53 protein-coding genes and 2 tRNA genes are annotated in these 55797 nt (G+C 40.8%); 30 read left to right on the forward strand and 25 right to left on the reverse strand.

Annotation, left to right across the window (positions count from 1 at the left end):
- Positions 1-1296: 1296 nt before the first annotated feature.
- Together MMU05_RS20795 and MMU05_RS20800 are read left to right on the forward strand one after the other, a co-directional pair.
- Positions 1297-1575 (forward strand): hypothetical protein, encoded by a 279-nt coding sequence (locus tag MMU05_RS20795; protein ID WP_241143583.1) that lies wholly within the window; start codon positions 1297-1299, stop codon positions 1573-1575.
- Between the two features lie 16 nt (positions 1576-1591).
- On the forward strand, positions 1592-1819 hold the full coding sequence (locus tag MMU05_RS20800) for a hypothetical protein (RefSeq protein ID WP_241143584.1): 228 nt from the start codon (positions 1592-1594) through the stop codon (positions 1817-1819).
- Positions 1820-1934: 115 nt separating this feature from the next.
- Here the strand turns inward: MMU05_RS20800 and MMU05_RS20805 are convergent, their stop codons facing one another.
- From MMU05_RS20805 to MMU05_RS20830, 6 genes are all read right to left on the reverse strand, one after another.
- Positions 1935-2585 (reverse strand): DNA-3-methyladenine glycosylase family protein, encoded by a 651-nt coding sequence (locus MMU05_RS20805; protein WP_241143585.1) that lies wholly within the window; start codon positions 2583-2585, stop codon positions 1935-1937.
- Positions 2586-2708: 123 nt separating this feature from the next.
- Positions 2709-3092, reverse strand: a complete 384-nt coding sequence (locus MMU05_RS20810) for a VOC family protein (protein WP_241143586.1) — start codon at positions 3090-3092, stop codon at positions 2709-2711.
- A 1258-nt stretch (positions 3093-4350) separates the two neighbouring features.
- Entirely contained in the window at positions 4351-5733 is a 1383-nt protein-coding gene (mnmE, locus tag MMU05_RS20815; protein ID WP_241143587.1) for a tRNA uridine-5-carboxymethylaminomethyl(34) synthesis GTPase MnmE, read from the reverse strand.
- Positions 5734-5735: 2 nt separating this feature from the next.
- A complete protein-coding gene (locus tag MMU05_RS20820) occupies positions 5736-6185 on the reverse strand; it encodes a thioredoxin family protein (RefSeq protein WP_241143588.1) in 450 nt (149 codons plus the stop codon).
- Between the two features lie 377 nt (positions 6186-6562).
- Complete coding sequence (locus tag MMU05_RS20825; protein ID WP_241143589.1) at positions 6563-7225, reverse strand: metal-dependent transcriptional regulator; 663 nt, start codon at positions 7223-7225, stop codon at positions 6563-6565.
- Between the two features lie 459 nt (positions 7226-7684).
- The gene (locus tag MMU05_RS20830; RefSeq protein WP_241143590.1) at positions 7685-8809 is read right to left on the reverse strand and encodes a glycosyltransferase family protein; all 1125 of its coding nucleotides are present in this window, start codon (positions 8807-8809) and stop codon (positions 7685-7687) included.
- Positions 8810-8844: 35 nt separating this feature from the next.
- On the opposite strand from MMU05_RS20830, the gene MMU05_RS20835 reads away from it, so the two are divergent.
- Both MMU05_RS20835 and MMU05_RS20840 read left to right on the forward strand, forming a co-directional pair.
- A complete protein-coding gene (locus MMU05_RS20835) occupies positions 8845-9663 on the forward strand; it encodes a 2,3,4,5-tetrahydropyridine-2,6-dicarboxylate N-succinyltransferase (RefSeq protein WP_113922220.1) in 819 nt (272 codons plus the stop codon).
- A gap of 17 nt (positions 9664-9680) precedes the next feature.
- The gene (locus MMU05_RS20840; RefSeq protein WP_241143591.1) at positions 9681-10283 is read left to right on the forward strand and encodes a tetratricopeptide repeat protein; all 603 of its coding nucleotides are present in this window, start codon (positions 9681-9683) and stop codon (positions 10281-10283) included.
- A gap of 188 nt (positions 10284-10471) precedes the next feature.
- On the opposite strand, the gene MMU05_RS20845 is transcribed toward MMU05_RS20840, so the two are convergent.
- A complete protein-coding gene (locus MMU05_RS20845) occupies positions 10472-11239 on the reverse strand; it encodes a molecular chaperone DnaJ (RefSeq protein WP_241143592.1) in 768 nt (255 codons plus the stop codon).
- 162 nt (positions 11240-11401) lie between these two features.
- Here MMU05_RS20845 and MMU05_RS20850 point away from each other — a divergent pair, with 162 nt between their 5' ends.
- The 5 genes from MMU05_RS20850 to MMU05_RS20870 all read left to right on the forward strand — a co-directional run bounded on the left by MMU05_RS20850 (position 11402) and on the right by MMU05_RS20870 (position 15514).
- Positions 11402-11854: a DUF937 domain-containing protein gene (locus MMU05_RS20850; RefSeq protein WP_241143593.1), complete on the forward strand. Its 453-nt coding sequence runs from the start codon at positions 11402-11404 to the stop codon at positions 11852-11854.
- Positions 11855-11881: 27 nt separating this feature from the next.
- Positions 11882-12289, forward strand: coding sequence for a DUF4332 domain-containing protein (locus MMU05_RS20855; RefSeq protein ID WP_241143594.1), 408 nt, complete (start codon positions 11882-11884; stop codon positions 12287-12289).
- 92 nt (positions 12290-12381) lie between these two features.
- Positions 12382-13923: a helicase HerA-like domain-containing protein gene (locus tag MMU05_RS20860; protein WP_241143595.1), complete on the forward strand. Its 1542-nt coding sequence runs from the start codon at positions 12382-12384 to the stop codon at positions 13921-13923.
- Positions 13924-13925: 2 nt separating this feature from the next.
- Positions 13926-15146, forward strand: a complete 1221-nt coding sequence (locus MMU05_RS20865) for a BaiN/RdsA family NAD(P)/FAD-dependent oxidoreductase (protein WP_241143596.1) — start codon at positions 13926-13928, stop codon at positions 15144-15146.
- The gene (locus MMU05_RS20870; protein WP_241143597.1) at positions 15146-15514 is read left to right on the forward strand and encodes a hypothetical protein; all 369 of its coding nucleotides are present in this window, start codon (positions 15146-15148) and stop codon (positions 15512-15514) included. Before MMU05_RS20865 ends, MMU05_RS20870 begins: the two co-directional genes overlap by 1 nt.
- Before the next feature lie 2 nt (positions 15515-15516).
- Here MMU05_RS20870 and gap read toward each other — a convergent pair whose 3' ends face one another.
- The gene (gene gap / locus MMU05_RS20875) at positions 15517-16512 is read right to left on the reverse strand and encodes a type I glyceraldehyde-3-phosphate dehydrogenase (protein ID WP_241143598.1); all 996 of its coding nucleotides are present in this window, start codon (positions 16510-16512) and stop codon (positions 15517-15519) included.
- Positions 16513-16704: 192 nt separating this feature from the next.
- Here gap and MMU05_RS20880 point away from each other — a divergent pair.
- The 3 genes from MMU05_RS20880 to MMU05_RS20890 all read left to right on the forward strand — a co-directional run bounded on the left by MMU05_RS20880 (position 16705) and on the right by MMU05_RS20890 (position 17329).
- Positions 16705-16779 (forward strand) — tRNA-Glu (locus MMU05_RS20880).
- Positions 16780-16819: 40 nt separating this feature from the next.
- A tRNA-Glu gene (locus MMU05_RS20885) sits at positions 16820-16891 on the forward strand.
- 213 nt (positions 16892-17104) lie between these two features.
- A complete protein-coding gene (locus MMU05_RS20890) occupies positions 17105-17329 on the forward strand; it encodes a hypothetical protein (RefSeq protein ID WP_241143599.1) in 225 nt (74 codons plus the stop codon).
- A 46-nt stretch (positions 17330-17375) separates the two neighbouring features.
- Here MMU05_RS20890 and MMU05_RS20895 read toward each other — a convergent pair whose 3' ends face one another.
- The 4 genes from MMU05_RS20895 to MMU05_RS20910 all read right to left on the reverse strand — a co-directional run bounded on the left by MMU05_RS20895 (position 17376) and on the right by MMU05_RS20910 (position 23192).
- On the reverse strand, positions 17376-19580 hold the full coding sequence (locus MMU05_RS20895; RefSeq protein WP_241143600.1) for a B12-binding domain-containing radical SAM protein: 2205 nt from the start codon (positions 19578-19580) through the stop codon (positions 17376-17378).
- Between the two features lie 367 nt (positions 19581-19947).
- On the reverse strand, positions 19948-21828 hold the full coding sequence (locus tag MMU05_RS20900) for a CocE/NonD family hydrolase (protein WP_241143601.1): 1881 nt from the start codon (positions 21826-21828) through the stop codon (positions 19948-19950).
- A gap of 100 nt (positions 21829-21928) precedes the next feature.
- Positions 21929-22522 (reverse strand): hypothetical protein, encoded by a 594-nt coding sequence (locus tag MMU05_RS20905; RefSeq protein ID WP_241143602.1) that lies wholly within the window; start codon positions 22520-22522, stop codon positions 21929-21931.
- Positions 22523-22586: 64 nt separating this feature from the next.
- Positions 22587-23192, reverse strand: a complete 606-nt coding sequence (locus MMU05_RS20910; RefSeq protein ID WP_241143603.1) for a hypothetical protein — start codon at positions 23190-23192, stop codon at positions 22587-22589.
- A gap of 395 nt (positions 23193-23587) precedes the next feature.
- Here MMU05_RS20910 and MMU05_RS20915 point away from each other — a divergent pair, with 395 nt between their 5' ends.
- On the forward strand, positions 23588-24205 hold the full coding sequence (locus tag MMU05_RS20915) for a hypothetical protein (protein ID WP_241143604.1): 618 nt from the start codon (positions 23588-23590) through the stop codon (positions 24203-24205).
- A 58-nt stretch (positions 24206-24263) separates the two neighbouring features.
- Here MMU05_RS20915 and MMU05_RS20920 read toward each other — a convergent pair whose 3' ends face one another.
- The 6 genes from MMU05_RS20920 to MMU05_RS20945 all read right to left on the reverse strand — a co-directional run bounded on the left by MMU05_RS20920 (position 24264) and on the right by MMU05_RS20945 (position 31284).
- Positions 24264-25073, reverse strand: coding sequence for an SDR family NAD(P)-dependent oxidoreductase (locus MMU05_RS20920; RefSeq protein ID WP_241143605.1), 810 nt, complete (start codon positions 25071-25073; stop codon positions 24264-24266).
- Positions 25070-26059 carry an NAD-dependent epimerase/dehydratase family protein gene (locus MMU05_RS20925; protein ID WP_241143606.1) on the reverse strand — a complete coding sequence of 330 codons (990 nt, stop codon included), beginning with the start codon at positions 26057-26059 and terminating at the stop codon, positions 25070-25072. The genes MMU05_RS20920 and MMU05_RS20925 overlap by 4 nt, the downstream gene beginning before the upstream one ends.
- 270 nt (positions 26060-26329) lie before the next feature.
- Positions 26330-28810: an ATP-dependent helicase HrpB gene (hrpB, locus tag MMU05_RS20930; RefSeq protein WP_241143607.1), complete on the reverse strand. Its 2481-nt coding sequence runs from the start codon at positions 28808-28810 to the stop codon at positions 26330-26332.
- A 94-nt stretch (positions 28811-28904) separates the two neighbouring features.
- The gene (locus tag MMU05_RS20935) at positions 28905-29417 is read right to left on the reverse strand and encodes a DUF2911 domain-containing protein (protein WP_418884485.1); all 513 of its coding nucleotides are present in this window, start codon (positions 29415-29417) and stop codon (positions 28905-28907) included.
- Between the two features lie 67 nt (positions 29418-29484).
- Positions 29485-30630 carry a Gfo/Idh/MocA family protein gene (locus MMU05_RS20940; RefSeq protein WP_241143609.1) on the reverse strand — a complete coding sequence of 382 codons (1146 nt, stop codon included), beginning with the start codon at positions 30628-30630 and terminating at the stop codon, positions 29485-29487.
- Positions 30631-30840: 210 nt separating this feature from the next.
- The gene (locus MMU05_RS20945; RefSeq protein WP_241143610.1) at positions 30841-31284 is read right to left on the reverse strand and encodes a hypothetical protein; all 444 of its coding nucleotides are present in this window, start codon (positions 31282-31284) and stop codon (positions 30841-30843) included.
- A 602-nt stretch (positions 31285-31886) separates the two neighbouring features.
- On the opposite strand from MMU05_RS20945, the gene MMU05_RS20950 reads away from it, so the two are divergent.
- Genes MMU05_RS20950 through MMU05_RS20985 form a run of 8 tightly spaced genes read left to right on the forward strand, consistent with a single transcriptional unit; the run spans position 31887 to position 40609 of the window.
- Positions 31887-32903, forward strand: coding sequence for an esterase (locus MMU05_RS20950; RefSeq protein WP_241143611.1), 1017 nt, complete (start codon positions 31887-31889; stop codon positions 32901-32903).
- Between the two features lie 12 nt (positions 32904-32915).
- Positions 32916-33800, forward strand: a complete 885-nt coding sequence (locus MMU05_RS20955) for an acetoacetate decarboxylase family protein (protein ID WP_241143612.1) — start codon at positions 32916-32918, stop codon at positions 33798-33800.
- Between the two features lie 24 nt (positions 33801-33824).
- Positions 33825-34307: a hypothetical protein gene (locus MMU05_RS20960; RefSeq protein WP_241143613.1), complete on the forward strand. Its 483-nt coding sequence runs from the start codon at positions 33825-33827 to the stop codon at positions 34305-34307.
- Between the two features lie 44 nt (positions 34308-34351).
- Positions 34352-34729, forward strand: a complete 378-nt coding sequence (locus MMU05_RS20965; protein ID WP_241143614.1) for a patatin — start codon at positions 34352-34354, stop codon at positions 34727-34729.
- Positions 34726-35142 carry a DUF4345 family protein gene (locus tag MMU05_RS20970; protein WP_241143615.1) on the forward strand — a complete coding sequence of 139 codons (417 nt, stop codon included), beginning with the start codon at positions 34726-34728 and terminating at the stop codon, positions 35140-35142. Before MMU05_RS20965 ends, MMU05_RS20970 begins: the two co-directional genes overlap by 4 nt.
- Positions 35132-36556, forward strand: a complete 1425-nt coding sequence (locus MMU05_RS20975; RefSeq protein WP_241143616.1) for a patatin-like phospholipase family protein — start codon at positions 35132-35134, stop codon at positions 36554-36556. The genes MMU05_RS20970 and MMU05_RS20975 overlap by 11 nt, the downstream gene beginning before the upstream one ends.
- Positions 36546-38267, forward strand: a complete 1722-nt coding sequence (locus MMU05_RS20980) for a metallophosphoesterase (protein WP_241143617.1) — start codon at positions 36546-36548, stop codon at positions 38265-38267. The genes MMU05_RS20975 and MMU05_RS20980 overlap by 11 nt, the downstream gene beginning before the upstream one ends.
- Complete coding sequence (locus MMU05_RS20985; protein ID WP_241143618.1) at positions 38264-40609, forward strand: GMC family oxidoreductase N-terminal domain-containing protein; 2346 nt, start codon at positions 38264-38266, stop codon at positions 40607-40609. The genes MMU05_RS20980 and MMU05_RS20985 overlap by 4 nt, the downstream gene beginning before the upstream one ends.
- A 6-nt stretch (positions 40610-40615) precedes the next feature.
- Here MMU05_RS20985 and MMU05_RS20990 read toward each other — a convergent pair whose 3' ends face one another.
- Genes MMU05_RS20990 through MMU05_RS21005 form a run of 4 tightly spaced genes read right to left on the reverse strand, consistent with a single transcriptional unit; the run spans position 40616 to position 45940 of the window.
- Entirely contained in the window at positions 40616-42763 is a 2148-nt protein-coding gene (locus tag MMU05_RS20990) for a hypothetical protein (RefSeq protein WP_241143619.1), read from the reverse strand.
- Positions 42760-43359: a DUF4230 domain-containing protein gene (locus tag MMU05_RS20995; RefSeq protein WP_241143620.1), complete on the reverse strand. Its 600-nt coding sequence runs from the start codon at positions 43357-43359 to the stop codon at positions 42760-42762. Before MMU05_RS20995 ends, MMU05_RS20990 begins: the two co-directional genes overlap by 4 nt.
- 35 nt (positions 43360-43394) lie before the next feature.
- Complete coding sequence (locus MMU05_RS21000; RefSeq protein WP_241143621.1) at positions 43395-45119, reverse strand: N-acetylmuramidase domain-containing protein; 1725 nt, start codon at positions 45117-45119, stop codon at positions 43395-43397.
- Positions 45116-45940: a DUF5675 family protein gene (locus MMU05_RS21005; RefSeq protein WP_241143622.1), complete on the reverse strand. Its 825-nt coding sequence runs from the start codon at positions 45938-45940 to the stop codon at positions 45116-45118. Before MMU05_RS21005 ends, MMU05_RS21000 begins: the two co-directional genes overlap by 4 nt.
- Before the next feature lie 339 nt (positions 45941-46279).
- Between MMU05_RS21005 and MMU05_RS21010 the strand changes: the two genes are divergently transcribed.
- The 6 genes from MMU05_RS21010 to MMU05_RS21035 all read left to right on the forward strand — a co-directional run bounded on the left by MMU05_RS21010 (position 46280) and on the right by MMU05_RS21035 (position 51057).
- The gene (locus MMU05_RS21010; RefSeq protein WP_241143623.1) at positions 46280-46738 is read left to right on the forward strand and encodes a (2Fe-2S)-binding protein; all 459 of its coding nucleotides are present in this window, start codon (positions 46280-46282) and stop codon (positions 46736-46738) included.
- Between the two features lie 2 nt (positions 46739-46740).
- Positions 46741-48903, forward strand: a complete 2163-nt coding sequence (locus tag MMU05_RS21015; RefSeq protein WP_241143624.1) for a xanthine dehydrogenase family protein molybdopterin-binding subunit — start codon at positions 46741-46743, stop codon at positions 48901-48903.
- A 264-nt stretch (positions 48904-49167) separates the two neighbouring features.
- Entirely contained in the window at positions 49168-49419 is a 252-nt protein-coding gene (locus MMU05_RS21020; protein WP_113922114.1) for a type II toxin-antitoxin system Phd/YefM family antitoxin, read from the forward strand.
- Entirely contained in the window at positions 49416-49694 is a 279-nt protein-coding gene (locus MMU05_RS21025) for a Txe/YoeB family addiction module toxin (RefSeq protein WP_241143625.1), read from the forward strand. Before MMU05_RS21020 ends, MMU05_RS21025 begins: the two co-directional genes overlap by 4 nt.
- Positions 49695-50087: 393 nt before the next feature.
- Positions 50088-50447: a hypothetical protein gene (locus MMU05_RS21030; RefSeq protein ID WP_241143626.1), complete on the forward strand. Its 360-nt coding sequence runs from the start codon at positions 50088-50090 to the stop codon at positions 50445-50447.
- Positions 50448-50523: 76 nt separating this feature from the next.
- Entirely contained in the window at positions 50524-51057 is a 534-nt protein-coding gene (locus tag MMU05_RS21035) for a toxin-antitoxin system YwqK family antitoxin (RefSeq protein ID WP_241143627.1), read from the forward strand.
- 78 nt (positions 51058-51135) lie between these two features.
- Here the strand turns inward: MMU05_RS21035 and MMU05_RS21040 are convergent, their stop codons facing one another.
- Positions 51136-51492 (reverse strand): hypothetical protein, encoded by a 357-nt coding sequence (locus MMU05_RS21040; RefSeq protein WP_241143628.1) that lies wholly within the window; start codon positions 51490-51492, stop codon positions 51136-51138.
- 79 nt (positions 51493-51571) lie between these two features.
- Here MMU05_RS21040 and MMU05_RS21045 point away from each other — a divergent pair, with 79 nt between their 5' ends.
- Complete coding sequence (locus MMU05_RS21045; RefSeq protein WP_241143629.1) at positions 51572-52717, forward strand: cysteine desulfurase family protein; 1146 nt, start codon at positions 51572-51574, stop codon at positions 52715-52717.
- Here the strand turns inward: MMU05_RS21045 and MMU05_RS21050 are convergent.
- Both MMU05_RS21050 and MMU05_RS21055 read right to left on the reverse strand, forming a co-directional pair.
- A complete protein-coding gene (locus MMU05_RS21050; RefSeq protein WP_241143630.1) occupies positions 52714-53313 on the reverse strand; it encodes a nucleotidyltransferase family protein in 600 nt (199 codons plus the stop codon). The genes MMU05_RS21045 and MMU05_RS21050 overlap by 4 nt on opposite strands.
- Positions 53310-54428, reverse strand: coding sequence for an XdhC family protein (locus MMU05_RS21055; protein ID WP_241143631.1), 1119 nt, complete (start codon positions 54426-54428; stop codon positions 53310-53312). Before MMU05_RS21055 ends, MMU05_RS21050 begins: the two co-directional genes overlap by 4 nt.
- 273 nt (positions 54429-54701) lie before the next feature.
- On the opposite strand from MMU05_RS21055, the gene MMU05_RS21060 reads away from it, so the two are divergent.
- Both MMU05_RS21060 and MMU05_RS21065 read left to right on the forward strand, forming a co-directional pair.
- Entirely contained in the window at positions 54702-55163 is a 462-nt protein-coding gene (locus MMU05_RS21060) for a cold-shock protein (RefSeq protein WP_241143632.1), read from the forward strand.
- Between the two features lie 38 nt (positions 55164-55201).
- Positions 55202-55687 carry a hypothetical protein gene (locus MMU05_RS21065; protein WP_241143633.1) on the forward strand — a complete coding sequence of 162 codons (486 nt, stop codon included), beginning with the start codon at positions 55202-55204 and terminating at the stop codon, positions 55685-55687.
- Positions 55688-55797 lie beyond the last annotated feature (110 nt).

Raw genomic sequence — 55797 nt, forward strand, 5'->3', positions numbered from 1 at the left:
AGGGCACTGCAACAAAACCTCCATGAGGTCCAGACGAGGTACCAGTTGATGGAAGTAGCCCTGCAGACCATGTCCAAGGACCTGAATGCGCTCAGGCTGCAGCTGCAAAAGAAAGCTCCGCCAGTCTAGGCAAGAAAAAAAAAGTAACCCTTTGACCAATCATCCCTGTCTTGTTGAGATGGGGATGATTTTTTATACCCTAAAACCCGACAACACGCAGTAGACAACCAAAAAAGACACAAGATATTAGACCCAAGATTCAAGACACGAGAAACAAGTACCAAGAATCAAGTACCAAGTACCAAGAATGCGCAGCAGATAACTTTCAACAATTACAACAACTAAAACAATTACAACCACTGGAAAGAGACCCTTCGTTCCTCAGGGTGACGCTCCCGACAACCTGACAACGCGCAGCAGACAACCAAAAAAGACACGGGAAACAAGTACCAAGAATCAAGTACCAAGTACCAAGAAGGCGCAGCAGATAACTTTCAACAATTACAACAACTAAAACAATTACAACCACTGGAAAGAGACCCTTCGTTCCTCAGGGTGACGCTCCCGACAACCTGACAACGCGCAGCAGACAACCAAAAAAGACACGGGAAACAAGTACCAAGAATCAAGTACCAAGTACCAAGAAGGCGCAGCGGTTAACCTGACAACAATTACACCTGTCCGCCGTGGCGGAACCTTTCCACCCCTATGTTCACTATGACCCTATGTGGTAAAATAAATCCACTTTTTTCATCTGTGAAAATCCTTTAAATCTGTGGTTAAAAATCACCTTCCCTGTTTTGGCGAAAAGCCATCCTCTCAATTACCCATCATATTAGCCAAAACCAAACCCAACTCATTTCACATTTTTCTATAAACATGTCACCCCTTCAGGGTGTTTTTACCAACCCGACAACCTGACAACGCGAAGCAGATAACCTGACAACGCGTAGCAGACAACAATTAGAACAAATACAACAATTACACCTGTCCGCCGTGGCGGAACCTTTTTCATTTGCGTTCTGTGGTTAAAATCCCGATCACTGTTTTGGCGATAAGCTTTTATCCCAATTACCCATCAAATTAGCCAAAACCAAACTGGATGCCATGCAATATCCTTTACTATAAATAGGTCACCCTTTCAGGGTTTTCATCATTAAGAAAAAAGAACCTTAACAACATAAGAACTAGACAGCAATTAGAACCAATTAAACAATTACAACCAAACATTCTGACGACCCTCCAACCCAATGTTGTCAATTCGTATGCCTTGAATGGTGTATATAGGTCGAATAGATGACCGTTCCAACGGGTGAAAGTCCCTTAAGCGCGGGGGAAATCCCGATTCTCTGGACAGGCTGTCACGAAGCCAAGCAAGTGGTACCGATATCTCTGGGGGATGAGGTGTCACAGCACACCGAAGTCCCAACTTTCCGCAAGGGAGGAAGTACCGGATTGGTAGGTATGACAGAGGACAAAAAGGAGAGCTTTGGGGAGGGTCTGTGGGGTGGTAGAAGGATATTCACCTTACCGAGAGGACTGAGCATAAAGAAATCTTCCTTTGGAAGATTTTAGCGAAGGGCCAGGCTGAATGGTGGGCAGAAAAAGAGTATGGGCAATAGCCCAGAGTCCGATCCTGACGACTACCTTTACTTTGTCCTGCCTAAGAAGAAAAGGTTATGAATTGATGCTTTCCTACCACCTCAAAACGCATCCGATAGCGGATCTACAATCCAGTGAAAATACGAGACCCGTATCCCGCTCGTGCGGGAGTGGTGTGAGATTTGTGCGCCGTGGCGTAGGCGCACTGCCGCATTAGCGGGACATGCTGTGGGCTAATAGCTCACGGCCGTCTACTCGATTATCGGCTCTTCTTCTGTCTACCCGAAGCGGTGTTCTATTAATTTTATTCATAAGATTTATCATTGAATATTTTATTCTGACGGTCTGTTTCTTTTTTTTAGATAATAGTGCCACAAAAAATACACTGCAAGCGAACGAAATGGTTTCCATTTTTCCGCAAGCAAGATTATCTCTTCTTTTGTTTTTGCATCACTCAATTCTTTTACTGTATTTACAACTGCGATGTCGCCAATCGGAAAAATATCTTTTGATTGAAGGCAAAACATTAAATAAATATCAGTAGTCCAATCGCCAATGCCTTTAATGCTTGTGAGTTGTTTTCTTATTTCTGTCTCGTTTAATTTTGGTAATTCTTCCAAATCAACATCACCGCTAATTATTGCAGTTGATAACGCACGAAGATATTTTGTTTTTTGTCGGCTGATTTGACAACTTCTCATTTCCTCGTCTGTAAGTCTGAGAATGTTGGAAGGTGTAAACTCAACCAAATAACTATTGAGTTTAAGAAAATGTGCCTTGGCAGAAGATAAACTTACTTGCTGTTCCAATATTATTTTAGATAAAGAAATAAAACCTTGCGGTCTTGTCCAGTTTGGTGGAGTTCCATAATTTTCGTTTATTAGAGCAAAAAGGCTATGGGCGTTTGTCAGTTGCTTAATGTGTTTTGGGTTAACTATATTCATCAACGATTTTTTATTTGAAGCGACTATTGTTTGTTTCATAGTTAAAAAATAGTGGGTACAATTCCAAGATGTATTCTCGCAGGTCTGTGAACAAGTCAATAATTTCTTGGTCTTTAAAGTCCAAGAGAAATTGAAAGTCTGGATGAATTGGCCGTGTTGTTTTCATCTTGGTGAATTGTAGTATTGCATTCCACAAATCAAGTTACCTTCTGTGTCCAAAAATTTAGCAATGTAACCAACGTATGGAATAGCTGTCTTAGGCATTAGAACCTGTCCACCATTGCTCTTTACTTTTTCAATAGTTTCGTCAATGTTCTCAACACCTATTGTGCATTCCAAACCGATAATTTTGTCAGGAACAGGTGAATACTTTCTTGATTGCATTGCACCAATAAGTTCTCCATTTTCTGACTTGTCCGCCTTAATTTGCAAAAAGTCGTCTTGACCATAGGAGTTGAAACCCCATTCAAATACTCCGTCATAGAATTTTTTTGCCCTTTCAATGTCGTCAATGTGAACTGCAAAATGTGTCATCTTATTTTTCATGTTCTCAAATTTTAATTGTTACTCTGTCGTTTTTTAAGCTTCTGACTAACGTAAATAAAAACCCTCAAATTTGGCTGATTTCGATGCCTTAGGTTCTGATCAATCGGCCTTCTAGAGAGTTTGGGAATTTAGCAAAAAAGTGTCAAGGTTCCTTTAATACCCTTAGCTTCAGAAATCAGATTTTTTAAAAATGAGGAATGCAGACAAAGGTTCTGCGCTTAGCGGTCATGTAGATTTCGGCAGTAATGACTACTACGATAATGCTGGCACGCCTGAGAAGAAAAGGATATGAATCAATGCTATCCTATTACCTTAAAACACAAGCTACAATCCATTGAACCTCTCCCTCAAATGCGGGAAGACCCGTATCCCGTACGTGCGGGGTCATCTACTCTATTCCTATGAGATAAAAAATCTGTGACCATCTTTTAAATCTGTGGTAAAAAACTCCCTTCCCTGTTTTGGCGGAAAGCAAATCTCTCAATTGCACTTCAAATTAGCCAAAACCAAACCCACCTCATTTCACATTTTTTCTATAAACATGTCACCCCTTCAGGGTTATTTACCAAACAACACAACAACTCTTAGCAAACAACAATTATACCTGTCCGCCGTGGCGGAACCACTAGAACCACTACAACAATTACAACAACCTTCCCCTATGTTCTCTATGTCCCTATGTGGTAAAAAATTCATATTACTCCATCTGTGAAAATCATTTAAATCTGTGGTTAAATTTCCCTTCCCTGTTTTGGCGAAAGGTCCAATTCCCGATTACCCATAAAATTAGCCAAAACCAAACCAAACTCATTTCACATTTTTTCTATAAACATGCCACCCCTTCGGGGTTTTCTACCGACCCGACAACCTGACAACGCGCAGCAGACAACCAAAAAAGACACAAGATTCAAGACAAAAGATCCAAGACACGAGAAACAAGTACCAAGAATGCGCAGCAGATAACTTACAACAATTACACTCGTCCGCCGTGGCGGAACAACTAGAACCACTACAACAATTAAAGCAACATTCCCCCTCTGTTCTCGATGACCCTATGTGGTAAAAAATCTGTGCCAATCCTGTTCATCTGTGGTTAAATTTCCCTTCCCTGTTTTGGCGGAAAGCAAATCTCTCAATTGCACTTCAAATTAGCCAAAACCAAATCTGACTCAATTCACATTTTTTCTATAAACATGCCACCCCTTCGGGGTTTTCTACCACCCCGACAACGCGAAGCAGACAACCTGACAAACCTTACTCACTTCCCGATACAGAACTTCGAAAAGATATTGGCCAATAAATCATCTGTTGTTATCTCCCCGGTGATCTCACCAAGATAATGCAAAGACCTACGGATATCCATCGCCAAAAAGTCATTGGTAATCTGCCTGTCCAAACCTTCCAACACATCCAACAATGATTGTCTTGTTTTGACCAAGGAATCGTAATGCCGGATATTGGTAACGATGGTATTGCCGGTTCTGAACTTGTCCAGATTGACCAACTCCAAAATGCGGCTTTTCAATACTTCAAGATTCTCCTTTTGCCCAGCGGAAATAAAAATGGTGTCAGGATACTTTGCTTTCAGTTCTCTGACAAACTCAGCAGAGGCTTTGTCTATTTTGTTGGCTACTTTGACAAAAGGAACTCCCTGGCTTTCCAACCTATTGATATCCCGATTGATCTCGACCATATCGGTATCCGTCAGGTCAAAAAGGTACAGAATCAGTGATGCCGTTTTCATTTTCTCCTGCGTCCGACTGACACCGATTGCCTCGATGATATCCGTTGTTTCCCGAAGTCCAGCCGTATCGATAAAGCGGAAAATTACGCCGCCGATATTGATTTCATCTTCAATAAAATCCCGGGTGGTGCCGGCAATTTCTGACACGATAGCTTTTTCTTCATTCAAAAGCGCATTGAGCAAGGTGGACTTTCCGGCATTAGGTTTTCCGGCGATGACAGTAGGGACACCGTTTTTGATCACATTGCCCAAATCAAAACTTGCAATCAGCAGCTCAACTGCCCGAAGCAATTTTTCCACCAAGACTTTCAGGTCATTCCTGTTTGCAAACTCCACGTCTTCCTCCCCAAAATCAAGTTCCAGCTCTATCATCGAAGCAAAATGGATCAGCTCATTTCGGAGTTTTTGAATCTCACTGCTGAAGCCACCACGCATTTGATTCATGGCTGCTTGGTGGGAGGTCTCAGAATCTGAATGGATCAAGTCAGCTACTGCCTCCGCCTGTGCCAGGTCAAACTGCCCATGGAGAAATGCCCTTTGGGTAAATTCTCCCGGTTTGGCCGGTCGGGCACCATGGCGGATCAAAAGCTTGAGGACCTGATTGACAATATAGGAGGATCCGTGGGTGGAGATTTCCACCACGTTTTCTTTGGTAAAGGATTTCGGTGCGACAAAAACGGAGACCAAGACTTCATCGATGATTTTATCTCCATCGCGGATAGTTCCAAAATGAATGGTGTGGGAAGCCTGCTTTTCCAGGTCTTTCCCTTTAAAAACACTGTTTGTGATTTTGATGGCATCTTTTCCCGAAAGTCGGATGACCGCAATGGCACCTACTCCCTGAGGGGTGGCCAATGCCACAATGGTATCTTCTTTTTCGTGCAGGGAAAATGACATACTTACTTGCCGAATTTATTGAGGAGGTCATCCATTCCGGAAAGAAAGGGAGCAGGTTCTCGGTAGCCGGGAAATTGGGCGATATTTTCCATCAAGGCATCCATGATCACAAAGTTGGGGTAGGAACTTACCCGCATCGCTCGAGCCATCGTGGCTTCGGTATATTCTTTGCCTTTGAAATTGAATTTTCTTTTGCTGTCTTCAGCATTCATTTTGACAGCATAAAAATTCTCATTGATAAACCCAATGACTTTAGGATCGGTGAAAGTGTCTTTGTCCATTTTCTTGCACCATCCACACCAATCGGTGTAAACATCCACAAAGATCATTTTGGGATTTTCTGCAGTTTTGGCTGCGGCTTCCTCGAATGTCAGCCAGGTGATTTTATCCTGGGCCATGGTGATTTGGAAGCTGAATAGGGTGATCAGCAAAGCGCCAAATAACTTTTTCATATTTTGGTCAATCATATTTTACTCCAATTTAACGACTTGCTTTGGTTTGAAGTTCAATTTCGTGGAAAAGTCTTTTTTTCAGTATCAAGTATCAAGACATCAGACACAAGACATGAGACACAAGACACAAGATTGGGAAATTCAGAATTAGAATGATGAATTAATAATGTTCGATTATCCCAGAACAGTTAACCCATTAACCAATTAACCAATTAACCTTTTTCCCTAAACTTCCCAACCCGACAACAACGACAACGCGAAGCAGATAACAATTACAACCACTATAACCATTACAACCAATACTACCAATCCAATCATCGGTCATCGGTCATCGGTCAAAAAAATTCCCTTCTTATTCTACCCAGCTTCCCACTTCCTCACACCATCACCAATATATTCCCCGCCACATCTTTTGACATGAAGATTGACTTTTTATTGTCAACAAGAATTTCGACAGAACCGTCAAATTCAGTTTTGTCCATGACTTTGATCCTGGCACCGATATACGCACCCACTTTGTCCAAGTACCTCAAGAAAGCGGGACTGCTGTCTTTGACAGCAACGATCTGACCCGTTGAACCAAGGTCAAGCTCATTGAGCAGTTGACGTGGTCTTGCCCGTACATCACCGTATTCATCCGGGATAGGATCGCCATGTGGATCGAACTTTGGGAAACCCAAATACTCATCGAGTCTTTGGATCAAAACTTTGGATTTGACATGCGACAATTCATCGGCTACTTCATTGACTTCATCCCAAGAGAATTTTAATTTCTCCACCAAGAACACTTCCCAAAGGCGGTGCTTGCGAATCGTTTGGAGGGCAAGTTTTTTTCCTTCTTCAGTAATGTGAAGGCCATAGTATTTGCGGTATTCGATCACATCTTTTTCGCCCAACTTCCGAAGCATGTCCGAGACAGAGGCAGGCTTTGTTTTCATTTCAGCGGAGACATCATTGGTCGACACGCCTTTCTTTCCACCATCAGACAAATGGTAGATGGCTTTCAGATAATTCTCTTCAGCAGAGGTGAGGGTAATCATGGTTCTCGTTGGTTTAGTCCCAAAGATAGAAATTTAGATTGACCTTAAAAATAGTTTTATAGTGTCTAAACCACCTGTGGATAACTCAAACCATACTGTGGTTTATGATTTAGGGTAGGCTAAAAATAAAATTAGCTAAGTAGAAATATTGTCTTAAACTATTGAAAAACAATATTTTATGAGCAAAAAATCTTTATTTATTGACCGAAATAACGGTACGCCGTTCAGTTTCCTGACTTCCGAATGGAGTTTCCAAACAGGCAGGAAAGTGGATAACTTTTTTGGCTTAGGTGGATAAAAAAGGAACAGGAGCTTGATTCCTAAATCATGTCAGGTAAATAGGATGTGCTCAAAATGGACCAAAAGGAAGCTGCTACCTAATCACGGAGACGCCATAAAAAGCTCCTTAGAAGGAATTTGGCTTGTGAAATAGAAGATAATAAGTACGTATGGAAATGGTTAAACCTTCTCGGTCAACCGCGCAACAACCTCTAAAAATTTTGCTTCGTCACTTTTCCACAACACCTCATCCCCGGGTTCGAGATCAAAATATGTGGCCTTCAAAAAGTCGTTTAAATGTCGTTGAGAATGTGTCAAATCCCTAAAGTCAATTGCTTTTCCTGCAGGATAAACAGAACAGATATCTTCCCATTCTGTATTCGCTTGATACAGGCAAGGCTTTCCCAAGGCAATGCTCTCGTACATTTTACTCGGGATTTTGGGGCTGATACTTGGGATTTGATGGTAAGGAAGCAGGACAATATCCGTCTCCGCATAAGCCTTTAAAATAGCCGAATAGGGAATGGGATTTTCTGATCCCTCGAACTGTATCGACCTTTGGTCAGCGGTTGCTTCGCAAAGTTTTTGATAGTATCCCTGCATCGGGACGTGTCCGATGACAGCCAAAGTGGCTTGTGGATAATAGGCGAGAACAGATTTAAACCATTCAATTCCTTCTAAAATCCCATATACTTCCGTCAGGGTTCCTGATAGCAGAAACCGGAGGTTTTTACCTGATGCAAAAGAAACAGGCTTGATATCCTGCACAGGTCCATAATACTTGTTTGGAAGTAGGGTAGGGCTTTTAATTTTTGGGAATTCTTTCAGATACACTTTCTCCGCAAAAAAATAATGGTCTATGAAGGGATTTGAACAGGATTCAACCAAAGAAACGAAAGCTTGTGACAAATCTTTTTTCAATCCTGACATGGTTTTGTTTTGACTGAGGTTCAGGACATGATTTTCCTGTAAGTCATAAACCAAGGCAAATCCCAACATCCATTTGGCAAGAATTGCTGCCGGCAAAAGCTCAAAAGTGGTAACAATGACCAATTTTGGCTTGATTTGGAATAATCTTTTAAAAAATCTCGCTCCTGCGAGTGCTCTTGAAAAGTCATTTCTGTTTTTTGAGAAAATAGAGTGGAATTTGATGTTTTCTTCCTCAGGTTCTTTTTTTAAGGAAAATCCTATGATGTTAATATTGTATTTATTTGTTTCACGCAATGAAAATGCAAACCTATAATACGCCCTTGGATCTTTGAGTGGTTTTAACACGGAAGCGATCACAATTGGGATTTGGTGCATTGATGGATAAAATTTAGAAGACCGAAACCAAAAATATGGAATTATTAAAGTCAATAATCGAAAAAGCCTGGGAAAACAGGGAATTGTTAAAAGAAAAGGAAGTAGAAATCGCCATCAAAACTGTAATTTCTGAATTGGATAGTGGCGGAATCCGGGTTGCTGAACCTTTGGAAGACGGTTCTTGGCAGGTCAATGATTGGGTAAAAAAGGCGGTTATCCTTTATTTCCCCATCCAAAAAATGCACACCATCGAAGTGGGACCTTTTGAATTCCATGATAAAATGGCTTTGAAAACCAATTATGCCAAGCAGGGCGTCAGGGTAGTTCCCCACGCCGTAGCGAGGTATGGTGCATTTTTGGCAAGTGGCGTAATAATGATGCCATCATACGTAAATATTGGGGCATATGTGGATAGTGGCACGATGGTTGATACTTGGGCAACTGTTGGTTCTTGTGCCCAAATAGGTAAAAATGTCCACCTCAGCGGCGGAGTGGGAATTGGAGGGGTTTTAGAACCCGTTCAGGCAGCCCCGGTAATCGTTGAAGATGGCGCTTTTATCGGCTCAAGGGCAATCATCGTAGAAGGAGTGAGGATCGGTAAAGAAGCAGTGATCGGCGCAGGGGTTACCCTCACCGCAAGCTCAAAAATCATTGATGTCACCGGTTCTGAACCAAAAGAATACAAAGGATTTGTTCCGGCAAGGTCCGTGGTTATTCCCGGATCTTTGACCAAGAAGTTTCCTGCAGGTGATTTTCAGGTACCATGTGCGCTCATCATCGGTCAGCGGAAACCTTCCACTGACTTGAAAACCTCCCTCAACGATGCATTAAGAGAAAATAATGTAGCCGTTTAAAGATTACCATTACCAAAATGAAAGTAAAGCATTGGGTTTTTGCCTCCCTTATCGGCATAATGTCTTTGTCAGCCTGTTCGGAAAATATTTCCAATAAAGGAGATAATTTATTTAGCGAAGAAAAATACGAGGAGGCAGTAAAGGAGTATGACAATGTATTGAAAAACAACCCCAAGTACTTAAAAGGGCTCTACAACAGAGGCCGATCCTATGAGGAATTAGGGGAATTCAAAAAAGCAGAAAAGGACTTCCTTGCTGCCTACGCTGTTGATTCCAAAAATACACAAGTCTTGATGAGTCTTTCCAACATCTACCAAAAGCAGAAAAACCATACCTCTGCATTGTTGTTTGCGGACTACGCAGTGCAGATTCCCGGAGCGCCTGCGATGGCTTTTTTCCTGAAAGGAAGGGCATTGCACCAAATTGGAAATACTGGCGAGGCGATGATAGAATACAGTACGGCCATCAAGATGGATAAGGATTTCGGGCAGGCATACTATTACAGAGGCATGTTAAAGTTTGCCACAGACAAGAAAAAGCAGGGTTGTGAAGATATCCGCGCAGCTATCAAGCTTGGTCACGAAGAGGCGCAAGTAGCGATGGATAAATATTGCAAGTAAAAAACCTTCCTGATACATTATACCACAAAAACCTGAGTCCCCTCAGGTTTTTTCTTTTTATACCCATTAACCGATAGTCAAATAACCAACCCTTCGAGCTCAGGGACCCAAAAACAAATAACCAATAACCCTTAACCAACCCTTCGACAAGCTCAGGGACCTATTACAAATAACCAAATAACCACCCCTCAATGGCTCATTTCTTTCAATTTTTCAAACCCAGTTGAAAAATGTCTCGGTTGGGTGCCCGGTTTATGGTCACAGATCTCCTCTGACAATAACCTGCCCTGACCCCTGCAGGTCCTGCAATCACTCATTTCCTTGAGACTTCCCATGCATTTGGGACAGGTATGTTTTCCGTCACCGGAGCATTTTTCACATTCGTAGTATTCGACAATATTGAATACATTCTTTTTGGTGATCAATCCCGAACCCCTGCACTTGGTACAGCCGACCATACCCCTTGTTTTGCAGTACATACATGCCTGTTCGATCTGTCTTTCCCCTTCGCAAGTGGGGCAATGCAAATAGCGGTATCCTCGGTTATCACACAATTTACAGTTGTAAATAGCAGCCATGTTGGCTTTTAATTTGGCCTCAAGCGCTTTGGCAGCTTCATAGTTGTCCCCTTTATAGCCATTGATTTCAAGGTATTTGGTCAAAAAGTTAAGGCTGTTGTCATATTGTCCAAGCTGAAAAAGTGTCTCTGCAAAAAAGTAAGGCATTTCAGGAGGAATTGACAGGTTATTTTCAATGATCTGTCTAAAATAAGCATTGGCCTTTTCATAATCCCCTTTTTCCATTTCTGCCAAAGCACTGTTCATCATCCTTGTCGAACCCCCCAAATTTGGTTTCACTTGCGCAAAAACAGGCGAAGCGAAGAAAAGGAAAATTACTCCTATAAAGAAAACCCTGAGAATAGAATCTGAACTGTAACCAAGCTTGATCAAAACCATTGGTAAATATTGGGATTTGGTAATTTAACTGAAGCAAAGTAAATACCTTTAATCAACAAAACAATGGTAAAAAAGTGCGGGACTGATCAAAAATAAACCATTCAAAAAACCACGAAAACAGATTATTGATTAATTTGTCTCAAAATAAGAACCATTTACACCATGCTTCAGGAAATAATAGGACAAGTATCCGCCCAACTTTCGGCAGGATTGAAAGAAAAAGTAGGTCTTGACCCAGACCAGGCCAAACAGGCTTTGGACTTGTCAAAGGACAGTTTGGTATCCTCCATCAGCCGGGAGGCCATTTCAGGAAACCTTGACGGGATATTGGATATGGTGAATATGGGAGCATCTGCGGATCAGTCACCGGTTTTTCAAAATCTACTAGGTGGATTGGACAAGGACCTCATTTCTAAAATGGGTGTCTCACCAGAGATTGCGGGTAAAATCAGTACAGTAGTTCTCCCTGCTATTATTAAGGCCATTTCCGATTACAAAGAAGGCAACTTGGATATCTCTGACCTTACCAAAATGATCGGTGGCGGTCTTGGGGATTCCTTTCTTGGAAAAGCAGGAGACCTTTTAAAGGGTGGATTAGGTAATTTCTTTAAATAATTTCTTTCACTTAAACAGTTAAATTTTATGGCAAAAACCATCACCATGATCGAAGGAATCGGTCCAGCAAACAAAGAAAAACTGGCAGCAGCCGGAATCAGTACAGTTGAAGGGCTCTTGGAAAAAGGAGCTTCCAAAAAAGGCCGCAAAGAAATAGCCGATGCAAGCGGAATCGGAGAAGGTGTCATCCTTGATTGGGTCAATATGGCTGACCTTTTCAGAATCAATGGCATAGCAAGTCAGTTTGCCGAATTGCTCAAAGCTGCCGGCGTAGATACCGTCAAAGAACTTAGAACCCGAAATGCTGAAAACCTTCACAAAGCATTGGTTGAAACCAATGCAGAAAAAAACCTCACAAGGGTAGTTCCTGCCCTATCCCAGATTGAGGATTTTATTGCACAGGCCAAACTTATGCAACCGGTAGTCACCCATTAATCCCAAAACATTTCACAAAAAACCTGAATCCACCCATTTGTATTCAGGTTTTTTTATTTTAGCTGAAAATTCACTCCTTTTCAATTTTTACTATGAGTAAATCAGAAGATTTCAAACAACATTTAGAGCAAGGCTACACCTTCAAAGGTGATTCCATCATACTCGGAACAGGAATTTTGGACCACGAACCGATTGCTCATGCGCAGGTAAAAATACCCCTTAAAACCCTAAACCGTCATGGATTGATTGCCGGTGCCACAGGTACAGGGAAAACAAAAACCCTTCAGGTGATCGCAGAACAGCTTTCACTCCATGGAGTTCCTTCCGTGTTGATGGACCTTAAAGGTGATTTGTCCGGCATTGCGCAGGCAGGAAGTTTGAATTCCCACATCGAAAAGAGGAGCAGCCTTATCGGGATAGATTTTGAGGCTACCGGTCTGCCGGTGGAACTGATGTCTATCAGTCATGAAAAAGGAGTGAAGCTCAAAGCCACCGTGTCTGAATTTGGCCCTGTTCTCATTTCCCAGATTATGGAATTGAACGATACCCAAAGGGGCGTGGTAGCTTTGGTTTTCAGGTATTGTGACACGCATCATCTGCCTTTACTTGACCTCAAAGACCTCAAGAAAGTACTCCAATATGTGATCAACGAAGGCAAGGAAGAAATTGCAAAAGAATTCGGAGCTGTTTCCTCCGCCACTGTCAATACGATCATGCGGAAAATCATTGAATTGGAGCAGCAGGGAGCAGAGAATTTCTTTGGAGAACCTTCCTTTGATGTCCAGGATTTTGTGAGAACAGTAGATGGCAAAGGGGTGGTTTCTATCATCCGCCTGACTGATATCCAAAACCAACCCAAGCTATTTTCGACCTTTATGTTGAGCTTGCTTTCGGAGATTTATGAGACTTTCCCTGAGCAGGGCGACGCCGACAAACCAAAGTTGTGTCTCTTTATTGACGAAGCCCATTTGGTTTTTTCTACCGCTTCCAAGGACTTGATTGAGAAGATTGAAGCCATAGTGAAGTTGATCAGGTCAAAGGGGGTAGGGGTATTTTTCTGCACCCAAACACCTACAGATGTTCCGGATAATGTATTGGGACAGTTGGGTTTAAAGATCCAGCATTCATTAAGGGCTTTTACTGCCAAGGACCGGAAAGCCATCTCAAAAACGGCAGAGAATTATCCCATTTCCACCTTTTATAAAACAGATGAAGTACTGACTTCTATGGGAATCGGGGAGGCTTTGGTGACGGTGTTGAATGAAAAGGGCATTCCTACGCCTTTGGCACACACCTTATTGCGGCCACCGGTATCACGAATGGATATTTTGACAGAAGGTGAAATCGACAGTTTGGTCAGGTCATCCTCTCTTGTCAAAAAATACAATATTGAAATTGACAGGGAAAGTGCTTTTGAACTTTTGGATCAAAAGATCAGCAGGGCAGAAGCTGCGGCAGAAGCTTCCAAAAACCAACCAATTCCAAGTGCAAAATCAAAAGGAAAACCTGTCCAAGAAACTTCCATCATCGAAGAACTCAGCAAAAACACCATGGTAAGGCAAATCGGAAGAAGTATCTTCAGGGAATTGACCAGGGGAATATTGGGTTCATTTTCGGGAAGTAAAAGAAGATAAGGGTGGGAAGGCTAAAAATCGGTGTCATTGGTGCAGGAGCGGCAGGGTATTTTGCTGCCATTCATGCCGCCCAAGGGGATGCTGAAGTGACTATCATCGAGAAGACTTCCAAGTCACTCGCTAAAGTGAAGATATCGGGAGGCGGTAGGTGCAATGTCACACATGCTGCCTTTGAGATTTCCGGGCTTTCCAAAAACTATCCCCGAGGGGAAAAATTCCTCAAGAAAGTATTCCGGCATTTTGCCGTAAAGGATACCATCCAATGGTTTGAATCCCGGGGAGTAGCTTTGAAAACCGAGGCTGATGGCAGGATGTTTCCTGTTTCCGATGATTCCCAATCCATCATCGATGCTTTGCAATCAGCAGCCAATCAGTCAGGTATCAAAGTAATTTTCAACTTTTGGGTGAAGGAAATTTCTAAAGTTCAATCCGGTTTCAAGGTTAATTCCGGAGATAAAGTTTTGGAATTTGACAGATTGATCGTCTGTACCGGGGGGAACCCAAAATTGGACGGTTTTCATTTTCTCTCTAATTTCAAGCATCAGATTGAACCTCCCATTCCATCCTTATTTACTTTCAATACTCCTCAGGAACCCATCAAAAAACTGATGGGCATTTCGGTACCTGATGCTTTTGTCAGGCTTGAAGGAACGAAAATGGCCTATAGGGGACCTTTGTTGATTACCCATTGGGGCTTGAGTGGTCCTGCGGTGCTCAAACTTTCCGCTTTTGGGGCCAAATGGCTTTTTGACCAACAATATAAGGCCAAAGCACATATCCGTTGGGGCAATGATTGGACGGAGGAAGGACTTGTCCGTCAGCTGCTTTCCTTTCAACATGAGCATCCCAAAAAGAAAATCAATACCAATGCATTGTTGGGAATTCCGGCAAGGCTATGGGAACACCTTTGCGAAAAATCAGAAATTGTAGCTGATAATCTTTGGCAAAATTTACCAAAAAAGCAATTCAATAAATTGGTTCAAAATCTTTTTTGTTATATTGTAAGTGTAGAGGGAAAGACCACATTCAAAGAGGAGTTCGTGACAGCAGGTGGGGTAGTGTTGGATGAAGTCAATCCGGAAACGATGGAAAGCAGGCTCGTGAAGGGTTTGTATTTTGCCGGAGAAGTTTTGAATATGGATGGAATTACCGGAGGATTCAATTTTCAGGCAGCTTGGAGTACCGGATATGTAGCAGGAGTAAGCGCAAGACAACCAAAATAATGATGCTCGAAAACCAATTGCCCGTCAATTTTGAAAGGATCGAAGAAATGTCAGAAGGCGATGCCGAATTCAAGGCAGAGCTGGTAAGCGCTTTGTATAAATCACTTTCCGAGCTCAAGGAAAAATACCTGGAAGGTTCGGAATTACAGGATCTGGAAATCATTTCCCAAATCCGTCACAAGGTAAAACCTGCCTTGGCCTTGTTTGAAATCAATATCCTAAATGGAATCATTCAGGAAGGCAAAGAAATCATTTCTGAAAAAGGATTCAATGAGGACTTTATTGTTCACCTAGGGCAGTTTTTGGACGCTGTGCAGGAAGCGATTGACCAAATAGGTTCCCATTTGGACCAAGGAGAAAACAGTTAAAATCACCTGATTTTTTGAATCAGATCCACCAATCGGTTGGAATAACCCGATTCATTGTCATACCATCCCACAATTTTTACAAGATTTCCCTTTGCCGAAGTCAGGGCGGAATCAAAAATACAGGAATGAGGATTGCCGATGATGTCAATAGACACGATCGGAGCAATTTCATATTCAATGATTCCTTTCATAGAACCTTCTGATGCTTTTTTGAAGACAACATTCAATTCCTCTGTTGTGGTTTCTTGTTGCAACAACACCACCAAATCCGTGAGTGACCCATCCGGAACAGGTACACGCATCGCAGAAGCCTCAATTTTCCCTTTCAGTGCCGGCAACACGATCTCCATGGCTTTGGCAGCATTGGTCGTAGTGGGAATGATGGAGTAGGCGGCGGCACGGGCCCTTCTCAAGTCCCTATGCGGGGCATCATGTAAATTTTGGTCATTTGTATAGGAATGAACGGTGGAGACAAATCCCTTTTCAATACCAAAGTTTTCCTCCAATACTTTGACCATTGGAGCGAGGCAATTGGTAGTGCAAGAGGCATTCGATATGATGGTTTCCTTTCCGGTTAAAATATGGTCATTTACTCCAAGGACAATTGTGGGGACATCTTTGGAGGGAGAGGGGGCGGTAATGATTACCTTTTTTGCGCCTGCTTTGAGGTGGCCTTCGGCAAGTGATTTTTCAGTGAATTTGCCCGTGGACTCCAACACAATATCGATGTCAAGATCGCCCCATGGAATATTTTCCGGATTTCTTTCGGCAAATATCCGGATGGTTTTTCCTTTCACAACAATATTTCCATCTACCGCTTTGACAGCAAAGGGGTATTTCCCGTGAACAGAATCATACTGAAGCAGGTGGGCAAGGGTAACAGGGTCCGTAAGGTCATTGACAGCGATGAGTTCGATGTCTTCTTTTTCAAGTAAAAGCTTGAAAGTCAACCTTCCGATACGGCCGAAGCCATTGATTGCCACTTTTTTTTTTTTCATGTCAGCTAATTGGGACTTTAAATCAAAGGCGAAAGTAAGGATTTGCGGGGAAAGGCTTCCAATAATTTTTCAGGTTAATTATCAATGTTTTGACTACCAAAACCAAATATTTTTTTGTCTTGTTTTGCATTCTTATTTAAACCCGCTATATTTGCAACACCTTTCAAAAAAGAGGTCAAAACCCATCAAAATGGTCGATTCGTCTAGGGGTTAGGACGTATCCCTTTCACGGATAAAACACGGGTTCGATTCCCGTATCGACTACCAAAACACTGGAAAAATCCAGTGTTTTCTTTTTGAACTGCATGGTCGATTCGTCTAGGGGTTAGGACGTATCCCTTTCACGGATAAAACACGGGTTCGATTCCCGTATCGACTACAACAAATTGATGTTTTTCATCTTTCGGATTGCATATGAGAGTATGCATGAAGAGTTTGTTTTATGGTTGTTAGTGGTTAAAGTGAATGAAAACCCGGTCTTTTAGGCCGGGTTTTTCTTTTTATATCTTTTGTTTTTTTTCCGTCATCGCGGGGTTAAATTGTTTATAACAAAAAGGAATAATTTTCCTAATTTAGTTTTAAATACAAAGACATGGACATTAAAGCTGAACGTGAATTGATTATAAGGGAACTTCAGGAGGTTGAAGACATTTCATTGCTAAAAGCGATTAAAGCTGTGCTGCACTATGGGATGAAAAATGAAGGGAGAATTAGCATTGAGCAATACAACCATGAGCTACTTGAAGCCGAAAAGGAAATCGATTCTGTGGATTTTACCACTCATGAAGAACTTAAAAGCCAAATGAAACAGTGGTGAAAAACAGAATTATAGAGTTTTTTTCTTGTTTAAAAAACTTTTCAACTCAAACCAACACCAATCCATACTCCAACAGCGACCTCCAAACCTTAGAACCCAAAAACCGGTCAAAATCCCCCAAGTTTGCTGCCACGTATTTCTCTTCAAACTCTGAAAAAGTCATCTCTTTTTTCCCAAGTTTGGGTGTGATATCCCGAAGGATTGTTTCCAGCCATTCTCCCTCTTCCTGCCTTACCAAAATTTCTTCGGTTCCATTCTTATTTTCGATTACCAAAGGCCACAATTCTGTTTTCTTACCTTTTTTCACAAAAGCCGTTCTTTCCAGTTCCGGTTCATTTCCCAACCAAATCAATTTGGCATTGGGTTTCAGGACATTGCCTGTTTCAATCTGAATGGCATTGTGGATGAAATTGGCAGAAACGGATGTTTTTGGGATTTTGAAATCAAACCATTCCTGTAGCGGAAACTCAAAACAAATACCATGCATGTAATTGAAAAGGGCTTTTTTGAGGCCTTCGCTGAAAAGTTCATGGTCAGCCCCAATGGGATCCTCATGACTCAGGTCGTTGTCGGCAAACAGGCCTTTTTCAGGTCCGGTACGGACAACTTTAAACGCACCAGGATCAATACCTATCGGTGCATGGGAAGTCATTGCAAACAAATGCCAAAATCCGGATTGCAGGATATTGTTCATGAAGAGTTGTCTGACCATCTCCAAGCTGTCAACGGTCTCTTGGGCAGTCTGCGTCGGAAAACCATACATCAAGTAAGCATGGACCATCACGCCCGATTCTGTGAAATTCCTTGCCACACGTGCTACTTGGGATACGGTGACACCCTTTTGCATCATCTGCAGCAACCTGTCTGAGGCCACTTCCAAACCCCCAGAAACGGCAATACAGCCCGAGGCTTTCAGCAACCTGCACAAATCATAAGTAAATCTTTCCTCAAAACGGATATTGGTCCACCAGGTGATTTTGAGGTTTCTCTTCAGGATTTCGATGGCCAATTCTCGCATCAGGGCAGGAGGGGCCGCTTCGTCCACAAAGTGAAAGCCCGTTTCTCCTGTCTGTGCAATCAATTCCTCAATCCGGTCACAGATGATAGTGGCACTGATAGGCTCGTAATTTTTGATATAATCCAAGGTCACATCGCAGAAGGAACATTTCTTCCAATAGCAACCATGTGCCATCGTCAGCTTGTTCCACCGCCCATCCGACCAAAGGCGGTGCATGGGATTGGCAATCTCGATGACAGATAGGTATTTGTTCAATGGCAATCCGGAATAATCAGGCGTTCCTGTTTGGCTGAAAGGGATGTCGGTATTTTTAGCGCCATTGAGATAGGAAACTTTTCCGTCGACCAAGGAAAAGGTTCTTTTGAGTTGGTCCAGACTTCTTTCTCCATCCAAATGCTCCAATAGGCAGGTGAGAGGCCTTTCCCCATCATCCAAAGTGATAAAATCCACATAGTTGAATACCCGGGGTTCATTGATTGACCGGAGTTCAGTATTGGGATAACCGCCACCCATAGCGACTTTGATGTGGGGATAATTGGTTTTGATGAATTTTCCACAACGCAAGGCACCGTAAAGATTTCCGGGGAAAGGAACCGAAAGGCATACAAAATAAGGATCGGTTTCTTGGATCAGTTTTTCCAATTCCTCCAATAAAAACTGATTGGTAAAAGATTCGGGACCTTCCAATGCTTCATTCAAAGCATCAAATGAAGTAGCCGACCTTCCTAACCGCTCTGCATATCGGCTAAACCCAAAGTGCGGATCCAAAGCCTCGCTGATCAAATCCCCGATATCCTCTAAGTACAAAGTGGCGAAATGCCTTGCTTTGTCTTGGATGCCCATTGTCCCAAATGCCCAATCCAAATCATCCAATTGGTCAAAGCGGGAGGCCTGTGGCAGGAAGTCACCGTCACAGATATTATAGGCCAAAGTGGGATTGTCAAATTGTAAAAAGCGGATGACAGGATCAATGGTATGCAGGTAGTCTTTCTGTAGTTTGACTATCCTTTGGATGTTAATAGAATAGTTTTTAACTCCTTTATTTTCAATAGATTGAAATAATTTGGTTAAACCTTCTTTTGAAAAAATTCTCAGGATTACTTTGATACCTAAGTCACTTTGAAATGCCGTTTTTCCTAACGTATTCAAATACCCTTTGATATAGGCAGTTGCCGGGTAGGGGGTATTGAGTTGGGTAAATGGAGGGGTGAGGAGGAGGATGGACTTTGACACAGGGATAAACTTTACTTCAAATTTCGCTAAATTTTAGGGATAAGCATGAAGGTTTCAAAAATATCCTGTGAAGCCTCAACTAAAAAAGGCACAAGAGAAGTTCATCTTTTGTGCCTTTTTTCATTTCTCATGGTTCAACCCATTCAGAATTATTCAATCTTAATTCAATGTCGTTTTGTTAGGGGGATTCGATAAACTTTTCCAAAGTTCGGAATGGATGTTTTAAGATTTTCATGGTCTGACCCCAACTTTGGAAAAGGTTTTTATAAAGCAAAAGCTTATCTAAACGACATTGAATCTTAATTCTTCATTTAATCTCTCCTTTTGTTGCTCCGTAAATCGTACCTCGTAATTCGAATTTCCAAAATCATTTTTTCATAATAGGAAGACTGATATAGCTCGGATATTTAGAAGAATGATGGATCTGATTGGTAGCGATGACGCCTTCTGTTTCATCATAATTATTGCCCCCGGTATTCATATTTCTGTCAAACCTTGGGAAATTGGAACTGGAAACCTCTATACGAATACGGTGACCTTTTTCGAAGTAGTTGGAAGTAGACATCGGAGTAAGGTTGACCTGATAGACCTTCCCTTTTTCCATAAACACTTCCTTCTCATAACCTTCCCTGTAACGCACCCTTTGGATGGTTTCATCCAGATTATATGCTTTTCCATCGGGATAGACATCAATCAGCTTGATGGTCAAGTCTGTGTCTTTCACATCAGTGGACAGATACAGGGTAGACTCGATAAATCCGCTGACTTCCATTCCCTCTGCCAACACTTCAGAAGTGTAGACCAAAATATCTTCCCGCAGTTCCATTTCCTGTTGGTCAAAAGAACCTCCCTGCACCGCATTGCCGGTACAGCAGACATTGCCTCCGTAGGAAGTCACAGCGTTCATGGGGTCATATTTGAAAGTATCAGGGTTGTCTTTTCCAGGTTTTTTGTTGGTCAAAACCCCATCACCATTTCTGGTATTGGCTTTGCCGCTGCTATTCAGGTAATAAGTCGTCATTTGGGCTTCTTTGGGTGGCCAAGTATCCGAGGTTTGCCATTTGTTGGAGCCCATCGTAAAATAGGTCACTTTGGGCATTTCCTTTTTGGCATTGCCTTCATCCCCTTTAAGCCAATGGTCAAACCACGCATACGTCATGTCATTGTAAGGAAGTCGCGCATCACCCATGCTTCTTTCACCCACAATGGTATTTTCAGTTGCTCGGGTAAAAGAACAATGAAGAGTAGGGGCAATCACCAGATATTGGTTATCCCTCACTTTTGGATCCTTGGCATTGGCCCTGATATGGTTGTACATCGCTAGGTTTGGACTCGTGGAGACATCATACCAAGAAACAAACCAATAAGCAGGCTTTTCAAACTCCATGTTGTCATGGTACAATCCGCCCTCATACCATTTTGGATCGTTAGGCTTTCGGGTAATCATTTCCTCATAAATCCCCTGAGGTCCATTCACATTTTTGATGATATCCTGCACCGGCAGGTGACTCAAAGCGTCTTTCCAATCCACTTTGGGATATCGTGGCGCCATGTCATAGAACTTTTGCAAACGCAACAAATCTTCCTGAGAAATTCCTTCAGGCAATTTTGGAGCCATTGGATCGTGCTGCGTGCCATATAGCCATGCTGTGAACAGCATCTGACCTGCACCGCCGCGGTACCAGTTTCCCTGCTCATAATAATCACCGATCCTGCCAACTCCTGCGCCAAACGCCTGCGGCACCAAGGCCACATGGGCAGGATGATTTAAGGAGGCGACCGCCATCTGCCATTCCGCAGTGGAAGAACAGCCGATAGTCCCGATTTTTTGATTGCTCCAAGGCTGTGCGGCCATCCAGGTAAAGGCATCATACCCATCCGTTAGCGGCGTACCGAGGATATCCCATTCTCCCTCGGAGAAGAACCTACCGCGTTCATTTTGGACCACATAGGCATAGCCGCGCTTTACCGCTTCTAGAGCAGTTTGAAGGCTGCGTTCCTGCAATTCCCCGTCTCGGTAAGCATTGAAATTGTAGGGAGTCCTTGAAAAAATAATCGGAACGGGCTGTTGCGTTTTGGGTCTATAGATGTCCGTGGCCAACCTTACACCATCCCGCATGGGCATCATGACTTTTTGGTCGATGATGGCAATAGCCTCGAGTTGCTCCAATATTGATTTATCCTGTGCATAACTGCCTGAACCAAGCAACAGGAAAACCAGCAGAAAGAAGAAATATTTTCTTTTCATTGTGATTTGAATTTTCTAGATGAAGATTCAAATTAATCAAAAAGTCGATCCGACCTTAAAAAGTTATTCAAAAGGAAATACTTAATCGAAAAATCAAAAGTTATTTCTTTTTAAAGGTTTCAAAAAAAGGGGTTCTTCCTTTTTTCCGCTTTTCACGCTCCCTCTTCCTTCTTTTTTTATCCTGTTCCTTGCTTTTGACCAAGACCATCCTGGCGGAAATACCCACCTGACTGCGGTAAAATTCTTCCCTGCCTGAAAGGTTGAAATTAGGCTTGTAATCAATAGATATCACCGTATTGGCTAATGTCATTTCAACCCCACCAATCAGGTCTACGCCAGTCGTGGGATTGCCATAAGTATGAATGATTTGGTTTGTTTCGGGGACTTTGAGGAAACTTTCCTCCCAACCTGAGGACACACCCGCACCAAGATAATAATTGAAACGCTTTGAAATGATTGGTTTGTGCCTTTGCACCATCAAATGCAAGGTTGTGTTTCTGTCAAAGTCTGATTGGATGATTCCCTCTAAAGTTACATGTTTGAATACACGCTGCTGTCCGGACAAGCCAATGGTCCGGCCATTGGAGTTGTTGCCCATCCTGAGGCCCAAGGCAGTTCCATACCTTTGGGCAAATCCTTCCTGAAGAAAAAAACATTGGATGAAAATAAGGAAAGCCAAACTGTACCGAATCATAGGGTTGATTTTAGTGATCTAAATAAGCTCCAATTATTGTTCCAAATAATTGGAAATGGCCTCATTACCAATCTTCATCTTGGTTTTTATTTCCCAAGTTATCGCTGTCTTCCAAAAATTGCATTACAAATTCTCTGTTGTTTTCATCCACCCAGATTTTGGTTTGGCAAATAGACCTGTAGGCTTTTTCAAGGTTTTCGAGTGTAGCAGAGGGGATATGGACAGGGATTTTGAATATTCTAGGATCTGATTTTTCAAAAGGAGCAGCTTTTTTACTCTGGAAAAAGTAGGGAAATAGGGTAGGGGAACAGCCGAACGCAATCAGGTCCACCCTCTTATCCTCAAAATAAGTTTGAAGCCTTTCATTGATATTTTCAAAAAAATCAAGGGTTTCCTGTAGCCTCACCCTTGAGCCTGCCCTTGACTTTCCTTTGGTCTTCAAATGTTTGATTTGGCTTTTACCTTGTTTTTTCCTCACCATGTACGCCCGGAATACCTTGTGGTCCATCAATTGAAAATTTTCATAAAAAGCTACTGCGGCAATTCCTGACTTGATGGAAATGATTACCTGGTTTTGAAAATCCTGCCTCTGAAGTTTATAAGTAGCCTCAGAAAATCGGGTATGAATAGAATGCCTGATTTTTAATTCATAGGGTAGATTGGTGTTCACACCATATATAATTTTTTTATTAGGATCATAGGTGATAGAAAAAGTAGATGGTTTACAAAAATCAATCATTTTATTTACTTGTTCATCACCAATTTTAACCCAACGCATAATTTTTTTCTCTTTAGTAATGATAATGGTCTAATTTTTGTAACTTACATACATAAAAAATGCGATTATTTCATTTTGGTCGAATGCAGTAATTGCTTTAGTGAATTCTCAAGTCAATATTGATTAGGAAAGAAAGTAAAGTTACCAAACAGCCCAATATACCAATAAAACCCTTGGTGTCCGGTCATAAAAAATATTTACAAATTTCCTTAACATAAACATTATTTAAAAGTTTATACTATGACCAAACATTAATCGTTTTACATAATAAAAAATCGGAATAATCCATGAAAATCAAAGAGATGATATTGCTGCATGAAGAATTCTTAGCTGACTTCGGTTTCAGTCTAGAAAAGAAACAGTTGCATTATTCAAAATCGATCAATCAGGGAAAGCAAATTATATTTTTTCACCATACCCACTTCAATGATGCTTCTTACCTAGAGTATCATTTGGGACTAAGGTTTGATTTGGTAGAAAACATTATCCATAAATTTTTACCAACTCTCGGAGATTATAAAGACAGAAGCATCACTTTGGTGGAGACATTGGACAAGATTGACCCGAAGATGCCAAAAAGATATTTTTTAGAGAATGACATGGAAATCCATCCCGTCATTGAAAAAGTAGAGGAATTTATGGTAAAAGATGGATTTCCTTGGATGGATCAATATTCCAAAGGCATTAAACTGGAAAGGTTCTTCAACGAAGATCCTGATAAAAACATTGTCACCCAGAATTTCACTTACAGGTCATCTAGGGGGATTGCATTGGCAAAACTCTATAACCCCACAAAGTATAAAGAAGTCCGGGACATATATTTGGCCAAAATGGATGAAATGCAGGTGACACCGTTCACCGTGGCTTGTTTTCTCAATCTCTTGGCTTATTTAGATAATCTTTGACCTAAATACCTTGGTCATTTATTAGTTCAAATTCCTACGAACAGCCTTAATCTTATTTCTATACCCTTTGCAGGGTGGATTGGGCTTTGAAAATCCTTACGTTAGTGTTTTTTACCAATCGATACTTTACGAAGTCGGGTAAGAATTTTGAAAATAAAAAATAGAACCTCATCAATCGGCCGGGTATGATCTGATTCTTTTTTTGGAGACATTTTTGGATGGCATAGGAGGCAACAAATTCGGGATCAAGGATACTCAATTTAGAAATTGTATTCAATTGTTGACATTTTCTGAAGTGACTGATATTGGAATTTATTCCACCCGGAGAAAGTACACTGACATGTACATTTGTATTTTCCAGTTCATGCTGTAGACTTTTTGAAAAGTAATAGACAAATGATTTCGTAGCTCCATATACCTGTTTGTAAGCTCCTTCAAAGTGGGCGATTATTGAACTTACATTAATGATAAACGCCGTATCTTGAGCTTGGAGGACATCAAGCAAACCATGTGTGATCATGGCTGTCGCCTTGATGTTCAGCTGTATCATTCGGTTGAAGGTGGTAAAGTTTTCATTTGTAAAAAGATAATTCCCACCAACACCCGCATTGTTAATCAGGAAAGAAATGGGGTAATTCTTTGATTTGACATGATCAAGTAATTGAATACAACTTTGGTCATCAGTTAGATCCAACTCTAGATAATCCACAAAAACTCCGAAATTTGAATTGATAAGGCTACATAACGATGGCAAACCTGTATCAGGCAAGGCTACCAAAAAAAGGTCCATACCTCTTTTTGCTGATTCTATGGCAAAGGATTTCCCCAACCCTTCACTTGCCCCTGTAATCATTACAAAGTGTTTCATCGGTCTTCTGATTGGGATAAAAATCGGATGGTTGTTTCAATCGCCTCCTCAAAAGGTGTAATGCGATACCCGAGTTGTGAGATTGCCTTGGAGCAGTCAAAAGCGGAGTTTTGACCTAACCGCTTGACCAAATCAGGAGTGATTCTTGGCTCGATTCCAAACCGATCTGCCAAAAATTGGGAAAACATCGAATAATAAGACAGAGGCCAAACAGGGATTTTCAAAATCAATCCGTTTTTGTTTACCCGATTTTTTATTGCCTCAAACAGTTCTCCCAATGTCTTGTTTTCCCCTCCAAGGATATATTTTTCTCCAATTGCTCCTTTATCTCTAGCCAAAATATGTCCGTTGATGATATCATCGATAAATCCATAATTTCCGATAACCCTGCTTTGCTTTGGAATGACTGCAAATCCTTTTTTGATGAAACCAATTATGATCCTGTTGACTCCAGAACTTGGGGAGGCTATCCCCGGGCCAAAAATCCTTGATGGCATGACAATCAAGCCCGGAAACCCGTTAGCAACATGTTTCAACAATTCCTTGTCTGCCAATGATTTGCTGATTTCATAATCGTTGTTGAAACTGCTCCATCTTGGGGTTTCCTCATTGTTAGGAAGGTTCAGCGAAGGCCCGATGGTACCTGTTGAACTTGTCAGGATAAATTTTGAAACGTTCAGTTCTTGAGAAATACGGATGACATTTGAGGTCCCACCCACATTTATCTTATAAAAATCATCCGAATCCCTGGACCAAACTCTTGCCAAGGCAGCAACATGGAAAACAGCGTTACAGCCTTCCATGGCTGCCTTGATGCTGGTATCATCCAAAACATCGCCAAAAAAAACCTTGATATTAGGATGCCCCAAGGTCTTGACAGCCTTGGGGTTTCGGATCAAGGCGTGGACTTTTTCACCATTTTTGGCAAGCTTCATTGCCAGCCTCTGCCCCAAATACCCCGATGCTCCTGTGATAAAAGATTTCATACTATTGGTTTTAAGAATTCCGATATTGAAACCAAGTTACCCCACATAGAATTATAACCGAAATTGATTTTAAATTTTAATGCGTTTAGAAAACGGATTTGACCCAATAACTCCAAAAATATCAGAAAAGTGGGCAATTAGACTCTGCTAACTCGAATAAACACAGAGGATAAGGGTATTTTGAGAAAATAACTCAGAGCATTTGCAATTAATGCGCTTGGAAAAAAAATAACTTGAAGAATTCTCAAATCAGGTTATGAAATTTGCTGTCTATTTTCGCTTTACCCCACGGACTGCTTCTGCTTGTAAAGGTTCCTCAGGCCAGGAATGCTTGGGGTACCTTCTCTTAAGCTCTTTCTTTACCTCAAAATAAGTATTCATCCAAAAACTTCTCAGATCGGAAGTGACTTGTACAGGTTTGAATCCAGGAGATAAAAGATGGAGCAAAAGGGGGGTTTTTCCACTATTGATTGTCGGCGTATCAAGCCAACCAAATACTTCCTGCAGCCTTACTGCCAAAACCGGCTTTTCTCCTGAATCAAAATACTGGATCGCTATGAGGCTTCCGCTAGGTACAGTTAATTTTTTGGGAGCAATTTCACCGAGAAGTCTTTGTTGGTCAAAGTCAAGGCTGTTGTGCAAAATATCCACCAGGTTCAACTTAAATAGATCTTCGGCTTTCCTGACTCCTGCCAAATATGGACGCAACCATTGTCCGGCATTTTCCAAGAGATTGGAAGTATTGAAATCAGGCCAATTTTGATCTTTATTCCATATTCTTAAAGAATTTACCCGGTTTTGGAGTTGTGTAGTGGCTTCATTAAAATCCAGCAAAACCATACCTTCGGTCCTGATAGCCTCCAATATGGCTGTGGATTTTTCGTCTTCCGAGATGACTTTGAGCGGCGTTGATTTTAGAATGATTGATCCTAGACAAAGGTTGGTTACCGCTTGTAGTTCCCCGTTTCTTTTGTCCCATTTGATGATCTTTTTTTCTTTGACCATGGGTAGCAGGTCCTTGGGATTCAATGGAGAAGCCAAAAATATTTTTCCGATTCCATCTCTTGCATCCACATGGGATACAGCTAGCCAAGATTCATGGGCAAGGTCATCCCGATGGCCCATGGCAACAATTTTTCCGTTGGCAAGCTGAAACTGGGCATTATTTCCCGGGCGGGAATAGGCAATTCTTTCAGGATATGCATAAGCAATCAAAAGTCCTGTTTCAAAAGGATCAACAAACCCATTTTCTGCTTCAATCTGAAGCATTTTGCGGTATTGGCGCGCTATTTTTTCAATTTTATTGATTCCTTTTATGGAAATGTCTTCTTTTCGGGCTCTCCTCAATGCTTCCAATCGCAGGTTGATATCTACACCAACTCCAGCTTCTAAAGGATCTCTTTCCTCCAACAAAGCGGCAATGTCACATGCAAGGCCCGATTTGTTGATTTTCTCTGCCATGAGAAGCATATGTGCAATTCTCGGATGGGCAGGAATGGCATGAATTTTTTTCCCATGGGAGGTGATTTTACCTGCTTCCAAAGCATTGATTTCATGAAGTAAATCGAAAGCCTGGGAAAGATGCCCTGTCGGAGGCGGAGTAAGCCATGTCAAAAACTGTATGTCTTTCGTTCCCCATTGGACCATATCCAAGACCAAAAATGCCAAATCTGCCTCAAGTATCTCTGGGGTTCTGTATTCTGCCATAAGGGAATGGGTGTGACGAGACCACATCCTATAACAAACCCCCGGACCAAGTCTTCCCGCCCTTCCTGATCGCTGGTCTGCGGAATCTTTGGAAATTCTGATCGTTTCCAACTTTGAAAGGCCGGTTCTTGGGTTAAATTTTGAAGTACGCCCAAATCCCGAATCCACCACTACTTCAATTCCCTCTATAGTTAAACTGGTTTCTGCAATGGAGGTGGCTAAGACCACTTTTCTTTTGCCATGCTTATTGGGAAAAATAGCCTGATGCTGTGCCTGTGGGCTGAGCAAGCCATATAATGGATGGATGGAAAAACCCGGCAATAGCTTCCTCAATATTGATTCTGTATCCTTGATTTCTCCCTGACCCGGTAAAAAAGCCAATATGTCTCCACCGTGTTTTTTTGAAGCTTCAATTATGGTTTTTGAAACCATCTCAGACAAAAGACCCAAATCGATATCACCCACATAAAATTGCTCAACGGGGTAAGATTTACCTTCACTTTTGACTGCAGGTGCCTTGAGCAAATTTGTCAATTGGGGCATATCCAAAGTAGCTGACATGACCAAAATCCTCAGATCAGGTCTCAGTACCTGCTGGACTTCCCTACACAACGCCATGGCAATGTCCGCATGGATGTTTCTTTCATGAAACTCGTCAAAAATCACCATTCCCACCTCTTCCAACGCATTGTCAGCATGAAGCATCCTTGTCAAAATCCCTTCGGTGACGACCTCAATCCTCGTTTTGGAGGAAATCTGACTTTCAAATCTGATCCGGTATCCGATGGTTTCTCCGACATTTTCTCCGATCAGGTCCGACATCCTCCAAGCAATTGTTTTGGCCGCCAACCTTCTAGGTTCAAGCATCAATATCTTTTTGCCTCCCAAAAAATTTTCATCCAATAAAACCAAAGGCAAAAGAGTACTCTTGCCCGCTCCGGGAGGGGCATTGACGATCAGGGTGTTGTTCGAATCGAGGAGGGATTTTACTTCAGGAATGATGTCCTTTACAGGAAGATCAATGGAGTGGTAGTCGAATTTCAAAATAAAGGTTTTGGTGTAAAGGTAAAAAAATACCGCTGTTTCTTGATTTTCTCAATTCTTGACCCAGCGGTATGTTTACAAACAGAATTATTTTCTATTCAATTTTGGCTGAGGCTTTGCGATATTCCCAACGGATCTCAAAGCTGTCAGCTTTCACTTCATATACCAATCTTTCTTCCAATGTGGAAGTTTGGATGGAAGAAACCTCAACTCTCAAAGCATCTTTGCTTTGATCGTATTTGTATGCACCCCATTGTTTGGCTTCCTTGTTGAAAACGAAAGTTGAAGTGGTTTCACCGGGAATGATGAAGAAACTGTATTTTCCTGCCGGAAGTGTCTGACCTTGTACTTTGATATCTTTAGAGGTTTCAAAAGTGGTCGCATCATCTGCACCTGCTCTCCACACTTGACCGACCGGAACTAAATCCCCCCAGATTACCCTTCCTTTTACAGCAGGGCTACCGTAGTTGATGGTGATTTTAGAACCTTTAATTGTTCCTTCTGCAGTTTTTGCAGGACTTGCTTTTTCTTGTGCAATCGCAACAATTGACATCATTGCAAGTAACATGGTCAAAAAGCCAAATCTTTTTAAATTCATTTTTTTCATGGTTTAAAATGTAGTAAATATTTGATGGTTTAACTTTTGCAGTCTTATTTTGGTTGTAAAAACTTTGTTAAATCTTGACCCAAGCCTGCTTTCTATGACTTTCGATGATCCTTTCGCAGATCAAAAGCTCCCGTAATCCATCAGCAAATGTTGGGAAACTTGGTTTTTCAGGCTGCTTTCCTTCCCTTACCGCTGCATATACTTCTTTGAACATTTGCTTGGAGGTATCAGGAAATCCTTCATTGTGCCCTCCAGGAAAGCTGACCAAAGCGGAAGCCTCTTTAGCGAGTAGGGAAGGGTCTTTCATTAAATGATGGTTGGCAGTTTCCCTTTTACCGATCCACAGTTCATTGGGTCTTTCTGAACACCATTCAAAATTTGCTTTCGAACCTGAAATTTCAATATTGAGCCTGTTTTTCCGCCCCGCATTGACTTGGCTTACCGTCACTGATCCTTTGTTTCCGTTGTCAAATCTTAACAAGACACTCGCATGGTCTTCAGTGTTGATTGGCACTTCCGCATAATCAGAGGGTTCAAGCATTTTCCCTGAATAGGTTTCAATGGCTTTCAATGGCTTTAGCCTTGTCTTATGCACCGTGGAGAAATCAGCCATGACTTCAGTTACTTTTAGGCCTGTGACATACTCAGTGATATCCAAAAGGTGGGAACCAATATCAGCGATTGCCCTGGAATCACCTGATTTGTCCGGTTCCAATCTCCAATTGTAATCAGTCTGCAGAAACAACCAATCCTGAAGATAAGAACCCATCACACTGTAAACCTCACCCAAATCGCCGTTTTCCCTCATTGTTTTCATCTGACGGACAAGCGGATAGTAACGAAGGTTGAAATGGACAGCATTTACCAAGCCTTTTTCTTTGGCCAATGCGACCAATTCTTCCGCTTCCTCTATTTTCGTTGCCAGGGGTTTTTCACATACCACATGTTTTCCGGCCAACAATGCGGCCTTTGATTGAGAAAAATGCAAGAAGTTTGGCGTACATATGTGGACTACATCAATTTCCGGCTGCTTGAGCATTTCCTCAAAAGTGTAGGCATTAGGAATTCCGAGTTGGATTGCTTTTTCTTTGGCCAATTCGATGTTTACCTCGCACAGTGCCGTGACCTCGATATTCGGTAATCTTCTCAGAGCTTCTAAGTGGGCAGGGCCAATAAATCCTGTACCAACAATGGCTGTTTTTATTTTTTTCATTGGTTAAATTGGTTTGAAATCGGAATTAAAGATAGGGGCAAGATTCTTATTTTAAAAAAATAGAAAACAAAAAGTCAATCCTAGCAAGGTGAAAATGGCCTAAAATGAAAAAAGGCCACTGCAGTAGCTGCAGTGGACCTCTTCACCAATTATGAATAGATAAAAAAATTAGCCAAAGTCAATGTTTTGGATGGGGTAATCAGAGTCTATTTAAATTATTATCATTATCACAGATGCAAAGGCTGTCAAAATACCTAAAATCCGAAATGTCTTTGCCAAAAAGCCCCTAAATTCAAAGGCCTGCTGTTCTTCAATACTTCCAAATGTGATGCCTCCATTTCGATCGGAATGATAAAAGGCATAGATGTCAGTTTCAAAATTGTTCTTGTGGGCAAAAACCAATAAAGTAACTGAAAGGATTATAGTAATATAAAGGAGTTGGGATTTGTTGATTTCCATCGTAAACCCTGAGTTGTCACCAAAAAACGGAAATAAACCGGCCTCACTGAACTCCTTCGTCTCCGCCTGTAGTTTCACTTCATTTATCTGTTTGGAGTTTTTTGGAAGAGTCTCTTCATTTGCCAAAAGACTTTGGGACATAAACATGAAGCAAACCATCAAAAAAGCAAATGTGCTTATAAGGACTTTTTTCATTTCAAATGGAGTATTAGGGTGAATTTGTTGGGCTTTTGGGTGACTCAACTGATTGAAAATAAGTAAGAAAAAAATTAGTATCAAAATTTATTTATCAAAAAAATTTACATTACAAAATTTATAGGATGAAATATTTTTTATTGGATATCAAATATTCTGAATACTACTAAAGCCGTTTTAAAAGTAAGGTAATAAAGCAAATTGAATGATGCTTCCCCATTTATAAATTAACGTTTCATCAAAATTTTATTCATTAAAATCCTTTTGAAGAGTAAAAACATGAAAAGTATTCTTTTGGATTATCAGATTTTAAAAGGTAAGTCAATAAATATGAGTTTCCGCAATGTTGCACTTTGGTATTTAGGAGACTTTTTCGGATGCGGATACCCGTCCACTTAACCGCTCATCGTTCGCCAACCATTATTAATCTTGCTACATGCAATAAAGCGGATATACATATAAAAATTCATCTTTTTTAAGGTTCATGAAAATATTAAACTTAAAATTATTCTGTATATTTAATCAATTAATTGATAATTAATTTTGAAAAATATTGATTTAGCAATTTTTTATATTAAATTAAAGCTGTTTTTTAAGATAAGATGGAAAATCAATTTGACATAGTCGAGTTTGAAGCGCTAGATGGATTCCGGTGCAATCTTTGGCACTACAAGAAATCGGGAAACTCCAAAGGACCTGTTTTGCTTGTTCACGGAGCAGGCGTAAGGGCTAATATTTTTAATGCCCCTACGGAAAAAAACATTATTCAGGCTTTGGCTGAGGATGGATATGACGTGTGGTTAGAAAACTGGCGTGCTAGTATTGATCTAAAGCCAAATGAATGGAATCTTGATGTAGTTGCTGAAAATGACCATCCGGCAGCTGTCAGGAAAGTTGTTGAAATGACAGGGAAAAGTGAAATCAAAGCCATCATACATTGTCAGGGAAGCACCAGTTTTATGATGTCGTATGTCAAAGGACTGCTTCCTGAGGTCAAAACGATTATCAGCAATGCAGTATCGCTTCATCCTGTAGTCCCAAAGTTTTCCATCTTCAAGATCAATTTTTTGGTACCTATTGTAAGTATGATGTTTGATTACCTCAACCCGCAGTGGGGTTTGGAGGCTCCGGATTTCAAAACAAAAATGCTTCGGAAACTTGTTAAGGTTACCCATCCTGAAAATGATACCATGGTAGGCAAATTTGTAAGCTTTACCTATGGTTCGGGTTTCCCTGCCCTTTGGCTTTTGGAAAACCTCAATGAGGAAACCAAAAACTGGATACAACAGGAATTTGCAAACGTGCCCTTGACATTTTTTAAACACATACAGAAATGTATCAGAGAAGGAGTATTGGTTCCTATCAAAAGCAATGGCGTAAAAAATTATGCCCCTGAAACATTTAAACCTAAAGCAAGAATCATACTTTTTGGAGGCGTGAAAAACTTATGTTTCCTGCCTGATAGCCAACAAAATACCTTCGGGTATTTGGAGAGGGTGGATCCCGGTGTCCATCAATTGTACCTTTTGGAGAACTATAGCCATTTGGATGTATTCTTTGGCAAAAATTCCCATGAAGATGTATTTCCATTGATGATAGCTGAATTAAACAAACCTTAGATTTTTACTCCCATGCCACCTAACAGAATCAAAAATTACCAAGGCAAACATGCCTTGGTAGATGGAATCCCATATATAATGCCGGTAAGCGCCAAAAATTCACCAGCATTAATGGCGGGTTTTACCTGTGATTGGGAAAAAGCAAATGCACTCCTCCCCGGAAATGAAATCCATGCACTTCGTCTTCCCAACGGAAAAGCAACGCTACTGATCACGGTAATCAATTATCTGGATACAAGCATTGGTAAATACATCGAGTACAGTATTGCGATAGGTTGTACACACGGCCCAAAACCGGCACCGAGAATGCTGAATGCGATGATGCTAAAAACCTATGGAACAGGACAATATATCCTTGATCTTCCTGTGAGTAGTGAGGTATCTGTGAAAGGTGGCAAAGGAATATGGGGAATGCCAAAGCATAAAGCTAACCTCGATTTTAAAGTCACAGACACCAAGGTCACAAGCCAATATGAAAAAGACGGAAAGTTTGCCTTTAGAATAGAAATAGATATACCCAAGAGTGCTTCCCTGAAGTTGAAAATCGGAGCTACCAACTATTGCAGGTTCAGGAATATGCTTATGGCGTCATATATTTATTTTGATACCAAGGCCGGTGTCAATCTTTTTGGAAAGGCCAAAGGAAAGCTTTATATCGGTGATCATCCTAATGTTTCGTTTTTGCGGGACATAGATATCAATCCTGATCCCTATTTTACTCTATTTATGCCAAAAGCCAATGGCATACTTGATGACCACTTCGATTGTTGGTTTATGACTTATGATGAGCCTCAAACTGAAATGCCAGAAGGTTTAGAAAGCATTTATAACCTCGGGTTGAGTGAAGATTGGCTTCCTGATCCTTCGATTACAGATTTCGAAAAGTACAAAATCTAGTATTCCACAAAAACCATTTTCCCTATGAGCCCTCTAAAACAAACCATCGTCGACCTGAGCAATGCTTATGTCTTTTTTTGTGCCTCTATTTATTTGGGGATGTTCTGGTCCCTTCATTTCTTCTGGTTTCCAAATTATCCTTCCACACTTAATCTGGAGAATTACTACGACGCAATTATCCCTCAAACCACCTTAGCTACCAAGTTTTTTTTCATCACTATTCCTATCATGGCAGTCTGTTTGGTGGTCATGCTTGTGTCGGAATGGAAAACGAAACTGATGTGGGTACCTATTGCTTGGATTCCCGGACTTTTTGCTCCGGTGATTATCCAACAGGCATATATTGAAGACATCAATGACCAATTCTCGGCAGGGGTACCTGATGAAGCGACACTTCAGCAGTTATTGACTGAATGGATGTATCTCAATGACTTAAGGTGGATCATATTGACTGTGATGTGGTGCATTACCATGTATTTTTTTATTGCCAAGGCAAAAAGAAAGTAATTTCTAGTACCATTTTAGTTTCATCCATTTAACCAGCAGGTAGCATGAAGAAATATCTCACTTTGATAGCCATTGCCATTTCAGTGGTTACCATCATTTCGGGTTTGACGCAGGTATTTTTGCCGGCAATGGTCCTGAAGGTTATCGGTGCTGACATTACTGACTCGACCCGCCACTTGTTTGGGATTGTGGGCATGTTTATGGCTTTATTTGGTGGTATGATGGTGCACGCGATTTACAGTACCCATACAAGTAAAGTGGTAGTTTTTTGGTGCGCTCTGCAGAAATTAGGGGCTTTTGTTGCAGTAAGCCTCGGGGTCTTCAATGGTCTGTTTTCCTGGATGGCAATGGGTGTTGCGGTTTTTGATCTGTTTTCGGGGCTTTTGTTTTTGTATTTCATGAAAACCCTGCCGTCAGAATGAAAATGGCCAGCTATTTCTTTTTCTACACCTATATAGGTTTAGTAGTTGTAGCCGGAATATGGGGTGCCTTTATCAATCCTGTTTGGGATTTTGCTGCTTTGTTTCATTTTCAGATCAATGATTTAAATGACTTTGAAAGGATAAATATTCTAAGTCAATATAGATTCTTGAGAGCTTTGGAATTGGGTTTTGGGATTTTTGCCCTGACATTTTTCAAAGAGATCTTTTCAGACCCGAAATTCAACAAGGTTTTTCTGATCATCATGGGATTGGGAATCATGGCAAGGATTGTATCGTGGATGGTAGATGGCAATCCCGGTCTATTGACCAAGTTTTTCCTCTTTTATGAGGCACTAGGATGGGTAATGATTTTCGTATTTTCCAAATCTACCCTTTCAAAAAATGGCCAATAATACTATAACCGGCAGTAAGTCTAAAAAATCCCTGATTCTTGCAGGAGGGGGAATGAGGGTGGCTTACCAAGCAGGAGTGTTGATAGCTTTAGAAGAGGCCGGAATCCACTTTGACCATGTAGACGGTACATCCGGTGGGATTTTTAATACCGGTATGCTCGCTAGCGGATTGGAACCAAAGGAAATTGCCGAGAGATGGAGGAACCTGAAACTGTCAGGTTTTATGTCTGCTGGAAGTGCCAAAAGCTATCTTAAACCTTTCAAAACGCAGGGATTTGCAGATGCTGACAACATCAGGAAAAAAGTATTTCCCTATTTGGGGATTTCTGTTTCTCAAATCAACAAACATGAAAAATTTGCTTCCACATTTAATGTCTGCAATTTTTCTACCAAATCAGTTGAAGCCATTCCCTCAGAGGGTGTCACGGAAGACCATTTGATAGCAGGAGTATCGCTACCCATTTTCATGCCCGCCATTTATATCCAAGGAACTTGGTATACCGACGCTGTGTGGATCAAAGATGCCAACCTGATGGAAGCTGTCAGGCAGGGCTCTAAGGAACTTTGGTTGGTTTGGGCGATTGGAAATAGCCCAACTTACCTTGGCGGTGCCTTCAACCAATATGTGCACATGATCGAAATGAGTGCAAATGGAGCACTTTTGGAAGAATACAATCAGATAAAATTGACCAATGAAATTGGAGCGATTGGGCAATCAGAATTTGAACCCATCAAACTCTTTGTTATAAAACCCGATATTCCGCTTCCCCTTGATCCCGATTTTTTCTTCAACCAGGTCAATGCCCGAGAACTCATCAACATGGGGTATGCGCATGCGAAAAAATACCTTTCTACAATTCCTCCGCAAGGAGAATCCATGGATGTGAAAGCAACTCAAAATAGAGAACCAGATTTTTTATACAGTTTTAGGGCAACTTTTTCAGGAAGATCAGGAAATCCCCCGAAAACGGAAAAAATGAAATATTCCCTGTATTTCCGTTTCGCAGAGTTTCGTGTAAAAAATGAACTCGAGGTTTATTCAAGTTTAAAACTGCCGATAAGTACTTATGAGATTTCCGGCTTTGATCATACCACAGCTTTTTCCAATTCCAAATCAGGTAAGCAATTGGAAATCCGATCTTCTGTCATGGTGGATGGAAAAATCCATAAAATTATGGTTTCCACTATTTTGACCAACCAATTTGAAATGTTGCTTGGATTGAATTTCAAGCAGATTAACCTGAAAATGTGGGATGAAAGTGGTAAATTAAAACTTGATACCATTCTTTACCAATCGATCATAGATCGGTTAAAGGCTGTTTATTTCAGCAGCCTAAAAACAACCCTGAACCAAAGAACAGGGATTCGAAAGCGTTTTTCCACTTTAAAAAATTTTATAAACTATGGATTTTAAAAAAAAACCGATGGTTGACTGGTATGACCCAAAGCAGCTTGCTGCCACAGGAATCAAAACCGTTGTGTCAACTGTTTTTGGAAATTTTGCCGACCGGCGGGAAATGCAAGCTGCACTTGACCCTGGAAGAGGATTTTATGATTATTCGGACCGGACAGATATTTGGCTGGATTTTATTTCTGATTTGGGTGATGGATTCAATGCTACCTATTCTGTCGCGCACCTGCTCGCTAAAGACCAATTGGAATTAGATGGAATTCAAACCAAAAGAGGCAACATCTTGGTAATGGGGGGGGATCAGGTGTACCCAACTCCCGAAATTGATGAGTACAGAAACAGGCTACAGGGACCTTATCATGCAGCCTTTCCAAAAGACAATTCTGACCTTGATCCTCCCGGACTTTTTGTGATTCCCGGCAACCATGATTGGTACGATGGATTGACAAATTTCTTGAAAATATTTTGCCAAGGCCGTTCACTAGGAAATTGGAGGACAAAACAAAGCAGAAGTTACTTTGCCGTGAAACTACCGAACCATTATTGGCTCATCGGAATTGATATCCAACTGAATGCGGATATTGATGTCCCTCAGCTCAACTATTTCCAAAACTTGGCTGAAAAAGAGCTGAAATCAGATGACAAAATCATCCTTGCCACTGCCGAACCTGCTTGGGTGTATGAATCATTTGATGAATCAAACAGTTCAAATAAAAGGCTCAAATTCTTCATTAACAGGATTTTAAAAGGGGAGACGGATGACAAAACCGATCCAGAATGTTACTACAGAGGGAAAAATAAAGATATTGAAATCACAACCATTCTGACAGGAGATCTTCATCATTATTCCCGATATGAAGAGAACGTAGGGTCAAAAGAACCACGACAGTTGATCACGGCAGGGGGAGGTGGAGCCTTTATGCATACTACCCATAGCCTCAAAGAAAAAATCAAGCCGAGTGAGGGATTTGATGCCACATTCCAAAAGGCATTTCCTTCAAAAAGCGAGTCTTTAAGCCTCAATAACAAAAACCTCTTGTTTTTTATCCACGGACCGTGGATGGTGTTGATTTTGGGATTGGTGCATGCCCTGTCATTTTACTTTCTTTTGATCAGTGGCATACAGACGGAAAATTACAATATCGCCCTATCTGACCCTACGGGAACAACCCTTGACCTTTTGGGTATAGCAATCCTAACGCCTTCAGTGATTCTGCTCAATTTGTTGTTTTGTTTCGGGATTTACATGTTTACTGATTTTAAATCCGGGAATTTTAAAACTGCGAATAAGATTTCGGGTGCTGTGCATGGCTTGTCGCATGTTTTTGTTTTCTATTTATGTTTGGTTTATCTGCCCGCTTTTAATTCTGCCAACCTGACCAATGTTCCTTTCCAACCTCTGATTCTATTTGTGGAAATGTGGATAGTGGGAGGATTATTGAGCGGATTTATCTTTGGGATCTACCTATGGTTCAGTTCAAGATTCCTGGATAACCACATCACCGAAGCATCGTCCTCTTTCAAAGGTGAAGACTTTAAAAATTTCATCCGCATTCATATTTCTGCAAAAGAGTTAACCATTTATCCCGTCGGCATCCGATCCGTTGTCAAAAACTGGAAAAATGTAGGGGATGAAAAAAATCCACGCTTTGAAGGAGATGAAGTAAAATTTGAATTAATCGAAGCACCTATCCATATCCCCAAAAGACCATGAAAAAACTATCGAAGCACTTATCCGAACTTAAAAGCCATTATGATTTTGTTGTGGTTGGCTCAGGATATGGCGGAAGCATCGCCGCATCCCGCATGTCCCGATTAGGCCTCTCTGTTTGCCTTTTTGAAAAAGGAAAGGAATTTTTGCCGGGACAGTTTCCCGATACTCTTGCTGAGGCCACCAAGGAGATGACCCTAAACACAGGGAAAGAATCCAAAGAAAAGAATGGACTCTATGAATTTACCATAGGCCAAGGAATCTCTGTACTCAAAGGCTGTGGACTTGGCGGTACTTCTTTGATCAATGCCAATGTTTCCATCAAACCTGATCCTAGAGTGATGAACCAACCGGAATGGCCGAGTGCCATCAGGAACGATTTACCATCATTTTATGAGGGTTTGGACAAAGCATGGGGAATGTTAAAACCCAATCCATATCCTGAAAAGCTAAATGGTTATCCGGTTCTTCATAAAACCCAAGGCATGAGAAAATCCGCTGAAAGGATGGCGGAAGAATTCAGGTTATTGGATATCAATGTTACTTTTGAAAATAAAAAAGACAATCATGTAGGCATCTCCCAACCCAAATGTACCAACTGTGGGGACTGTGTTACCGGTTGCAATGTGGGTGCTAAAAACACCACTGCGATGAATTACCTGCCTGATGCATTCAATCATGGAGCTGAGATTTTTACCGAAATCAATGTCCGCCACATCCAGAAAATATCAGGTGGATGGAGGGTGTTTTTTCATCCCATGCTTACAGGTAGGGAGGTATTTGATGCGCCGGAGATGTTTGTAGAGGCGGACAACGTTATCCTTGGCGCAGGTTCTTTAGGTTCCACAGAGATATTGCTACGGTCAGCCCAAAAAGGACTGACATTATCCGATTTCCTTGGTAAAAGATTTACAGGAAACGGCGATGTCCTTGGATTTGGATACAACAACGACGTGGTCATCAATGGAATCGGCCTAGGAAAAAAGGCAACTGATAAGATTGCAGATGTCGGTCCATGCATCACAAGCGTCATTGATATGCGAAACAGGGCAAAAATGGAGGATGGGATGACCTTGGAAGAAGGAACCGTTCCCGGGCCGATCAGGGGATTGATGGCCGGCATGTTGGTAACTACTTCCCGCCTGTTTGGCAAAAACACGGATAGAGGATGGGGTGATTTTTTCAAAGAAAAGGTAAGGGAAATCACAAGTTTGATCAGGGGTCCCTTCTATGGCGCGGTCAACCATACCCAAATTTACTTGGTCATGACCCACGATGATGGTAAAGGTGAAATGGTATTGGAAAAAGACAACATCAACATCAAATGGAAAGGGGTCGGAAAACAAGAGATATTCAACAAAGTTTCCGGGGAATTGTACAGTGCAACAGAAGCCCTTGGCGGAAGTCAGATTCCTAACCCTACATGGAACAAACTGATGGATTATGACCTTGTGACGGTACACCCTTTGGGTGGCTGTGGCATGGCTGATGATTCAACCAATGGAGTGGTGGATCACAAAGGACAGGTTTTTTCTGGAAAATCAGGAACTGAACTCCATAAAGGCCTTTACGTGATGGATGGGGCGGTAATTCCAAGACCTGTGGGAACGAATCCTTTGTTGACAATCAGCGCATTGGCCGAAAGAAGCTGTAAAATCATCGCTGTAGACCTCGGTTTAAATTTGGATTATGGGATGAAATCTATTTCTGAAAAGGATGCTGCTCCGATTACCAAACCCGGAGTCCAATTTACTGAGTCTATGAAAGGGTATTTTTCATTGGATGAAACCGATGATTATGCCAAGGGATTTGAAAAAGGGAAGGCTTCGGATTCTCCTTTTGAGTTCACTTTGACCATCAAATCAGAGGATGTTGATTCATTTGTCGGAATTGCAACGCATGAAGCGGGAATGTTTGGAACCATGCTTGCGCCTGCTTTGTCCAAGTTTCCGCTGTCGGCAATTAATGGCACTTTTAACCTTTTTATAAAAAATAGCCAAGAAGCTGACCGAAAAGCAATGCAATATAATGCCCTTCTTTTGAGTCAAGAGGGTCGACAATATTATTTCATGGGATATAAGGATGTTTTTAACGACAAAGGTTTTGACGTTTGGAAAGACACTACCACTTTATTTATTACACTTCATGAAGGAGATTCAAGCTCAGGAAAAGTGATCGGAAAAGGAAAGCTGATCATTGAGCCGGCTGATTTTGCAAAGCAACTGACTACGATGAAGGCCTTGAATACTATCAACAAAATGGAAGAATTGAAAGCCATTGGGACTTTTGGAAAGTTCTTTGCAGGAAATGTCTTTGAAACTTATTTCAAAAAATTGGGAAAATAGCAGATATCAGGGTCTTCCGACGGATTCTCTCAAGGAGGTCAACCACGATGGGGTTGCCCTCCTTTCTTTTAACTTGGTCTGTACCCATTTATTGGCTTTTTCCAATGCGCCCTTGTTTTGATATTCCGATCTTGCCTGGATCAATAGGCTATAAAAGGTCTCTAATTCCTCCACTTGAAATTCCGAAAACATAGAATCTGAATTCAATAGACCTTTATCAAATCCTCTGTCTTTCTTTAGAATCGAATAATTGGCTCCAACTTTCAGGTATCCTTTTGACAGCAATGACTCTTTGGTTTTTGGAACCAATAGATCCAGGTATTTTTCAGGGATTACAAGGTTTAAACTGTCACCAAGATACAAGTCCCAATAGGTTAATGAATCTTTCAAAGCTACATTTCTTACTTTTGGATTGGCAAAATCAATGATTTCCCTACTCTCAATAAAATCAGCAATTAGGAGACTATTGTAGGTATAAGGATACAAAATAGAAGTTAAATAGAGGTTCGCATCCTGCGGGTTTTTCACTAAAGTCAAAATTACTTCCTTTTCACTTATTCTATTATAATTCAATACCTTATGTGTATTCAAAAAGGCAGAATCAACTTCGGAGACCTGCATTTTTACAGTATCTACATTTCCTACAACCAAGCCATTTCGCGAGAGGCTTTCAATACTCAAATTGAAAGCAGTCATATATTCGATAGGATCATCGTACCAAAAATAAATAGGAGAGGGCACCTGTTTTACAAATTGATCAATCCGGTCTTTCAATTCCCAATCTGTTCTTAAAGAGGCCAAAATGACTTTTTCACTTTCATCTAAGACCCCGTCTCCCGATACCTGCAAAATGGTTTTGGAGAAGTACCCGTAATTGGTAGTAGTGCCAAGCATCTGCAATTTTTGAAGCCTTGAAATTGAAAATGCAATATTTTTCTTTCTTTGCTCCACAGTCCTGATGAGTTTAATGTCCTGCTTCATGGCTTGTTCCAATGAATCCAAAACCACTAGTTCCATTCTCAACAAGGAATCAAACAATCCCAATTCAAACCTGCTAAAGGCTTCATCTGATTCGATTTGTGAAACAAGTTGGGAGATTCTGTCATGATGAAAAACGACTTTTTTGACATCTTTTCCGGTTATCAGTGAAAATAGGTTTTTGAGGGTTTTTGCCCCTTGGATTTCAGCATTTTTAAGAATATCCGCTCGGTGGGCAAATGACATGAGTTTTTCCACGCAATATTCCTTTACTCTTTTGGCATCTTTGAAATCCACTCTGCCATTATAATCCAAGATTTCAAAACCCGGAATCCCTTTTTCAGGAATAAACCACGGGTTGATGTCCGCATTGAGGATGGTGGGCGCCAAGCCGAAAATGTGCACTTCTGATACATCATCGTAAATCACGATGGAAGAGGGATCCAAATTGGTAAAATCAAACCCTGCCTTGACCCAACCTCTACCCACCATGGCAAGCTTTTTTCTGGTTTCTTTTCTGCTGAAATCAGCCAGTTTATTTTGATAATAGAAGTTCATGAAATCCACTGAAGCCAAAGAATCCCTGGCAGAAGGAGCTTCTTGATACATCAAAAACAAAGCTTCTTCTTTGTTTCGGGCACTTGGATTCCACTTTTCATTTTTGTTCTTTTTGGTTTTATCCCTGTAGAGGTATTCCAACATGTCCTCATAAAGTGGATCTGCTGTAACATCGTTCAGAAAACCATGGTAATTGAGCTTGTCCATGATATTTCTGCTGTCTACTTCATGTCGGATGATTCTTCTCCAATTATCAATTGGAGTCATTTTTTTGTATTCCTCATCCTTTTCATTTTTTGAAAGTGCCTGAAAATCCCTGAGGTTCTTCAGGGCAGACTTGATATCCTGGTACAAAATGCCACCTCTTGTTCTGATGTTTTCATCTTCGATCAGATTCAGCCTTGCCTCATCTATGGAAGCGATCACCTCTCCATAATATTCTGCAGTTACCAATTGTCCAATCTGCCTGACTTCCGTTACCATGTTGGAGGTATCATTCAATTTAAGCCCACCGCCAAAAATCCCAAATGGGTTCCAGATAAACAGCCCTATGACTATCCCCAAAACGATGAGGATGTCCAAAAGAAACTTCCAGTTTTTGAGGAATAGGCCTATCATTGTTCTACAACAGTTTCTGTATCTACCAATAAATTGACCTTAGAAAGAATCAGGTCGTCGCTTTTGAAAGAGATGTATATTTCTTCATAACCGAGAGAACCAAGTAAAACTTGGAACAACTGTCGGGTATGATTTTGGGTAGTCCGGACTATGCCGATATAACGCAGGTTTTCCCGGATATCGAGTTCCGCAAGTCTGAAAAATTCCTCTTGATCCCTGATATTGATTTTATTCAAAAATACTTTTGGATCAGAAATCAAGGAATCTTCCACGAAGCTAGCGGGCGGATATGAAAAGTTGATCACTTCGATAGGGGGTAGTTCCAAGTGGATTTTGGTACCCTCTATCCTGATGTCAGCCTCCCTGATTTTACTGAGGTCTATACCTGCCTTTACCTTTGCCTGTGAGTATGCCATGAAACTTGCCTCACTGATTTTCAACATTGCCAGTTTCTGGGTTTTGGTACCAAAGACAATTTTGTCAATCACAAACTCGGTAGTGGCCAAATCCGAAGCATTTTGGATTTTTCCCACCACCAAGGCACGTTCATTTTTCTTGCAGGAGGAAAAAACAACTGCCACCGCAATGAATGCCATAAAAGGGAACTTAAGCAGAAAAGAATTGCCCGCCATCATGACTGCATCTTTTTAAATTTTTCATAGGCAGCCTGCAACTTAGTATCGTATTTATTGACTTTGTATCCGCTGCCATTATAGCCAAAAGCAAAACTTGCCCAATCATAACTCCCTGATTTTTCCTCAGAAATAAAATTGATCAAAGGAGTTCCTTTGTGTTTTTTGGTTTTGATAAATTCCAAAAAGTCCATGAAATGGTATTTTTCATGCTCATGCTGTTTTTCCTCAAAATCTTTATAATCAGCATATTTTCTGCCTTTGATATTGTGGTTTAGATTTTCCCCAAGGATTTGGAACAATCCCCAAGAAGCGGACAAAACGGCGATTTCAGGATCTATTTTTCTTGCGCGGTCAAGACGGTCATATTCTGAAATTCCCCCTTTGTAATATTGTCTAGTCCAGCTTTTATATAGGATATCTTCATTGCTTTTCTGGAGTTTAATGATTTCTTCCTCTGGCATTTTCCTGATACTGCTGAGAAGCTTCCACATCAGATGGCCTTCAAACAAAATCTTCGCCCGTCCATCACTGAGATGGCCACGTCCCGAGGATTCGACAGAGATTACAGATTTCACTACCGGAAGAGAAAGGATAATGCCGTCTTTTTCAGCAAGGTTTTCGAGCACTTCTTGGATTTCTTCATCATTGAGGATTTTGCTGTTGATATTGTCCATGATCTGGACGAATCCAAAACTGCTTGCAACATTAAGCTGCTCTCCCCTTGATTCAAGCAATGCATTTTTAAGGTTTGTTATTGGCGAACCTGAAGCGGGAGGCTGTTGCATGTCTCCCACAGTTTCTTCCCCTTCCATAAATTCCCTGTCATCATCACCTAGTGAATCGTCCTGTTCCAAACTCGGTGGCGGTGTCCCGGCGCTTGGCATGATTCCTTCAGGAAGCTGCGAATTGGGTGGGGCAGAAGGAGAATTGGGAGTTGAACCATCCGCCTGCTGATTAGGATTTTTCCACCTTTCCCTGAAGTATTTCAAGGATTTGTCACCAAAATAGAAGGCAATCATCATCAAAAACGCCGTTTCAAAAAATTCAAATTGCTGAATTCTCAATGCAACAAGATCAGAGCTGAGTTCTTCGGAACCCATACTGCTTATAAGCAAAGAAATACCCCCAAACAACAAAGTAAACGCAATCATCCCACGTACTGTACCGGGAGGCAAACCAAATGTCTGACTTCGATAGGGATTATATAATGGTTCTCTCACGCCGCTTGTAGGCAGGTCAATCCCAAATTCCCGGGCATCTCTTTTGGCTTCGGCAATTTTTTGCCATTCCCCATCAGTTATTCCAAAATTGATATTGTAATGATAGACAGACCAGACAAAGTAGATCATAAAAACGGCTATCCATATCACTATAATCAATAGGCCTACTATCGAGAAGAGGTTTTTCTTTTCGATATACATCAAAATGCTGTAAAAAATGGTGATCAAAACCAGGGTTATAGCAAAAATGATTGTCCCCTTGAAAAACACATCATGGTACTTATTGACATAATAGGAGCTAATCTGGTCCTCAGTTTTAAAATACCGAATCAAGATACCATAGATCAGACCTACAGCAATGATGGCCGGAATAGTCAATGCAAGGACTACATCTTTTTCTTCGGTGTAAAAATTCCTGATCAAAAACCCTATGGCAACTGCCATCAAAATGGTAGCTGCAATCTTAATGATCAGCTGGTAAAAGGCGCTTTGTTTTTTCATAGTGATGATAGTTTACTTTTTTCAAACCAATCTTCATTGAGTATCTGGATATTGACCGGCTCATTTGATTTGAGCAGGGCACTTACTGTTTTATAAAACCTTTCGTAGGCATTTCTGGAATATTGAAGGGATTTGGATGTTCCCGCGGAAACGCCATCTGCGATCAGGATGCAGCCATCCGTGTTTTCATGGGTATTTCCAACATGGATATAGACATTTTGAAAATTTGGGATTTGCTTGATTTCAAGGTGAAAATCAAACCAATTTCCATAAAGGTTTCTGTATTTTTCAGTCAGTTTGGTTACATTTTTATTGAAATCAATTGGGTAAACCCCCGCCGGAATCCGCGTATGCTTTTCGACTTTCACCTCCTTATGGGCATCTTCGAGGGTATAGGCAAAAAATTTATTTCTCAAAAAAATCAAACCAAGGGTGGTTTCTCCGTCATCAAGGTATCTCAATACGGTAAGGGTACATTTCCCCAAAGCGGTCTCGCCACCGGATTTGGCCCCCTGTAATTTGACTTCCAAATCTTTGATTTTTTGTTCGAGTTTTGAGATTTCAGCGGTTTTTTCCATGACAACAGGAGTTGACGGTTCGGAAGCAGGCTGCTGAATCTCCACAGGAGGTTTTGGTTTTTCTTTATTGGAGGTAAAAACTGCTGCTAATTTCTGGTATCCCTTTTCAACCAATACAGCGACGTAGCCAATAAAACCTATAATGTAAAGCCAAATTTTACTTAACAATTCAGGGTTGGTCACAAAGAGGAGAACCAAGATGGCTAAGCAAGCAATGACTAAAAGCGCTGCAAAATTTTTCATGAAAATTCTGAGATGAAAACCTAAAATTTATCGAGTTACTCAAAAAAGACTATAAATAATTTTAAAATTTAAATATTTACCTCTTGAAAATCAAGAAAATATCGACTTTTCATTTTATCCTTTTTTGGCAGAAGAGGAATCCATGTAAAAAAGAGCCTAAAAAAAATCCAATATCAAAGAATGGTTAACCTTTTGACCTGAAAATTCCTGTTTAATTCTCCTCCATTCAAATCGTTTAAATACATTTTATCAATAAAGCCCAAAAAAAGAGGAGCAATCCCCTCTGAAAATGGCTGGATTTGCTTAAATTTTCAATCTAATCAATCAAATATCAATCAAATGGCAAACTACAACCTTCGAATTAATGGAAACGACTATAACGTTGACGTTGAAGACGATACACCACTATTGTGGGTGTTGAGGGACCATATCGGCTTGGTAGGAACAAAATATTCCTGCGGAATAGCCCAATGTGGCGCCTGTACAGTCCACGTCAATGGGGAAGCAGCTTTTTCCTGTACCTTACCGGTTTCTAGTATCGGTTCTGACGAAATCACTACCATTGAGGGACTTTCATCAGAAGGTGACCATCCCGTCCAAAAAGCGTGGGATGAAGTAGATACTGCACAGTGCGGTTATTGTCAAGCCGGTCAGATCATGACCGCAGCGGCATTTTTGAGAAAAAACCCAAAACCAACCATGGAAGAAATCGAAAATGCAATGAACAGAAACCTGTGCCGATGTGGCACATACCATAAAATCCGAGAAGCAGTAGCCTTAGCAGCAAAACTTAAATAATCATGGCAAATCTAACGAAAACAAATAGAAGGGATTTCCTCAAAATAGCAGCCACTGCTTCCGGGGGATTGTTTATCGGTTTCTATTGGTCAGGATGCGATTCTCCCAAGATGAAGGTTTTGACCAATGAAGAGGTGCTTCTCAACGCACATAATTTCAACAGCTATCTTACTATCTCCCCAACAGGTGAAGTGGTGATTTATTCTCCAAACCCGGAACTAGGCCAAAATATTATCACTTCTTTTCCAATGGTCGTAGCCGAAGAGCTAGATGCGGATTGGAAGAAAGTTAGGGTCTTCCAAGCCAATCTCGATACTGAAAAGTATGACAGGCAGTTGACCGGAGGATCCGGTGCTATGCCGCATTCTTGGGAAAGACTTCGAAAAGCCGGGGCGACTGCAAGACATCTTTTAATAGCAGCAGCTGCCACAAAAATGAATGTCGATGCTAGTACCCTTTCGACTTCCAATGGAGAAGTAATCCACAAGGAGAGCGGTAAAAAAATAGGTTATGGTGAATTGGTTGCAGATGCATCCAAACTGACTGCCCCCGAAGAGGTCGCTTTAAAAGATCCAAAAGACTTTAAGATCATCGGCACCCCTGTCAAAAACGTGGAAAACAAAGCCATGTTTACAGGACAGCCACTTTATGGTCTTGATTTTTATCGGGAAGGCATGCTTCATGCCATGATTCAAAGGCCTCCTTTTGGCATGAAAATCAAATCTGTGGATGATGCCGCCGCAAGGGCAATCTCAGGTGTGACAGATGTGGTTACGTTCAAAAACAACGTAGCCGTAGTAGGAAAGTCCACCTGGCCACTGATGAAAGCCAAAAAATTACTCAAAATAGAATATGAACCTGATGGTGTCGTAGAAAGTACTTTTGACCATGACAGGCTATTTGCAGAATTGCTAAACGGTAAAACCGCAGAAGTCAAAAGAAAAGATGGTGATGTGGATGCGGCTTTCAAAAATGCCGCGCAAGTCATCACGAGTGAATACCAATGTCCTTTTCTTTCGCATTCTCCCATGGAACCACAAAACTTCTTTGCTCACGTACAGGGAGACAAAGTCGAATTGGTCGGACCAACTCAGACGCCCGATAGGGCTAGGAATGATACTGCACAGTTGTTGGGCATTCCGCCTGAGAATATTACTGTTCAAATCACAAGATTAGGGGGAGGTTTTGGCAGAAGGCTGAGAGCCGACTTCGTAACCGAAGCAGCTGAATTGTCCAAAATGATGAATGCCCCTATCAAATTAACCTGGAGCAGGGAAGATGACATGACTGGAGGAGCATATCGACCTGCAGTCAGGTATAGATTCCAAGCAGCTTTGGATGAAAGTGGAAACATGATAGGATATAAGCTGAGGGGAGTGGGAATTAATGCAGGTAATTCCACGAGAGAAAATAATTTCCCTTCAGGAGCAGTAGAGAATGTGCTGATCGAATCTGTAGACCATAAATCTGCCATCACTACCAATGCATGGCGAGCACCGATCACCAATTTCTTGGCCTATGCTGAGCAGTCATTCTTGGATGAAGTAGCTTTGGCAGCCAAAAAAGATCCTGTCCAATTCAGATTGGATTTATTGGCAAAAGCCAAAGCTTCGCCTGTGGGTGAATTGCAATATGACGTAGACAGAATGATCGGTGTCATCAAAATGGCTGCTGAAAAATCCAATTGGGGCAAAGATGCCAATGTCATGCAAGGCTTCAGCGTGTATTTTTCCCATAGATCGTATGTCGCTCAGGTGGCAAACATCGAAATGGAAAATAACCAACCTGTTTTGAAGAAAATCGTCGCAGCCACAGATTGTGGAATCGTCGTGAATCCAACCGGTGCAAATCATCAGGTGCGGGGCGGTATCGTCGATGGCATGGGACATGCCATGTACGGAAACCTGACCTTCGAAAACGGATTGCCGAAGCAAAAAAACTTTGACACTTACCGTTTGATTAGGATGAAAGAAGTTCCTGAAATCGACGTCCACTATGTTCAAAACGGCATCGATCCAACAGGCCTAGGTGAACCTGCTTTGCCGCCAACAGGTGGTGCAGTGGCCAATGCGATCTTCAAAGCAACCGGAAGGAGACTTAGAAGTCAGCCGTTCATTGAGCAAAAAGAATTCTCAGATATCAAGTTACAGATTAAAAGAGCGTAAAAGCAGCAAGTTAATAGTGCAGGCCCACCGTCGGAAGGATATTCCCGGTGGGCTTTTTTTTAAATCTCATCCTTTTTCACAACTTAGGAAAAGACATTTTTGACCGTTAAACTATTTTTCTTTAATCATTTACCTTTCTCCCAAAAATCTTCGATTAAATAGAAAACAGGCAGACCAAAAACTCGAAAAGTCACCATTAGCATGGAATTCTGAACTTTTCTATCTAATTTAGTGTACCATAATGTGTACACATAATTTAATATCATGTTAGTAATAAGCACTAGAGAATTCCGACAAAATCTCAAAAAATATCTAGATCTGATCGATAAGAATGAGCGAGTGATCATTCAGAGAGGAAAAGGCAAGGTCTATGAAATTTCAAACGAAGTAAAAAATGATCGATTCTTTGATAACCCTGTCGTTCAGGAACGATTGGCCAAAAGCATTCAGTCTTATTCAGAGGGAAAAACGGTGAAGTTGTCTGATGAGCAATTGAAGGATCTTCTCGGTATATGACTTTTGAGATAGAATTTACAGTTGAGGCTTTGGAGGATATTCAGAAGCTGAAGAAAACAGGAAATCAGGCGATTTTAAAGAAATTTTTCTCTTTAATTCAGGAATTAAAAGAACATCCTGAAACAGGTACAGGAAAACCTGAAAGTCTCAAACATTTTCAGCAGAATACTTGGTCAAGAAGGATAGATAAAAAGCACAGGCTCGTTTATTTGATTGATGGGACTAAAATCGTGGTGACTATTTTAGGAGCCTATGGCCATTATGGTGATAAGTAAAATTCTTTCAAAAATTGAAAATATAGGGAAGTGTCTAAAAAAGTCATTTGCAATATAATTTGAGAGCCTATCAAGACTTTTGGTTCTGAAAAGACAAAAAAATGAGATAGGGAGCTTTTTTTATTTTGGTATCGTCCATTCCGCGCCTGGTTTAATCGAAAGGTGTAAACCGCAATTTGCCAATGAATCCAAACCTTTTTGCTTATTGGAATTTGTAATTCATTTTACCAAGAATTACCTTTCGTTTGGGTGTTTGGCTGAATCCAATTACAAATTGGAATTGATAATAGGGTGGAATTACAAATCCCACCCAGTTCTAGCATAAGACGTTTGACTAGACCCCAAGAGGGGGAGTATTACATTAAAACTTTATGAATTTAAGATAATGCGCAAATGAAGAATTCATTAATAGTTGGTTTGTTTGCTATTGTCATATTAGTTTTTATAGGTATTTGGATGCAAAGAAAATATATAGAAAATGGAAAGAAGCATTTCGAAGAATTCAATTCGGCAGAAATAGATTCACAAATTCAATCTATAAAAATTGCATTTAAAGGCACAGAAATGAGCTTAGTGGATGGAAGGAAATTTGTTTTTTACCCAATTTCCAATAATAACTTGAATGACGGCATAAAATTTAGCTATACTGCCCAGAAAGGTGACCATGTTTTCAAACCTGCCTTTTATGATACTCTATTTTTGGTTCAAGAGGATAAAAAGTTTGCCTATACTTTCAAAAATTTGATTGATTAAGAATTAACTTTCAATTAAGGCTTTGCAGTTTTAATCTAATTGCATCTCGAAAGCAGATAAGAAATAATTACAAAAAATGAAAGAAAAAAAGGTTTTGCTCTTATTCCTAGTTTTATGTTCGTGTTTGTCTAGTAGCAATGATGATCATGAAAAGGATTTGGAACATTTTTCAACTTTTCATCCAAATGGAAGTGTGAGCTGGATTGGAACAAAATATTTAGGCAAGCCTCACGAAAAGTGGTTTGCGTTTTATGAAAATGGAGAAAAGTGGCTAGAGTATAATTATGAATTTGGTGTTCAAAATGGAGAGCAATTTGAATACAGAAACGGAAGATTGTTTTCTATTGAGAATTTTGTAAAAGGAAAAAGAGAGGGTTGGGCGAAATATTATAACGTTGAATGTTCTAATTTACTCTCAGAAGGAAGGTATTCGAAGGACAAACAGGAGGGGTATTGGTTCGAATATTATGGGAAAGTCATTTCAACAGTTTATTTATACAAAGAAGATTCCTTAATTAAAGTTATTTACAAAAATCCTAACCATTTTGAAGATTTTGACTCTGCGCCGTTGCCACCATACAATGATGAGTGTTGCTGTACAGTTAAATGATGCCTGACAATAGAAGCATGTCTCTGACTAGGTAATTGTGTAAGCTGCCATTGGAATCTTTTCCTGGGTGGTTTTTTTTTAAATCTCATCCATTTCCCTTTCCGGCCAATAAGGTCCTGTCAAAGTTAGGTTCTGAAATAATGGGTCAAATTCAAATTGAATCGGCATTTCATCCCGCTTTTGTTCGTGGATATTGATGCAGGCATTGAAATGGACTAAATCAAAACCTAACATCAACTTACCTTTCAAATCGCTTATAAATTCAATTTCTCCTTTCAACTTCACCTTTTCAGCTATAGCCCCTTCTTTTTTGAAGTAATAAGAAAGAAAAATTCCCAAATCTCTTTCATTTGCTTCCAATAATCCCTTCAACAAAATGTCAGGATTCTTTGATTGATCTTGTGGGTTTAGGGAAAATTTCCAGGTTTCTTGCATCTCCAAAATTAATTATTTTAACCATTTATTAGGTTTGGTTTTGCTAAAGGTTTTACATTGGAATTTTCTTTGCAATTCGATGAAATACCCGATTTATTTGGATTACAATGCCACTACTCCCTGTGCGCCTGAGGTGATTGAAGCCATGATTCTATGGTTTGGTCAGCACTTCGGCAATGCGGCAAGCAAAAGCCATCCCTATGGTTGGATGGCCGAGGATGCTGTCGAGACCGCCCGGGAACAAGTCGCAAACCTGATAGGAGCAAAACCAAAAGAAATCATTTTTACCTCAGGTGCTACGGAAGCCATCAATTTGGCCCTTAAAGGGATTTTTGAACATTATAGCGGAGAAAAGCAACATTACATCAGCTGCAAAACCGAGCACAAAGCAGTATTGGATACTTTGGATCTCCTTCAATCCAAAGGAGCAGAAGTTACTTATCTACCTGTTAATCAATTTGGTGAGGTTGATCTTGAGGAACTGGATTCAAGCATATTGCCACATACCAAAATGATTGCCTTGATGTGGGCCAACAATGAAACGGGGCTTATCCATCAAATGGATCGGATCAAGGAAATTGCCGAAGAACGAAATATCATTCTCTTTACGGATGCTGTACAGGCGGTAGGAAAAATTCCTTTGGACATCAAAGGAATTCATTTAATGGCGATTTCGGCCCACAAAATGTACGGTCCAAAAGGCGTCGGAGCATTGTATATCCGACACAACCACCACCTTCCAAAACCTTTGGCATTGATAGATGGGGGAGGACACGAAAAGGGATTCAGAAGCGGAACGCTCAATGTACCCGGAATTGTAGGGTTCGGAAAAGCAGCTGAACTCCGGTCAAAAAATCAGATTGTAGAAGCTAGTCGCTTAGAAAACCTTCGAAACTTATTGGAAAGCAAGATTTTAGAAATAGAAGGAGCAAAGGTGAATGGGAATCTAAAGAATAGGTTATCGCATGTATCCAATATTTCCTTTGATGGGGTGGAAGGAGTGGAGCTTCTTCAAAGGGTAAACAAAGAAGTTGCCGTAAGTTCAGGTTCTGCATGTACGAGCATATCACCAAAACCATCCCATGTTTTGGCTTCGATGGGAATTGATCCCGATTTGGGAAGGGCGTCGATCCGTTTCAGTTTGGGTTTAAATACTACCGAGTCTGAAATTATTTTTGCGGCTGAGTATATCAAAAAAGTGGTGGAAACATTGAGGAAACCCTAGCTGCCACTTTTCAGCCTTTGGTAATCTTCCATCGTGTCGATGTCTATTGCTCCCAGGGGAAAGTCAATGGTGTGCAAATCATCTTGGTGGGCTATTACCAATTTTTTAGCACCTTCATTTCCGGTTAAGGAAAGTAGTTCCGGAAAATACTTTTTGGTAAACAATACCGGAACACCAAACGTCCCATAATAACTGCAAGCAATAATTTCACTATTTGTATTTAATTTATTTTTAATCAGTGAGTTAAGAATTTTTGAATCTACAAAAGGTTGGTCTGATAGCATCAGGATTACCTGATCAGGATCTGAATTTTCCATTAGATACTTCAGCCCTTTTTGCATGGAAGAGGCCATCCCATTTTCCCAATTTACGTTGACGACTCGATCTACTTTTGTATGGTCGATTTTTTCAACAATTAAATCCGCATTTGCACCCAAGACAATAACACAGGAATTGGCAAGGGAATTTTGTGCAGCCTCGACAGCTATTTCAAGGAGAGTTTTTCCTTTGAATTCGAGCAATTGTTTCGGTTGTCCCAATCGGGAAGAACTGCCGGCAGCAAGGATGATGACACCGGTTCTGATTTCATTTTTCATCTTTCTTCATGGATGGGGCCAAGTTTGTTTTTAAGAAAATCCGGATTTTTCTTAGCCAATACGGCTTTGATTTCAGCCAAGGCCGATAATGCAATCTCCTCAGATCCTTCAGCCCCGATATCCAAACCAATTGGGGCATAGATGTTTTCGATGGGGACTTTGGTCCCTTCTGACTCCAACCGTGCTATCAATTTGGCGGTTTTCTTTTTAGGCCCCAAAACACCGATATAGGGAAGTGCGTAAGGTATCAGGTCCTTCAGTACCACTGCCTCATAGTCAAAATTATGGGTCATCAGTAAGGCAACCGTATTTTTGTCAGGATTCAAACCTGAAACAGCCCTGTCAGCCGGCTCGATGATGATATTTGTAGCGGTAGGGAATCTTTCCGTTGTCGCGTGGTTTTTTCTACCGTCAATCAAAGTCAATTCCCAGCCCATCAAAGAAGCCAATTTGGCAACAGGAATGGTGTCATTTCCTGCGCCAAACAATAAAATCCGGATAGGAGGGTTGATGGCTTCATAAAACACCCAAATTTCTTCCGGGTCGGAATATTGCTTTATGGAGCTTACTTGATTTTCAGCGTTGGTATTGATATCAAGGTGAATTTTCTCAGACAATCCGGGATCTAATGTTTCGATTTTACCGAAAGTGTTTCCACCTTTAGACAGCACTCGGGTACCTATTTGCTCTCCACGGGCATTTTTCAAAGAAAAAGCAGTAACCAAAACACTTGGAGTCCGATCACTAAGTGCCACTTTCAACAATTCGGCAGGATTGGATTCATCCTCAAAATCAAGAGGCTCGATCAGTACTTGAATGATACCGTTACATCCCAAACCAACACCGAATTTTTGGTCATCTTCATCTGTGGTATCATAGGTCACAAGCATTGATTTTTGTTGAAAAATGACCGTTTGGGCTTTTCTGAGTGCATCACCTTCAAGGCAACCTCCACTGATAGCTCCGGTCAATTCTCCATCTTCAGTAACAAGCATTCTTGCGCCAGGTCGTCTGTAGGCAGATCCATCGACTTTTACGACTGTTGCCAAGGCTGCTTTTTGCTTTCGGACTTTACAATTTTCGTATGCGTGCAAAATCTGTTGAAGGTCTTTCATGTATAATTTGTTTGACTATGTGCTTTTGATCAAAATTGGCAAAGATTTATTTCTTTGAAGCTTTTTCGCTCAAGAAAACTTGTCCATAAAATTATCCTCAATCTAATTATTTCTAAAGAAGTGCGGCAGAAAATTATTTAAGGGGAAAATCCAATTGGCTATTGGATGATTTTGGTAATTTATTAGCCTGTGGTTCATTGAGAGTTAATAATTGTTAAAATACTTTTTCCATAAAATAGGAAATACCCAAAAATTCCCGGATTTTTGTAACATATGGCAAAATCAAGAGACACCTTCGACAAGAAGGAAAAAGAAAAATTAAGACAGAAGAAAAAACAGGAGAAGCAGCAAAAGAAAGATGACAGAAAGTCCAACACTGCCAAAGTTACGGATTTCGAAAATATGATTGCTTACGTGGATGAGTTTGGAAATATTACTTCTACCCCTCCAGATCCATCTAAAAAAAGAGTTTTTGATGCTGATACGATTGAAATCGGTGTTTCTAAGCATGCTGATCCACTTCCCGGAGAGAATCTTAGAAAAGGAAAAGTGACATTTTTCAATGCTTCAAAAGGTTACGGTTTCATTAAGGATGAAGTTTCCCAAGACAGTATTTTCGTACACATCAACAAATGCATAGATCCTATTCAGGAAAATGACAAAGTTATTTTTGAAACTGAAAAATCTCCAAAAGGATTGAGTGCAGTGGATGTAAAGCTTTTCAAAGCACCTTGATTTGAGTCAATGGCTGATCAAAAAACAGTGTTAGTGGCATGAAAGTCGGCAGCCTTGCAGAGATAAAAAAAGAATTGACCTTCCTTGATACCAAAGAGTTGTCCGTCCTGTTGTTGGATCTAGCCAAGTTCAGTACGGACAATAAAGCTTTTTTATACTTCAAACTTTTTGAAAGGGAAAATCCGAGATTATTTGTTGAATTGGTTCAGGAAGAAATAGACCTTGAATTCCAAAAAGCTAATACTAGAAATTATCATTTAGCAAAAAAATCTGCCCAAAGTATCAGAAGAAAACTGAACAAAAGCCTCAAACTTACCAAAGACAAAGAAACCCTCATTGAATTGATTGCTTACTTTTGCGAGCAATTCAAACTTTACGGATTCTTGGATTTCCGTCATCCTGTGATTGACAATTTGTACAAAGTCCAGGTGGGAAAAATTGAGAAATTAATTACAGGGCTTCACGAGGATTTGCAATACGATTATCAAGAGAAAGTAGCATTGTTAAAGGAAAATTTGAGATAATTTTTTTATTTAAGTATTTAGGTTATTCTATTTTATGATTATCCGCAATCATTCCAGTAAGGATAAATTGAAGCAATGATGAGTCTGTCAAAAAGCTTTTGACCGAAATA

This window comes from Cognataquiflexum rubidum (assembly GCF_022538115.1).
Classification (GTDB): Bacteria; Bacteroidota; Bacteroidia; order Cytophagales; family Cyclobacteriaceae; genus Cognataquiflexum; species Cognataquiflexum rubidum.

Bases quoted from the DNA above. Each gene is read 5' to 3' on its own strand.
- MMU05_RS21040 (WP_241143628.1), bottom strand. From the start codon at position 51,492: ATGCAAGAAACCTGGAAATTTTCCCTAAACCCACAAGATCAATCAAAG.
- MMU05_RS20825 (WP_241143589.1), bottom strand. From the start codon at position 7,225: ATGATTACCCTCACCTCTGCTGAAGAGAATTATCTGAAAGCCATCTAC.
- MMU05_RS20830 (WP_241143590.1), bottom strand. From the start codon at position 8,809: ATGCACCAAATCCCAATTGTGATCGCTTCCGTGTTAAAACCACTCAAA.
- MMU05_RS20845 (WP_241143592.1), bottom strand. From the start codon at position 11,239: ATGGTTTTGATCAAGCTTGGTTACAGTTCAGATTCTATTCTCAGGGTT.
- MMU05_RS20995 (WP_241143620.1), bottom strand. From the start codon at position 43,359: ATGGCATTCATTGCGGTGGCAGTTGTTTTTTCCTCCTGCAAGAAAAAT.
- MMU05_RS21065 (WP_241143633.1), top strand. From the start codon at position 55,202: ATGAAAGTCGGCAGCCTTGCAGAGATAAAAAAAGAATTGACCTTCCTT.
- MMU05_RS20835 (WP_113922220.1), top strand. From the start codon at position 8,845: ATGGAATTATTAAAGTCAATAATCGAAAAAGCCTGGGAAAACAGGGAA.
- MMU05_RS20905 (WP_241143602.1), bottom strand. From the start codon at position 22,522: ATGATTCGGTACAGTTTGGCTTTCCTTATTTTCATCCAATGTTTTTTT.
- MMU05_RS21060 (WP_241143632.1), top strand. From the start codon at position 54,702: ATGGCAAAATCAAGAGACACCTTCGACAAGAAGGAAAAAGAAAAATTA.
- MMU05_RS20890 (WP_241143599.1), top strand. From the start codon at position 17,105: ATGGACATTAAAGCTGAACGTGAATTGATTATAAGGGAACTTCAGGAG.
- MMU05_RS21030 (WP_241143626.1), top strand. From the start codon at position 50,088: ATGAAGAATTCATTAATAGTTGGTTTGTTTGCTATTGTCATATTAGTT.
- MMU05_RS20860 (WP_241143595.1), top strand. From the start codon at position 12,382: ATGAGTAAATCAGAAGATTTCAAACAACATTTAGAGCAAGGCTACACC.
- MMU05_RS21055 (WP_241143631.1), bottom strand. From the start codon at position 54,428: ATGAAAGACCTTCAACAGATTTTGCACGCATACGAAAATTGTAAAGTC.
- MMU05_RS21020 (WP_113922114.1), top strand. From the start codon at position 49,168: ATGTTAGTAATAAGCACTAGAGAATTCCGACAAAATCTCAAAAAATAT.
- MMU05_RS20855 (WP_241143594.1), top strand. From the start codon at position 11,882: ATGGCAAAAACCATCACCATGATCGAAGGAATCGGTCCAGCAAACAAA.
- MMU05_RS20950 (WP_241143611.1), top strand. From the start codon at position 31,887: ATGGAAAATCAATTTGACATAGTCGAGTTTGAAGCGCTAGATGGATTC.
- MMU05_RS20975 (WP_241143616.1), top strand. From the start codon at position 35,132: ATGGCCAATAATACTATAACCGGCAGTAAGTCTAAAAAATCCCTGATT.
- MMU05_RS20935 (WP_418884485.1), bottom strand. From the start codon at position 29,417: ATGAAAAAAATGAATTTAAAAAGATTTGGCTTTTTGACCATGTTACTT.
- MMU05_RS20980 (WP_241143617.1), top strand. From the start codon at position 36,546: ATGGATTTTAAAAAAAAACCGATGGTTGACTGGTATGACCCAAAGCAG.
- MMU05_RS20965 (WP_241143614.1), top strand. From the start codon at position 34,352: ATGAAGAAATATCTCACTTTGATAGCCATTGCCATTTCAGTGGTTACC.
- MMU05_RS20840 (WP_241143591.1), top strand. From the start codon at position 9,681: ATGAAAGTAAAGCATTGGGTTTTTGCCTCCCTTATCGGCATAATGTCT.
- MMU05_RS21000 (WP_241143621.1), bottom strand. From the start codon at position 45,119: ATGAAAAAACAAAGCGCCTTTTACCAGCTGATCATTAAGATTGCAGCT.
- MMU05_RS20800 (WP_241143584.1), top strand. From the start codon at position 1,592: ATGGTGGGCAGAAAAAGAGTATGGGCAATAGCCCAGAGTCCGATCCTG.
- MMU05_RS21045 (WP_241143629.1), top strand. From the start codon at position 51,572: ATGAAATACCCGATTTATTTGGATTACAATGCCACTACTCCCTGTGCG.
- MMU05_RS21005 (WP_241143622.1), bottom strand. From the start codon at position 45,940: ATGAAAAATTTTGCAGCGCTTTTAGTCATTGCTTGCTTAGCCATCTTG.
- MMU05_RS20960 (WP_241143613.1), top strand. From the start codon at position 33,825: ATGAGCCCTCTAAAACAAACCATCGTCGACCTGAGCAATGCTTATGTC.
- MMU05_RS20810 (WP_241143586.1), bottom strand. From the start codon at position 3,092: ATGAAAAATAAGATGACACATTTTGCAGTTCACATTGACGACATTGAA.
- MMU05_RS20940 (WP_241143609.1), bottom strand. From the start codon at position 30,630: ATGAAAAAAATAAAAACAGCCATTGTTGGTACAGGATTTATTGGCCCT.
- MMU05_RS20920 (WP_241143605.1), bottom strand. From the start codon at position 25,073: ATGAAACACTTTGTAATGATTACAGGGGCAAGTGAAGGGTTGGGGAAA.
- MMU05_RS20795 (WP_241143583.1), top strand. From the start codon at position 1,297: ATGACCGTTCCAACGGGTGAAAGTCCCTTAAGCGCGGGGGAAATCCCG.
- gap (WP_241143598.1), bottom strand. From the start codon at position 16,512: ATGAAAAAAAAAAAAGTGGCAATCAATGGCTTCGGCCGTATCGGAAGG.
- MMU05_RS20850 (WP_241143593.1), top strand. From the start codon at position 11,402: ATGCTTCAGGAAATAATAGGACAAGTATCCGCCCAACTTTCGGCAGGA.
- mnmE (WP_241143587.1), bottom strand. From the start codon at position 5,733: ATGTCATTTTCCCTGCACGAAAAAGAAGATACCATTGTGGCATTGGCC.
- MMU05_RS20870 (WP_241143597.1), top strand. From the start codon at position 15,146: ATGATGCTCGAAAACCAATTGCCCGTCAATTTTGAAAGGATCGAAGAA.
- MMU05_RS20805 (WP_241143585.1), bottom strand. From the start codon at position 2,585: ATGAAACAAACAATAGTCGCTTCAAATAAAAAATCGTTGATGAATATA.
- MMU05_RS20925 (WP_241143606.1), bottom strand. From the start codon at position 26,059: ATGAAATCTTTTATCACAGGAGCATCGGGGTATTTGGGGCAGAGGCTG.
- MMU05_RS20955 (WP_241143612.1), top strand. From the start codon at position 32,916: ATGCCACCTAACAGAATCAAAAATTACCAAGGCAAACATGCCTTGGTA.
- MMU05_RS20900 (WP_241143601.1), bottom strand. From the start codon at position 21,828: ATGAAAAGAAAATATTTCTTCTTTCTGCTGGTTTTCCTGTTGCTTGGT.
- MMU05_RS21010 (WP_241143623.1), top strand. From the start codon at position 46,280: ATGGCAAACTACAACCTTCGAATTAATGGAAACGACTATAACGTTGAC.
- MMU05_RS21050 (WP_241143630.1), bottom strand. From the start codon at position 53,313: ATGAAAAATGAAATCAGAACCGGTGTCATCATCCTTGCTGCCGGCAGT.
- MMU05_RS20970 (WP_241143615.1), top strand. From the start codon at position 34,726: ATGAAAATGGCCAGCTATTTCTTTTTCTACACCTATATAGGTTTAGTA.
- MMU05_RS21035 (WP_241143627.1), top strand. From the start codon at position 50,524: ATGAAAGAAAAAAAGGTTTTGCTCTTATTCCTAGTTTTATGTTCGTGT.
- MMU05_RS20820 (WP_241143588.1), bottom strand. From the start codon at position 6,185: ATGAAAAAGTTATTTGGCGCTTTGCTGATCACCCTATTCAGCTTCCAA.
- MMU05_RS20945 (WP_241143610.1), bottom strand. From the start codon at position 31,284: ATGAAAAAAGTCCTTATAAGCACATTTGCTTTTTTGATGGTTTGCTTC.
- MMU05_RS20915 (WP_241143604.1), top strand. From the start codon at position 23,588: ATGAAAATCAAAGAGATGATATTGCTGCATGAAGAATTCTTAGCTGAC.
- MMU05_RS21025 (WP_241143625.1), top strand. From the start codon at position 49,416: ATGACTTTTGAGATAGAATTTACAGTTGAGGCTTTGGAGGATATTCAG.
- MMU05_RS20990 (WP_241143619.1), bottom strand. From the start codon at position 42,763: ATGATAGGCCTATTCCTCAAAAACTGGAAGTTTCTTTTGGACATCCTC.
- MMU05_RS21015 (WP_241143624.1), top strand. From the start codon at position 46,741: ATGGCAAATCTAACGAAAACAAATAGAAGGGATTTCCTCAAAATAGCA.
- MMU05_RS20985 (WP_241143618.1), top strand. From the start codon at position 38,264: ATGAAAAAACTATCGAAGCACTTATCCGAACTTAAAAGCCATTATGAT.